Raw genomic sequence first — 56,601 nt, 5'->3', positions numbered from 1 at the left:
GACGCGCGATGTCGTCCGGGGCTCCGACGCCGGTGGCGTAATAGGACGGCACCCGATCCGTCTGCGCCCCGCCCAGAAGGTCAGCCACGTTGACGCCCAGCCTTTTGCCGATCAGGTCATGGGCGGCAATGTCGATGGCCGCCTTGGCATAGTTATGCCCGTTCAGCAGCCCGTTCATCTTATGATGCAACGCGACCGGCCAGAGGTCGGCCCCAACCAAACCCTTGCCCATCTCAGTCAGTGCGGCGCGGGCCCCGCCTGCGTGCGCCTCTGCATAAGTGGGCCCAACCGGGCAAGTCTCGCCCCAGCCCTCGATGCCATCGTCAGACACCAGCTTCACCAGCGTGGTGTCCAGCGCCCAGACCTCGGCATTGGCCATGGTGTAGGGGCCGTTCTTGACCGGCAGATCATGTGCGTAGATGTGGATTTCCTTGATCTTCATGTCGGTACCTTTGTCGTTCGCCGGATGGAGCGCCGGCCTATGGAATATTGGCGTCGGCCAACAGCGCGCGGGCGCAGCGCATCGTTGCGGTGGTTGCAGCTTCAACGCCAAGTAGCCGGGCGCTTTCGGTCAGCCCTTCGTGCAGGATGAACAGAGCCTCGGACAGCGCTTCGATATCGCTGTCGGGGGCGACACGGGTCAGCCGTGCGCGGAACATGTCGCGGACATGTGCCTTGTGCGTCTCGACCGCCGCGCGGATGGGCTGGCTTTCGGGATAGGCCGCCAGTGCGTTCCGAAACAGGCAGCCGGTGTTGGACACATCGCGCAGCCAATCGGACAGGCGCACCAGCACATGCATAACATGATCCGCACCCTTGGCCTGATCCTGACCGATCCATTCGGAATACGCCGCATCCCGATGGTTCAGCGCTCCAATCACCATTGCCTCGCGGCTGGGAAAATACTTGTAAAGCGTCCGCAATGAGACATTTGCCCCCTCGCGCAACGCCTCGACCCCCTGCGTCGCAAAGCCCATTTCCGAAAATTGGCGGTCCAGAGTCCGCGCGATCTGAAGTTGAGTGTTCGTCATGCCTCAGGGTAGAGCGATCATTCTACCCTGAACTTGAAGATTTACGACATTAGCGTTCATCTGGCCGACAAAATGGGCTATCGCGACTGCCAGCCCCCGGTAAAACGCGGGCCAAAACAGACGTCCGGCAGAACCGGTTTCCTTAACCCGTCACCGCGCAACGAGATTTAACTCTGGTCTTTGCTCAACTGACCGGGCAGATCGGTGATTTCATTTTCTCGGATGACGTCCGGATCATAGGCTGTGCGTCCGAACACTTCGCGTACCATCGGTTCAAAGGTCTCTAACGGCTCCATGGCGTAGTCGGGGTCGAAGCTGGACTGGTCCCAATGCTCGCAAAAGGCAGCGCAGGTGTCGAACAGCGGGTGATCACGATACCGTTCGCGTGCGTTGCGATCCCATCCATAGTGGTGCCCATAGTAGAGCGTCTGGAAGATACCGTGATGTTCGACGGTCCACGAGACCTCCCATCGAACGAAAGGTCGGATCACCTCGGCGGACATACGGTCATGGTTCTGTGGGGCCAGACCGTCGCCGATATCATGCAGCAGCGCACCCACAACCCAATCGATATCAACGCCGTCTCTGAGCGCGCGGGTTCCCGATTGCAAACCGTGCTGCAGGCGGGTGATCGGGTAGCCCTCCAGCGTGACCTCGCCCGCACGGCGCAGTTCGTCCAGCACCCGGTCTGCCGTCAGCGCAAGGAAGGGTTTTTCGAGCCGCTCTAGCAGCTCGTAGTCTTCTTTGGTGCCGTCTTTCATTGCTGTGAAACTGACCGTTTCGCTCATGTGTTGTCTCCAGTTGCATATAGGCCGACTGCCTGCTCGGCACCTGCGGCAAGGGTTGACGCCTGACCCGCGAGAATCTTTTGATAGAGTGCCAGATCGGCTGGATGAAACAACCCGCGGGGGCCTGCGATACATTCCCAGCCACCCGCCGGGGTTTCGCCACGCACGGGCATCGCCCAGTCCCGCCCCGGTGCATGTTCGCGCACCGCCGGTGTCACATAGCGGATGGCCAGGCCGATCCGACGATCATCGCTGGCATTTGCGCCCGAGGCATGAAAGCAGCGCCCGTGATGCAGCGACATCTCGCCAGGCTTCAAGGGACCATGTTCGGCTCTGCTTTCATCGACGCTTGTGATGGATTGTCCGCGCGATAGCAGATTGTCTTTGGCAAAGGTGTCCTCATGCTCGGCGATCCCGCCTTTGTGGCTGCCGGGAATAAAGCGCATGCATCCTGCCTGTACGGAAACGTCGGACAGCGCGACCCAAGCGGTCACCTCGTCATCGGTTTCGCCCATCCCCCAATACGTGATGTCCTGATGCCACGAAACTGTCTGAGCGCTATGGGGCTCTTTGATGAACAATTCGACCGACCAGGCCAACAGGTCTGGCCCAAGAACACCTTCAACCGCATCCAGAATGGCCGGTGTTCGGGCAAGCCCGGCCAGAAGGGGGATCACCACGTGACCATTGACGCGAAAGAACTGCGTCAGATCATAGCCGCCGGCCCCATCAGCATGGTCTGCTTCAAGCGCTTCGATCTGGCGGCGCAGTTCTGCGACTTCGCTTTCTGAGAACACCGGCAACCCAGCCACGAACCCGTTTGTACGATAGCTGTCGACATAGTCTGGCATCGAATCTCGCATCCTGTCCTCCCTTGGTGCTGGATTCAGCCTATTCGGCCCATGTTGTGAGAGAAGACGTTTCTCTTGTCTCACAGCATAAGCTGAACTTACCCTATAAACATGGGCAAACGGGTTCCCTCTCTTAACTGGTTGCGTGTTTTCGAAGCCGCCGCGCGCACGGGCAGTTTCGCGCGCGCGGCAGAGCGTCTGGCCATGTCGCCCCCGGCGGTCAGTCAGCAAATTCGCGCACTCGAACAGCATCTGGGGCGCCCGCTGTTCGAGCGCAAAGCCGCCGGAGTGACGTTGACCGAGGACGGCCGCAGCCTGCTGGTTGTTGTCAGCGAGTCGCTGGGCCGGATGGAAGCGGCCGCCGCCAACCTCGCGTCGCCCCGATCCGAGCCTCTGGTGGTCGGGGTGTCGCTGCTGTTATCTGTCGGTTGGCTTGCGCCGCGCCTGCCGCAGTTTCTAGCGGCGAATCCGGCTATCTCGCTGGAGGTGAACTCGCTGTCGGGCCGTCCTGAAACGCCGCCCCGCGGGGCCGAGGTCTGGATTGCGTTTGGTCAACCGCCGCCGGGTACGCAGGCCGACCGCTTATTCGGAGAGACGTTAATCCCTGTGGCGCATCCTGATCTGATCGCGGGCATCCGAAGTGTTGATGATATGCGTGATCACATGCTGATAGAAGTTGCGGATCATCGCAAGAACTGGGCGCAGGTGCTGGGCACCGATGTGTTGCCAGAGCGGGTTAAAGTAACGCATGTCGATACCACGCTGACTGCGCTGGCGCTCGCCGCCGCGGGTGGGGGGATCGCGCTGGCCCGACCTCCGGCCAGTGATGCGCTGATCGGGAAATTCGGACTCAAGCGCTGTTTGCCCGATTTTGCTGTTGCGGGCGTTGAGGATTACCATCTGTTGTCGACGATCGGCACCCGGCTCAGCGCGGATGCCGAAGCTTTCCGCGCCTGGGTTTTGCAAGAAGCGCGCGCGCTCTAGTCATTTGGCTTGATCGCGTTGGGGGGTCGGGCGCGCAGATTGGTCGGGGACTCAGCATTTGGTGGTTCGCGGAAACTGGTGTAGGCTGCCGGAATTTAGAATTGCCATTTGTTCGGCCCACTTAGCCCAAGTCAGCCGGGATTGGTTTGTGAAGTAGGTTGATTTCAAGAAATGTCCGCAAACTCTGTACCTTCCGATCTTGTTCAGGATGTTATCGATCAGAACCTCGAAGCCGTGCCGCTTTGGAATGGACGACGGTTGAGGGCGCAACACGGGCGCAGCCAAGGCTGTGTCAGCGCCCGGTTCCAAGTTAGGGACGACTTACCCCAGCATCTGCGCCACGGCCTTTTTGCACAACCCGGCGTCTATCAGGCGGCGCTGCGGTTTTCGAATGGGGCTCATTTGGATGACCGTGAACCTGACGCACATGGCATGGCTGTCAAACTGTTCGATGTCCCCGGAGCCAAACTGATCGATGCCGCTGCGCTAGACCATCTGGGTATTTCGCAGATCAGCGAAGACTTCGATTTTGTTCTGACCGACAATGACACATTTCCCAGCTACCAGCCGGAAGATTACGAGAGCCTGAATCGTTTGGTCGCTGCAGGGCAGGCGATCAAACATGCGCTGAGCGGACGTCGCGGGTGGAGCTTGCGCCTGATCCGCGAAGGCGCGCGCGCGGCTTTGCGTGTCTTGCTGACCAAAGAGGGCAAGCGACACCGTAAAGTCGCAGCCAACTTCGCCTCGAACCTGATGCATTCCCCGTTCGCCTCGCATTTTTGGTCCACCACGCCCTATCAGCTGGGGCCGGATCTGACGGTGCGATATCTTGCGCGCAGCGTGCGGCCTGACACGCCGACAGAGCCGGTCAAAGACCCAGATGGTATCAAACAGAATTTGCGGCGGGACGTGGAGCACGCCGAGAACCGGTTCGAGTTTTGCATCATTGAACCTCCTCAAACCGGAGAGGGGTTCGATCCGCTCGACAATCGTATCCGCTGGGCCCGCGACCCCCAACCCGATGCGCCGCTCGATCCCTACCATTGGACTGTGACGCCGGTGGCGGACATCACCATCGCCCGCGGTGCTGCTTTTGACCCGCATGACGGCGACACGCTCAGCTTTTCGCCGTGGCGTGTGACTGCAGAGCATGCCCCGCTTGGGCCGATCAATGCCATCCGGCTCGGGACCTATCTAAGCCTAGCGCGCGCGCTTTCCAAATCGATAACTGAACGGAGGTCGGGTATGTTGGATGTTGATACGCTGCTTGATCATCTGTTCGTCGTGCACCGCGGCCTGGCCAGTCGGCTGGTTGCGTTGCGGCTGGCGCGTGCTGCACGCGTGCATCGGCCGCGCCCGCTGACACTTGGGGCGGACTACACCACATGGTCCGGGGTTTATTCCCACAAGTGGATCGGTCGCCATCTGCCGCCGCAGGACCCTTCACCGGTCCTGCCGCCCGAAGATGAGGTGGCCGATCTGTTCCGCCGACGCCGGCAGATGGATGGCAGCCCGCTGACACTGCTGTGCCCACAGGGCTCGACGATCCTGTTCATATCGGCGGCGCAATGGTTCACCGACAGCTTTTTGCGCACATTTGGCCCCAATGGCCCGGTCGGCCAAACGGATTCAAATCACGAAGTTGATCTGTGCCAGATATATGGCCTGGATGATTATCAGACCGACATGCTGCGTGAACGCGACCCCGATACCGGTGCGCTGACGCATCGTATGGCCGTCCGGACGGATGAGAAGGGCGAGACATGGTCGCCGAAGCTTTTCCAGCGGACCCCTTCCGGCGGGATCGAGTTTGCACCGCCGTTCGATGGCAGCCTTGCCACGGGCAAAGATGCCGGTCGCCCGCTACACAACAGGAAAAAGCTGCAAGATGCGCTTATCCGGGCGCGACCTGATCTTGATAGCGAGCAGATCAACGAACGCTTGTTGGATTTTCACGCCACGGGGCTGGACAATGGCAACGGTACCATCGGGTATATGGTGATGAACACCCTGATGCTACGCGCGCATAACCAGCTTGCCGACATCTTTTGGCTACAACACCGCAATACGCCTGGGTGGGATCAGGAAAGGGTCTTTCAAACCACGCGCTGCGCGCTGATCGCGGTTCTGATCAAAGTCGTGATGGAAGACTATATGGGCTATATCGCCAACATGCCCTTTAAGCTTCCTGTGGGCGTGAACAGACGGGAACACTGGCAGCATTCGAACCAGATCGCGATCGAGTTCAATCTGCTTTATCGCTGGCATTCCATGATCCCGGACCGGTTCCTGATTGATGGGGTTCAGGTTGGAACGGAAGGGTTCCGCTTTAATCCCCGGCTGGTCGAAGAGACGGGGCTTGAGAAAATGATCGAGTCGCTGTCACATCAGCCTGCCGCCCGAATGTCCCTGCGCAATACGCCCGATTTCATGTTCGAAAAACCTGCGGCAGACGTTCCTGCGCCGGTCGAAGCCACAATTGCGCTGACCCGCAAGGCCCGGCTGCCATCGCTGAATGCCTATCGTCACCATTTCCGCCGCAAACCCCACGCCAGTTTTGCCGAACTGGTCGGGGATCAGCCTTTCGCAGATGAACTGGTGGCCGATCTCAGCCGTCTCTACTGCAATGTGGATCGAGTGGAATTGTTCCCGGGTCTCTTTGCCGAACAGCATAAAGGGACGGTGATCATGGGCGATCTGATGACCTCGATGGTGGGGTATGACGCGATCACGCAACTGATGAACAATCCAATGGTGTCGAAAAATCTCTACAACGAAGAAACGTTTACAGCGCGTGGATTTGACGTGGTAAAGCGAACGTCAACTTTTGCGGATGTGGCGGCGCTGGTGGGCCTCAACCCAGACGATTGCGTACTGGGGCGCAGGGGCTAAGCGCTGGCGTAAGAGATCAGATCATCTGATCCAAGCTCTGTGATGCGGGCGGCCAGATCGGCGTCCTCTGGCTGAATACAGGCCAGATCAGTCAGGGCGCGTAGCTCGTACAAGCGTGCGCCTTGTGCGCGGGCAAGCGTGATGGCGGCACGCAATGTGGACTCGGCGGTTTCAACCGGCATGCCTTTTTCGAGCATCAGCGCGGCTTGTATCCGGCGCAGTTCGGGTTCGTAGTTGCGTTCGTCGGTGGATGCCGCGCAGGCCAGACCGGCGTCGACCGCCGACAATCCCTTGTCAATTTGTCCAATGGCCAGATTGCCACGGGCCAGTTCCGTATTGATCAATACCCCGGCCGCCTCGGCACCCGTCTCGCGCATCTTTTGCCAGGCTGCTTCAAGAAGCCGGACGCCATGTTCGGCATTGCCGGTGCGGATGGCTGATCCAGCCAAATGTGCGATGGCAACGGCACGATAATAGGGGCCTCCGTTTTCCCGAACGGCAGTGTCCAGCGTTTTGGCGACCTGCGCATAATCGGCGTGATCCAGCTGCATGTGGATTTCGGTCATCCAGTGAAGCGCGTTGGCCAGCATCAGCGGCTGGTCCAGTGATTTGGCAGCGTCTACAGCGGATTTTGCTGCCGCAAGCGCTGCTTCGGTCTGGCCTTGAAAACACCGGACCAACGCGGTCATGGCCTCGATCTGTACCATTGCAGCCATATCCGGCGCATTGCCTGCTTCTGCCGCATGTGCCTTTGCATGGCTTGATGCGCGCGCCAGTGCGGCGGCGGCTTCTGCAAATTTCCCGCGTGGAGACAGGGCCGCGCCGCGAATATAGTGGCCGACCATCTGGGTGTGATGGTCCTCGTAGGCCTCCACGATCTCGGCACCCCAGCGTTCAGCGCCGCGATAATCGCCTTTCACCATGGACGCCGTAAACAGACCACGCCCGGCGCGTACCAACGTGCGGCGGTCGTCAAGTTCTTTGGCAAGTTCAAAGCTGCGGGTGAAAGCATCAATGGCGGGTTGTGCGCCATATCCGAACCGGACGCGCTCGGCTGCGGCCAACAGGAACTGAAGGCTCAACTCGGCCTCATCGCGCTGTTCGGGGGGCAGGGCGCTTAGCAGTTGCAAGCCATTGCGGGCCTGCTGCGCACCTTCGCTGTTGGCGTGGCGGCGCAGGTTTTGGCGCGCGGCCTCGATCCATGCGGCTACCGCTCGGGGGTTGCGCGCGCGTTCCCAATGGCGGGCAATCAATTCGGGCTGTCGCGCGGCTTCGCTCTGTGCGCTCAGCGCTTCGGCGGCGCGCTGGTGCAGGTGGACACGGCGATCGCGAACAAGGCTTTGGTAGGCAGCTTCGCGCACCAGTTCGTGGCGGAACCGCCAGCTCTGATTGTGGCGCGGTCCGGGCTTTGGCAGGGGTTGCAGCATTCCGTCGGCCGCAAGCTGGGTGATCGCTTCTTCGGCATCAGCGACACTGATGTCACTGATATGCGACAGCATCGTTGCGTCGAAGGCACCACCGATCACGGATGCATCAACAGCCGCGCGCCGCACGTCACCGGTGGCGTCGATTTGCTGAGCCAAAAGATCATGCAGTGTACTGGGAATGTCGCCCGCAGCCCGACGCGGAGAGGCCGCAACCGCAACGGCGCATTCCTCGATGAAAAGCGGAACCCCATTACTTCGCGCTATGATCTGTGCCGTCGTATCTTGATCCAGCGCCGCGCCAGCCGCGGCCTGAGCCAGCGCGGTGGCGTCTGACCTGTCCAAAGGTTCAAGATGCAGTTTGCGCAGCGACGGAACCTGCTCTGCAAACGCGTCTGGAACGGCCTCACGCGAGGCGATGAGCATCAGGACGGGCAGCGTGGTCAGTTGTTCTGCGACGTTGCCCAGGATCCAGACGGTCGAGGGATCGGCCCATTGCAGGTCTTCGACCACGACCATAACCGGCCCATCTGCACTGAGCCGTTGATAGACCCGCAGAAAAATTTGCGAGAGCTTCGCGCGCAGTTCATCTTCGCTTGTTGCCCCGCAATCGCCAGGGCCGGGCGCAAGGATGAAAAAGAGCGTCTCGAGCTGGGGTTGATCAAGAATATCGGTCAGATGATGCAACAATCGGTTGCGCCTTGCATCCGTATCGTCGCCGCTTTGAATACCGCACCATTGCTCAAGCTGAAGCGTGAAAGGGTGAAACGGTGTATTCTGATGAAACGGGCTGCAATGATAGGTCACCCACGCCCGAGGCGCCGCTGCTTTTCGGAAGTCGCGGATTAACCGCGATTTTCCGATACCCGCTTCGCCCGATATCTGGATAACCCTGCCATGCCCGTCCTGTGCATGGGACCAGGCGCTGGATAACTCGGCGCGCTCGGTGTCGCGCCCGATCAGGACTGTCCGATCCCGCCGATATGTGGTCTCTTTTGCGGGGCCTGCCAGACGATAGACCGGCACCGGCTGATCGAAACCGGCCAGTGCCTGAGTGCCCAAAGGCTCGAACTCCAGCTGCCCTGCGCCCAGCGTGCGTGCGGCGCCCGATACCATCGTTTCGCCCGGTGCCGCCAGCGACTGCAGCCGTGCGGCAAGGTTCAGTGTCGTGCCGAAGATGGCATCAGGCTGAATGTCAGAGCCAAGCGCGATATCGCCAACCAACACCATTCCAGATGCGATTCCGATGCGACAGCTCAGATCAACGGGGCCTGGCAGCGCTTCCAGATCGCTATGGATACGCAGTGCCGTGCGCAATGCGCGCTCTGCGTTGTTCTCAGCGGCGGCGGGCCAGCCAAAGGCGACGAGGATTCCGTCACCAACGATTTGCAGAACCTTTCCGCCATAGGCTGCCGCAGCTTGTTCCACCAGTTTCTGATAGCGTAATGTGGTCGATAGCAGGTCCTCGGGCTCAAGCGTCTGGGCAAGCACCGTCGAACCGACGAGATCCGCCAACATCACCGTAAGGTGCCTGTGCTCCATCCCGCCAAGGTCGGTATCTGGGCCTGTTGCTTTTACGACCATCGACAGTCTCTGCAACCGTCATCGGCACCGCAATCATGCGCGGCGCACCCAATCGGTATTGAACCTGGAACGGACGAAATGCCCCCCATTTCCGTGCCCCACAACAAACTATCCCCCGCTCCGCGTCCCGGGTCAGAGTCGCGAAGGTGGGGCCGAGACTATAGGATCATACGCCATATGGCTATGTCTGGTGCTGTATTGCGGCGATATCAAAATAAATTGCCGATACTGAGCCTCCGGGGTTGGGATGTCAGCCCAACCGCATCCGTACGAATGCAGCGAGCAGATCGGCCTCTGGGTCAACTGCTCAGCAAAAGCAGATTGCGCTTCAATACTTCGGCGACCTGAGCCCCGATGTCGGGCGCTTCCGATGCGCGCGGACCGGCAATATTCAGGATGCTGACCGGATGAGCAAGCAACCAGGTTTCAATTTGTTGCGCGCAAGGCTCTATCCCGGCCCTGAGGTCAACCATAAGATGTGGTTTGCCTGTGCCAGAGGCCAGTGCAATCGTCTCTTGTGTGCCCGGACTAATTGAACCATCGACAAACACGACGGTTGCGTCGCTTGAGGTCACATTCAATCGCGTGCGAACGTTAACATCTGTCGAGTGGGCTTCAGTCAGCCCGCTGAACTCTTCGGGTATGCGCCCCAGTTCATTGGTACGGCCTTTTGGCACCCACCCTCCGTAGGGCAAGCCGTGGACGCGGGCGAATTCAAGCGCCGCCATGTCCACACCGGTCTGTCCGCCTGATATGATTTTCACTGTCCTATCCTGAAAGGTGCCGATAACGTCAGGTTAGGCGCAGCTGAGCGATTCCGTAAACCACTGATTTAATTGATAGGGTCACATGGGGGATCACACCTGACCGGGGGCGCAGGTGTGATCGGGATTTCACGACTGGTTATGCGGCAGCTATCTGGCGTGCCTTTTCGACCATCACTTCGGCCTGACGGATCGAGGCATAGTCGATCAGGCGACCGTCCAGTGAAACCGCCCCTTTGCCAGCGGCCTCGGCCTCGGCCATTGCTTCCAGTATCCGCTGCGCCTTGGTGACTTCAGCCTCGCCGGGCGACATGACCTCGTTCGCCAGCGCGATCTGGCTGGGGTGGATGGCCCATTTGCCCTCGCAGCCCAGAACAGCAGCGCGTTTTGCTGCGGCCTTATAGCCCTCGGGGTCTTGAAAATCACCGAACGGACCGTCAATCGGGCGCAGGCCATTGGCGCGGGCCGCAACCACCATACGGGCTAGCGCGTAGTGCCACATATCGCCCCAATGGGTCGCGCGGGCCGCGTCACCATCCGGGTCGGTAAGCACCGAGTAATCGGGGTTCACGCCACCGATGATCGTGGTCCGCGCGCGGGTCGAGGCGGCATAGTCCGCCACGCCGAAATGCAGGCTTTCATTGCGTTTCGAGGCGGCGGCGATTTCGCTGACATTCTGCATACCTAGGGCGGTCTCGATGATGTGTTCGAATCCGATACGCTTCTTGTAGCCCATTGCGTCTTCGATCTGGGTCACCATCATATCGATGGCATAGACATCCGCAGCGGTACCGACCTTGGGGATCATGATCAGGTCCAGTCGCTCTCCGGCCTGTTCCACAACATCCACCACGTCGCGATACATGTAATGAGTGTCCAGCCCGTTGATGCGCACGGACATGGTCTTGCTGCCCCAGTCGATATCGTTCAGGGCCGCGATGATGTTCTTGCGGGCCTGTTCTTTTTCGTCCGGCGCAACCGCGTCTTCGAGGTCGAGGAAGATCACGTCCACATCCGATTTGGCGGCTTTTTCGAACATACCGGGCTGGCTGCCCGGTACGGCGAGTTCGCTGCGGTTCAGGCGCGCAGGCGCTTGTTCGATGGCGTAAAAGCTCATGAGTTTGAGTCCTTTGAAAGAAGTGTGCGTCAGATCACGCGGTCACGGGGTGGGCGGCCTGCGAAAAAGTCACCCAGATTGTCCAGCACGCGAAAGCCCTTAGCCTCGCGCGATTCCTTTGTGGCGCTGCCCAGATGCGGCAGCATTACCAGATTGTCGCATTGCAGCAGGTCGGGGCTGATGCGCGGCTCGCTGTCAAAAACATCCAGCGCTGCGCCGCCGATCGTGTCGAACATCAACGACTGTACCAGTGCGTGCTCATCCACCACCTCGCCGCGCGCAGTGTTGATCAGGAAGGCACCGGCTTTCATCAGGTCCAGCCTGCGCCCGTTGATCAGATGTCGGTTCGCGGCCCCGCCGGGGCAGTGCAGTGAGACGAAATCGCACTGCGGCAGCAGCTCGTCCACCGTCTCGACCTGCGTGGCGTTGAATTGCTTCAGCAGGTCGGGAGACACAGCGCTGCGGTTCTGCACGAGGATTTTCATGCCGAACCCATGATGAGCACGGCGGGCCATTTCCTGACCGATGCGGCCAAAGCCGATGATGCCCAGCGTCTTGCCGCTGACTTTGGTGCCGACCAGATGGGTCGGGCGCCAGCCAGTCCAGCCACCTGCGCGCAGCTCACGCTCGCCCTCACCCGTGCGACGGGCGGCCATCAGCAACAGCGTCATGGCCAGATCGGCGGTGCATTCGGACAATACGTCCGGTGTATTGGTGACGGTCATGCCCAGATCACGGGCCGCCGGTTCGCAGATATGGCTGTAGCCGACACCGTAGTTGGCCAGAATTCTGGTCTGAGCGGCGGGCACGTCCAGTGCCTCTGCGCTGAGCGTGTCGGTTACGGTGGGCAAAACCGCGTCATATCTCTTGAATGCTTCGCGGAGATCGGCCGGGGACATTGGTTTGTCCCCGGTATTCAGCACGGTGTTATAGTTCTCGGCCAGTTGCGCCTCGACGGCGGCAGGCCAGCGACGGGTGACAAGGACCGAAGGTTTGACCATCACGCAGCCTTTCCCATGACACGGGCGATGGTCTCGCCGATCACTGCAGGGTTTTCGGCCACGGTCACGCCCGCCGCCGACAGGATTTCGACCTTCTCGCTGGCGCTTTCACCAAAGGCCGAGATGATGGCACCCGCATGACCCATGGTCCGGCCCTTGGGCGCGGTCAGACCCGCGACATACGCGACAACGGGCTTGGTGATGTGATCGCGGATATATTCCGCGGCCTCGGCTTCCTGAGGGCCGCCGATCTCACCGATCATAGCAATAACCTCGGTGTCTTCGTCCTGTTCGAACCGCTCAAGGATATCGCGGAAGGACGAGCCGTTGATCGGGTCGCCGCCGATGCCGACGCTGGTGGACACACCGATGCCACGTTCTTTCAACTGTGCTGCAGCCTCATACCCCAGCGTGCCCGAGCGCCCAATGATGCCCACATTGCCCGGCAGGTAGATGTGACCCGGCATGATCCCTAACAGCGCCTTGCCGGGGCTGATGGTTCCTGCGCAGTTTGGGCCGGTCAGCACCATGCGCTTGTCCTTGGGATAGCGGTACATGTAGCGTTTTACGCGGATCATATCCTGCGCGGGGATGCCGTCGGTGATGCAGACGCAATAGCGGATACCGGCATCTGCGGCCTCCATGATCGAATCCGCCGCGAACGGAGGGGGCACGAAGACAAGGCTGGCGTCGGCGCCTGTGGCCTCGACCGCCTGTTTGACGGTGTCGAAAACCGGAACGCCTTCGACGGTCTCGCCGCCCTTGCCGGGGACGACGCCGCCGACGACATTGGTGCCGTACTGCACCATGTCCTTGGTGTGCAGGCGCGCCATGCGTCCGGTGATGCCCTGAACGATAACGCGGGTGTCGCGGTCCAGAAGAATGCTCATTACACGGCCCTCATCTTGGTGTTTTGGGACAGATCGTTGCGCCATGCGCCCACGGCGCGTTCGGCGGCTTCCATCAGGGTTGTGGCGCGGATGATCGGCAGGCCCGATTTGGCGAGGATTTTCTGACCTTCCTCGACATTGGTGCCTGCCAGACGGACGATCACTGGCAGGTCGATCTCCAACTCGCGCAGAGCCTGAACGACACCCTCGGCCACCCAGTCACAGCGGTTGATCCCTGCGAAGATGTTGACCAGCACCGCCTGCACGTTGTCATCGGACAGCACCAGACGGAAGGCCTTGGCCACCCGCTCGGGCGAGGCCCCGCCGCCGATATCCAGAAAGTTGGCAGGCTCGCCACCGGCCAGCTTGATCGTGTCCATCGTGGCCATCGCCAGACCGGCCCCGTTCACGATGCAGCCGATATTGCCGTCCAGACCGACATAAGACAGGCCACGATCTGCGGCGCGGCTTTCGCGCGGGTCTTCCTGGCTTTTGTCGCGCAATTCGGCGATTTGCGGGCGGCGGAACAGGGCGTTGTCGTCAAAGCTCATCTTCGCATCCAACGCGAGAACACGATCATCGCCGGTGACGACCAGCGGGTTGATCTCGACCATGGTCGCGTCCAGCTCGCTGAACGCGGCATAGCAGCCCTGCAACGTACGGACCATGTGCTGGGTCAACTTCGGCTCAAGCCCCAGTTTGAACGCGATCTCGCGGGCCTGGAACTCCTGCAGCCCAACCGCAGGTTCAACAATCGAGCGTACGATGCTGTCGGGACGATCTGCGGAAATCTCTTCGATCTCCATCCCGCCTTCGGAGGAGGCCACGATCATCACCCGCTGGCTCGAGCGGTCCAGCACAAAACCCAAATAGATCTCTCGATCAATCGGCACGGCGGATTCGACATAAACGCGGTAGATACCCTTGCCCTCGGGCCCGGTCTGATGCGTGACCAGCTTGCGACCGAACATCTCATCACAAGCCTCGTGAATCTCGCTTTCCGAGTTGCAAAGTTTCACACCGCCAGCCTTGCCGCGCCCACCGGCATGGACCTGTGCCTTGACGATCCACTTGTCGCCACCCAGCTCGCGTGCGCGATAGGCTGCCTGCTCGGGGCTGTAGGCCAACGCCCCCGAAGGGACCTCGACACCGAACTTCGAAAGAAGTTCTTTCGCCTGATATTCGTGAATATCCATCTGCATTCCCTCCCGTTTATGCAGCGATAGATGTGCCGTAGCGGCTTTCCAGCAGCGCTTCGATGGCTTCAAAATCGACCGAACCGCCCATTTCACGGATCGCCTCGGCGAACAGTCGGACGATGCGGCTGATCGACTGGTGGTTCAGCTGGTTCAGAATGCCGATGCGGACCTGAACCGGAGCGCTCAGCGTTGGCCAGATGCCAAAGCCGCGGGCGCGGCAGTTCTGCACCAGCTCCATCTCGCGCCCTTCCAGCTCTGCTGGCAAGTTCAGCACCACAAGGCTGGGCATGTCCGAGGTGACCTCGCAGCCCATGGCGGTGACGGCATCGCGCAGAACAGTCTCATGCGTGCGGTAGGAATGTGCGCGTTTGGCCAGCCCTTCCTGCAGGGTCAGGCGCAGGGATTCATGGAAAGCGGCGACGGCGTAGCCGGAATGGGTGCGATGATAGGTGCCCTTTTCTACATCCTGACCGTCAACGATACCCCAGTGGCGGGCCTCGAAGATGGGGTTGTGGACGTAGGTATAAGCGCCCGAGGTTTTCAGCGCGTCGATATAGGCGTCAGTAAAGCTAACAGGCGCGTAGGTCAGCGGCAGGCAGCACAGGCCTTTCTGCGGGCACGAGGCCCAACCGGCGACGCCCGGGAAGTCATCGATACGGAAATCCGCGACACCCAGCGACGATACTGCGTCGATCAGGCCCATCGCGCCATGACGTTCGCATGCATCCGAAAAGCCCTGAATGTCGTTCACGCGGCCCGAGCCGGTTTCCCAATGCGCCATGAAGGCCCATTTGGGTTTGTGCCGCGCCAAAACCTCATCAACCATCTCGCCAGTAACCGGCTGGCCATGAGGCACTTCGATCACAGTCACGCTGGCGGCTTGCGGGTCCAGCGGACTCGCGGCGTGCTCAGCGGGCGTTGCTGCCTTGATCCGCAGGGTCAGCGCGTCGATGCCCGAGAAGGTGCCGTTGGTGAACGCCACAACGCTGTCACCGGGCATCACGGCTGAGAACATGGTATCCAGCCCGCTCCAGCCGGTACCCGCAACCGCGAAGGTATAGGTATTGGCGGTGCCCCAGATCTGACGCAGCATATGCTTGCATTCGATCATGCCGCGCAGAACGTCGTCCTGCATGTGATCGGCAACGCCAGCGCTGGTGAAGGCCTGCAGAACGCGGGCGTCGGTATTGCCCGGCCCGGGGCCTGCGGCCAGTGTCTCGGGGATTTCGAGCGTGGGGTAGATTTGATAAGTCATGTAATCCTCCTCAGCGTCAGGGGCTCTGGCCCCGTCGGTCGCGTTGACGCAAAGGAAAACCGAAACTTGCGCCACCGCGCAACGTAACTTACTACTGCTTTGGGATATCTAATTGGGTGGTAAATAACCTACCCATATAGGTAAATATACGGATGTATACCAAAAATGTACCTACCCAAACGGATGGGACAGGGTGGAAAACAGGCAGGAAAACAATGGCCAACACATCTCAGCGTCCGGTCGATGTCATGCTCGCGAACAACAACCCGCTCGTGTTGTCGGCCATGTCCGAGATTTTTGAACGCGACCCGCGATTCTCTTTGGTTGCAACCTCGGCCACCGCCGAGGGATTTCTGGGCACGGTGATGCGGGTGCCGGTTCAGGTCGGGATCGTATCGTGGGAACTGCCTGCTTTGGGCGCAGCCAAATTGATCGAGGTCCTGCGCGAACAGGCCAACGCGCCGCGCTTTGTCGTCTATGGGGATGAGGCCGGAGATGTGCCGCGACAGGCGATGCAGGCCGGGGCCGCCGGGTTCGCGCCGCGTTCGGGTGAGGTTGAGGGTTTGCTGGAAACCTGCGTCGATGTGGCAAAAGGCAAGATGGTGTTTCCGTTCATCGACGTGCGCAAAATGCAACAGAACCCCCTGCAAACCTTGTCACGCAAGGAAGTTGCTATTCTTGAAGCGCTGGCCCGGGGCATGTCGAACCGCGAATTGTCGAAAGAGATGCAAATCTCAACCAATACGGTGAAGTTTCACCTGTCGAACATCTATGAAAAGCTGTCGATCAAGAACCGGGCGCAGGCGATCGCATATTATTATTCGTCAAAGGCCGAGAACGGCTGACCGGGCTGGCGCTTAGCCATTCTGATAATAGAAGGACAGTTTGCGGCTGACACCGCCCGGTGGGGGCGGGAACGGGGCGGCCCGGCGAATTTGCTCTCGGGCGGCGCGGTCGATCTGGTTCGAGCCCGAACTGTCGGTGATTTCGACCCATGCAAGCGAGCCATCGGGGTCGATCTGGAAGAAGACACGCGCGAAGCCCCGGACCGGGACAAACACAGCAGGCGTTCGGTTCAGATGCACCAGCACCTGACCAGCATAGTTCGTCGTATTTGAATTGCCCGGTCCGCGCCCGCCTGACTGACGCTCTTGATCGCCTCGGGTGAAGGCATCGGTCCCCTGACGCTGAAACGTCTGCAAGGGAGATTCGATCAATTGTTGTGGAAAGCGCAATTGGGCGAACTGGTCGTTGCTGTCGGTCGCCCCATCCGGGGCATCGGTCGGTTTGCGGTCCGGCAGGCGTGGGCGGACGGATTCCGTCACGGCCTGCTCTGACACTGCGATGTCTGCGTCTTCCGCGGGCTCGATGGCTTCGATCACGGCGGGCGCTGGCGTCTCGGCCTCGACAGGGTCGGCTTCCGCAACCGGTTCCCCTTGCGGGATTTCGGCCGTTTCATCGACCGAGGTCGGCTCTACCGTCTCGGTATCGGCGCGTGCTGGGTCGTCGCTATCGGACGGGTCGGCGGGCTCTGCGTCCTGCGGCTCGACCACGTCAGGCTGAACCCTTTCGGCCTCACCAAAATCGGGGGAGAAGACCCGTTGCGGATCGTCCGAGGCTACCAGAGCTTCGCTGGTCGGGATCTCTGCCTCTTGCGGCTCCGGGGTCTCGGCGGCTTCGGGTTCTTCCGGGTCGGTCGGCGTCTCTGCCAGATCTTCGAAACTGTTACTCAGGTCCACCGCGTCGCTATTGCCCTGTGTGGATGGCGCATCCGCGACGGGCGCTGCGGTCATGCTCAAGCCAAAGATATGCAGGATCAGCGACAACAGAATGGCCAATACGGCAACTATGACCGACCCGCGGATCATTGCAGCGTCCGCTTTGTTACAAGAAACACGGATGGCGCGCCATTGCGGCGCAGCAGGCCGGTGACTTCGATCAGGCGCGCGCCGGGTGCTTCGCGATCCGGGACGATCCGGACCGGGCCTTCAATGTGATTGGCCATGAATGTTTCTGCGTCAGTTGGCACGCCACGGAAGCTGAGCGTGCCATCCTTGTGCAGCACCAGCGCGTCGGGCGGCTCACGCCCGTCCAGTTCGGTTGTGTCTACAAGATCCAGATCGGGGTCCAGCGGTGGTGCTATGGTCCCTGCGATCAGAAAGAAGATCAGCATCAGGAACACGACATTGATCAGGGCAATGGTCGAGTCGCGCTTGCGGCGGGGGGTGGACGGTTGGATCATCCGCTCACTCCAGCACCAACACGCTGAGCCCGTCGCGTCCGCGCAGACGGACCAGCAAATCCGCAAGGCGCTGTGCGGTCACGTCGTCGTCAAGGCTGACAAGAAGCTGCCCGGTCTCGACCTGCGTCACGAGATCGTCCAGCGTGGTTGATGTCCCGTTCAATACCAGACGGTCGGCTCCGAGCTGCAGAAAAGTCCGCTCTGACGGTTCGCTGGTTTGCGCGTTGCCTCCGATTGAGCTCGTTAGTTCAATCTCGCCGAATTTCGAAAAGGTCGAGGTGAGCATGAAGAAGAGCAACAGCAAGAATATTACATCGATGAGCGGTGTCATCGACAACGTGCGCCTGACAAATGGCGCCCGGTTACGCATGTTCCGGCACGGCGGATAAGGTTTCTTCTTCGGTGGCCAACTGTCCGGGCACCAGCACGGTGCGCAGCGCCTTGTCGGCGAAGACGCGCTCGCGTGCCGTCCGGCTTTCGAACCAGGACAGTATCATCGACGTCGGCATGGCAACCGCAAGCCCTACCGCAGTGGTGATCAGCGCCACCCAGATGCCGCCTGCCAGCAGGGATGGATCAACCGAACTGCCGGCCTGCTGCAAGCTTTGGAACGCTTCGATCATCCCCAGAACCGTGCCGAAAAGCCCCAGTAGGGGCGCAAGCTGGGCGACCGTATCGAGCAGCCGAAAGCCGCGCTCCAACCCGGCCAAGGCCAGACCGGCCTCGGCGTCAAGGCGATCATCCAGTCCGGGCAAGTCCGGCGCATCCATGGCGGCGCCAACCAACGGGGCCAGATAGCTGTGGCTTTTGGCTAGACGGGCCCGGGCTGTCTGATGATCACCTGCATCCCATGCGTTCAGCGCCTGCGTGAGAACGCGATGCCGCCCAACACCGGTCACCGTGAATTGCCACAGCTTGTAAAGCGTCACAGCCAGCGCCAGCACGGACATGACGATCAGAATGGCCACAACCGGCCCTCCGAGGGCTACGATCTGGCGCAGGGCCTCAAGTGCATTCATCCTAAGAGCTCCACATCGATCCGGCTGGTCAGGTTCAACTCTGTTGCACAGATATCGCTTTCCGAGCCGCTGACAACGCAGCTGTTTGCGCCATTGATCAGGACACGACGGATCGAGGTGCAATCGAGATCAGGCAGGCTGAACTGACGCACCCGCGGCCGGTCGCGCGGCAGGTCGCGAAAGTCAAACAGCGACAGCGTGACCACGCCGCCGGACTTGTCGAAAATGACGGTTTCGAACGCAGCTTTCTCGATTTCGCTTTCGGTTTGATTGTGCACAACAAAGGTCAGACGGCAGGCGCCGTTCACCTCCTGCACCGTATTCAACTCGAGCGATAAGGGCGCGGCGCGCTCATCAGCAGCTTGCGCAAGGGTCGGAACGGGTGACGCGATGGCGATGGCTGCGGCCAGAGCGAGGCGGGAAAAAGGCATGGGCTGGCTCCTGATTGGATGGAAACCCTGTCCTGCGCATCATGCAGGGGTTGATCCCTCTTATCCAATCCAGCTGGGACACGAAAGGGCGGGCAAGGGGATTGTGCGCGTTCGACCGCTCACGCCCGGTAACTTTCATATTGACCCATCCATTGTTCTAAGGCACTGAGTCCTGCGATGGTTCCCAAGGCTATGGCCGCGGGATGAAAAGGGAATACGGTGCGGCCCGCTTCGGTCAAACCCGTAACTGCCCCCGCAACTGTAAGCGGCGAGCAAAGCCAAGCAACCACTGGCCTTTTCGGCCGGGAAGGATGGCCAAGCCGAGACCCGCGAGTCAGGAGACCTGCCATCAGATGTTCAACCAACCCGGGACGGGGCGTCCTGGAAGGAGGCTTTGATGGCACGTCTGACACGTGTTGACATATTTGGCACCTTCCCGATGCATCTGGGCAGAGGCAGAGGGCGCGTGTGTGAAGACTCCTGATCATTTTGTGCTGATCTGCGCCACCTGTTCCGGCGCGCAGACCTTGTCGGCAATACAAGAGTCCCTTGCACCCCGATTGCCCGAGGGCTTTGCGATCCGCGGCGTTGATTGCATGGCCGGGTGTGCGCACCCGACGACTGTGGGCTTTCAGGCTGTAGGCAAGGCGCAATATCTGTTTGGTGATATCCAGACCCCGGCCGAGATTGACGCATTGGCCGAGTTTGCCCTTCAGTACCAACAAAGCGCGAATGGCTGGACCAAAGCGACCGAGCGGCCCGGTGCACTATCCGCTAAGACCCTATCGCGGATGCCGCCGATTGGTCAGCAGGTACCGCTATGACACCCCAGCCGTTCCTTGTTGCCTCGAACCTCGAATACTATGCGCTAAATGGCGATGTGCTGCTGCAGAATGTCAGTTTTGAGCTGACCGAAGGCTCGATTCTGGCGATTGCTGGCCCGAACGGCGCGGGTAAAACCACCTTGCTCAATCTGCTTTGCGGTGCCGAAGGGCTGTCTCTGGGCGATGTTCAGATCAATGGGCGAAGCCTCAAGCAGTTCTCAGCCAACGAACGGGCGCGTGTTATCGCCGTGGTCGGCCAGCAAGAGATGCCAGATGGGCGTCTGTCGCTTCGCGATTACGTGGCTCTGGGCCAGATACCGATCCTTACCGACCGCTCCGCACGTGCGCACCAGCAAGAGCTGGACCGGATTCTGAATCTGACTGGCCTCGCGCCTCTTGCGCAAAAGCGGATGGCGCAGCTTTCCGGTGGTGAGCGACAGCGGGCTCACATCGCGCGCGCTGGCCCAGAACCCGTCGCTTCTGTTTCTGGACGAGCCGACGAACCATCTGGACCCCGATGCGAAAGGGCGCATGCTGTCTCTGGTTGCGGATCTGGGGATTACGGTGGTCATGATCGTGCATGATCTGGTCATGATCCCCGAATTCGCGACCCATGTCGCGTTGATGAAATCCACGCGGCTGACGGGATTTGGCCCGGTTGATGAGGTGCTGACCGGAGAGCGGGTACGCGAAACCTTTGGTGTCGACTATCTGTGTTTTCACCACGAAGGGCGCGTCATTCCGGTACTGGACATCCGAAGAACAACAGTTCCCACTTAAACTCAGGAGATTATTCGTGAAACCAATCTGGCCCGCGGTGTTTATTGCTGCCATGGCAAGCGGCGCTGCCGCGCAAGGGATAACCGTCGACAATTGCGGCGAACCGCTGGTCTTTGATGCGCCCCCCGAGCGTCTGGTTGTGCATGACATGAACATGACCGACATGGCTTTCGCCCTGGGTTTGCAGGACAGGATCGTCGGCCTGACCGGCATCACCGGCTGGTACAAGACAAGCCCCGAGTTCGATAAATTACGCGGCGACATCCCCGAGCTTGCACCGAAATACCCGACCGTCGAGACCCTTGTAGCGGTCGAGCCGGATTTGTATTTCGCGGGTTGGTATTATGGCATGAAGCCCGGCGGTGATGTCACGCCTGACACGCTGGAACCGTTCGGGATCAAGACCATGATCCTGACCGAAAGCTGCGTGCATCTGGATAAAGACCGCCCCGAAGCCAGCATGAACCTGCTGTTCGACGACGTCCTGCGACTTGGCAAGGTCATGCAGGTCGAAGACAAAGCCGAGGCACTGGTTTCTGGCTGGAAAGATGAGCTCTCGTCGATCAAAGCCAAGACTGCCGATCTGGCCAAGCCGCGTGTCTTCCTGCTGGATGGTCCGGCGGATGCTCCGTTTACGGCGGGTAAATTCGCGATCCCCGACGCGATGATTGCGGCGGCAGGCGGTCAGAATGTCACCCATGACATGGACACGAGCTGGGGTCGTACCTCGTGGGAGACGGTTGCCGCTTCGAACCCCGAATTCCTTGTGCTGCTCGACTATCAGACCGGCAATGGCGCGGCGGATACCTTCAAATTCCTGCAGGAACATCCGGTGATGTCGCAAACCGACGCGGTCAAGGACCAGCGCTGGATTGGTCTTCGCTATGAGGAGCTGACCCCCGGACCCGCTAATATCGCGGCAATTTCGAAAATGGCCGAGGCCATGCATCCAGGCCTCAACTGATATGGGCCGATTGGGCCTCACGCTGTTGCTGGGGGCGGTCGTTCTGACCGCCCTTTTGCTGGTGTCGACCATCTATGGCACGACTTCGATTCCGGTCTCCGAAACGGTCGAGGCTGTGCTGCTTGGCACCGGGTTGGTGGGTGGCGAGATGTCTCCGATGCACCGCATCGTCTTTGACCTGCGCCTGCCACGCGCCTTGTTTGCGGCAGTGATTGGTGCAGGGCTTGGGATAGTTGGCGTGGTACTGCAAACGACAACGCGCAACGATCTGGCCGACCCCTTCCTGTTTGGTCTGTCCTCGGGCGCGGCAGCAGGCGCGGTATTCGTGATTACCGTTACCGGAGATATTCTGGGGTTCTGGACGTTGCCGCTCGCCGCGTTCTGCGGCGGTCTTGTCGCCTCGGGGATCGTTTTGGCGCTGGTGCATGGGTTGAAAACCAGTGCACCAGAAAAGCTGATTTTGGCGGGGCTTGCGGTATCCTTTCTGTTTTCGGCCATCACCAATTACCTGATCTTTGCCGGCGACAACCGGGCCGCGCATTCGGTGATCTTCTGGATGCTCGGTGGGCTGGGCCTGGCCCGATGGGAAACCTTCCCATTGGTGTGTGTGGGCCTGCTTTTGATCTTAAGCTATTCGCTTTATCGCAGCCGTTGGCTTGATGCATTGCTGACTGGAGATCTGACAGCAAGCACTCTGGGTGTCCCGGTGCAGGGTCTGCGATTCAGCATGTTCTTCGTTGCGGCGCTTGCGACGGCTGTTTTTGTCTCGGTCGCCGGGGTGATCGGTTTTGTCGGCTTGATGGTGCCCCACATCGCACGCGGCATTGCCGGGCCTTTGCATCGCCATTTGCTGCCGACTGCCGCGATCGTGGGAGCAGCCTTGCTGACAGGGTCAGATATCCTGAGCAGATTGCTGCTGGCGCCACAGGAATTGCCGGTGGGCATTGTCACCACCTCAATCGGATCGGTTTTCGTGTTTCTGCTGCTATTCAGAACCGCGCGCACCCGGCGTTAAACGGTTCAGCACCTAAGACCTGTCGTGCGGCGACCAGACGCCCGCAACAGCCCAGCAGGCAATTCGCACGGTCCGACGCATTGAGACGCCGCCACGCTAAGGTGGACTGATTGCACCCCAATTCGCGCAGATGTTCGAACTTGTGTTCAAGGCCATATAGGCGGGGTTCCGGAACAAGAGGGGACGCAACGGCTCAGGCGGCATTTGCCATTCCACATCTCCGGCGCGAACCGGATGCCCTGAACCTTCGGCAATTCTACACTATGCTGTGATCCAGACTTGGCCAGCATGATGAAGCTTCGGTGTTACTACACTTGCCAGCCTGAGGGTTGCCAGAGAAGGGTTCATCGGGTTTCTTTCCCCTGAAAATCAAGTGGAAGCTACTGCTATGAAACTCGAATTCCATCACATCAACTATGTCTCGGACGATATCGAACGATTGCATCGTTTTTATACAGACGTGCTGGGCCTGGATAACATTCCTATCGAGAACTTTCCACGCCCGGAGGCCACGGATGAGAAGGGTTATGATGGCAAAATTCGTTTCGCCACGGATGGTGCGATGCAGATGCACCTAGCCGAGCGGAATCTGGATCTGGCCTTTAAACATGGTGAAGCGATCAACCCGGTCGAGCGCGGCCATATCGCGTTTCGGACAGATGATATCGCAGCCTTCAAGACTGTGCTCGAAGCCAATGGAATTCCGTATTCCGATTATGGGACCGCCTTTGCCAAAGAATGGCATCAGATCTTTTTTCATGACCCTGAAGGTAACATTATCGAGGTCCATCAGGCTGTATAGCGATCCTGCTTCGGGCTGATTTAAACGCCGCACCGACCGCGAACATACCCGCAAGCAAGGCTTGCCTCAGGACATTTGATAGCCGGGGGTCGAGTTCGAGATTGCGATTTCTTCCTCGGTCATTTCTTCGGCTATTCCTTCGAACAACGGCGTGCTCAGGTATCGTTCGCCGGTATCGGGCAACATGCACAGAATATGCGCACCGGGTTCGGCCCGTTCAGCAATCTCGATGGCGATGGCAAAGGTGGAACCCCCGGAAATACCGGTCAGGATACCTTCTTTGCTGGCCAGTGCTCTGGCCCATTCAACACCTTTTGAACCAGCCACCGGGATCAGTTCGTCGAAATAGGCATTGTCGATTGCTTCCTGCAAAACGGCGGGGATGAAATCTGGAGTCCAGCCTTGGATCGGGTGGGGTTCAAATGCCGGGTGGCTGGCAAGTGGCGCGCCGTCCGCCCCGCGTTCCGTGGCAATTTTGCTGCCGATCAACTGCGCATTCGCAGGCTCTGAGAGGATGATTTTCGTCTCAGGCCGCTCTTTGCGCAGGACACGGGCAACGCCGGTCACGGTGCCGCCGGTACCGTAACCAGTCACTAGGTAATCCAGTCGCTGACCGCTAAAGTCGCTTAGAATCTCCTGCGCGGTGGTGGCGGCGTGGATATCTGCGTTTGCCTCTGTTTCGAATTGCCGTGCCAGCAACCAGCCATGCGCTTCGGCCAGTTCGGCGGCTTTGCGGTACATGCCAAACCCTTTTTCCGAACGCGGCGTAAGGATCACCTTCGCCCCAAGCATCCGCATAAGACGCCGACGCTCGACCGAAAAACTGTCGGCCATGGTCACAACCAGAGGATAGCCTTTCTGGGCGCAAACCATGGCGAGCCCGATGCCGGTATTCCCACTGGTTGCCTCGACCACGGTTTGCCCCGGTTTCAGCGCGCCGCTGCGTTCTGCAGCCTCAATGATATTGACCGCCAGCCGGTCCTTGACCGAGCCCGCCGGGTTGAAGGCTTCGAATTTCACAAAAAGGGTGACGCCTTTGGGCCCCAGATTATTGATACGAATAACCGGCGTGTTTCCGATCGTATCCAGAACATTATCGAATAGACGTCCGTTGCCTTGGGTCGTTCTAAGCTTTGGGTCTGCCATAGGTTCCTCCTGTATCGTCCTTCAGGCGGTGTGGAATACTGGACCGAGTTATAATCACCCTAGTCGATACTGTGCTGTCCGGCAAAACAATGCCCGCGCGGCATTGCCAGCAAACGCCCGAAGCCTTCTACGGGCTCGGGATGCTCTAGCGCACAAAGCGCCGCAAACAGGAGAGCTTGATTCGAGCTTATCACCGGCTTCCCGACAGTTGCCTCCAGCCGGTCCAGCGTTTCGACACTGCGCATATCGGTGCACGATAAGACAATCGCCTCGGCCTCTGGATGGTCGGCATTCAGGCCAAGTTCAAAGACCGCGTCCGGGCTTAGCGCACCTTGCCCTTGGTTTCCAAGCGTCTCTGACACCTCTGACCTTCGAACGGTTTCGACGCCCTCTGCCGCGAGGAACGCAACCGCCATGTCGTTGATGGCGGGCACATAGGGCGAAGCAAAGCCGATCCGCGTCACGCCAAGCGCGGTCAGGGCCCTCGTGATCGCTCCCGCAGCGGTCACCGTGCGGGCACCGCAGCTGGTGCTGATCCGCGTGGACAGGGCGCGGTCGAACTCTGGCCCGTGGGTCAATGTCGCTGAGGTGCAGCCATAGATAACTACATCGGGCCGGACGCCCATCAAAAGCTGGAGAGGCCCTTCGAGGTCCGTGTCGCCAAGGCCCTGCATCTGGCTTTCATCTGGGATTTCGTGTTCGTCATAACCGCCCATCCGGGCGAAGTGCATCGATACGCCATCAGGGCGCATCAGGGCCATGTCGGGTTCAAGGTTGGTATTGGTAAACGGCACCAGAATCCCGAACCGGGCGCGTCCGCGAGAGGTCTTCATTCCGGGTTCTCCTGCTTCCAGTGGATGAGCGCCTTAACAGCGGCCTGAAGGTCCGGCGACGGACCGATTGTCATGCGCAAGGCATGCGGCAACCCGGCCCCGGTCTGAGGACGCAGAAAGATGCCCTGTTGCTTAAGGTGTTTGTCTACACGCTGCGCAAGGTCCGGGCGGTCCATATCGATCAGAAGGAAGTTGGTGAAGCTTGGGAAGATACTCCAACCGGCTTGAGTCAGTTCGGTTGCGGCCCAATGACGCAAACGCACCGTCTGCGCGCAGGTCTCGCGCATATAGGCGTCATCGGCGACGGCTGCGGTTGCTGCCGCCTGCGCCGGGGCCGAAACGCCGTTGGGGTTCAGTACTTTGCGCAGTTCGGTCGTGACTGCGCTCGGAAAATAGCCCCAGCCGACGCGAAACCCCGCCAGACCGTAGGCTTTCGAGAAGGTGCGCAGGACGGCTGTGTTACCGGGGTCGACCATGTCGAAACACCGCTCGTTCAGGTGGTCGGCAAATTCGCCATAGGCTTCATCGATGATCAACAGAATGTCAGCGCGCAGCCCCTCCCTCAGGCGTAGCAGCTCAGACATACCGATCCGGGTTCCGGTCGGATTTCCGGGGTTTGCCAGAAAGACAAGTCCCGTATCGGGTTGTACGGCGTCCAGCAAGGCATCGACGCTGACGACTGCATTCGCCTCGGGCGCGGTGTCGAACCGCGCGTTGGCCATCTGCGCGGCGGTGCGGAAGAACGGATAGGCATGGGCCGGGGCCAGGACGGCGCGGTCCGGGCTCGCATAGACCCGCGCGATGCAGTTGATCAGGTCAAGAGACCCGCTACCGCAGAGGATATTCTGGGCCTCCAATCCGTGTCGGTCTGCCAATGCATGACGCAGGTCCATCCAGTCTGGATCGGGATAGAGCATGCTGTGCCCCAGAACCCCGGCTGCCGCAGCAACGGCCTTTGGGCTCGGTGGACGCAGGCTTTCATTCTGGGACAGCGAGACCAGCCGTTGCCCATCCGGGACATCCAGACTGGCCAGGGCATAAGGTGCCATGCGAGCGATATGGGGGTTCGGATAACTCATGTCGGCCCCCGGTAGAGGGTCTGTGCTGCGTCTTCGCTGACAAGCCCGGCCTGCACATCGCGCTGCAGATCTTCGTCGTAGCGCTGGGACGGTGGGCCAAACCCACCCCCGCCGGGGGTTTCGAAGATCAGCGTTTCCGAGGGTCTTATCCGATATTCGCCCTTGCCCGAAAGGTCCTGCCCTTCGGCTCCGATACGAATGCGCCCCGGCGCGCCGCTGTGCCCGCCTGCGCGCCCTTTGGCGGGGTTCAGGACCCTCTCGACCGACAGAAACAGCATCAGGTCCTGATCTTTTGATGCGCTGAGTTCGATGCGTTGCCCCAACCCGCCCCGGAACCGGCCCGGGCCGCCTGAGTCGGGCCGCAACTCGCGGCGATGGAACAGGACCGGGGCAACCGCCTCGGTTGTCTCGATCTGGCTGCCCCAAACGCCGCTGGGGAATGCGGTGGCTGACAGCCCATCCAGCGCAGGCCGCGCGCCTGTGCCGCCGTTGAAGACCAGCTCCAGTGCGAACAGGTCGTCGCCCTTGTCCTGCGCCTCGGCCGCGTGGCGCAGCGGAAGGTCGTACATACAGGACGCGCCCTCGGCCGGGACCTGATCGGGCAAAGCTTGTGACAGGCAGCCATAGACAAGATCAGGCGTCATTTGCCCCAGCGTATGCCGCATCGCCACCGGGGCAGGGGCTTGGGCGTTCAGTATGCATCCCGCGGGAGCTGTCACACGGAAGGGCCCAAGCGAGCCTGCATTGTTCGGGATATCCGCACCGATCACGCACCGCAGGGCGAAGACCGAATAGGCGGTGGCATAGTTCAGTGGCACGTTGATCCCTTTGCCCACGCAACCGGCGGTGCCGTCGAAATCCAGCAGCAGATGGTCGTCCGCGATAGTCAGTGCCGCGTGCAGTTCGATCTGCTCGTCATAGCCGTCAACCTTCAGCATATGCCGCCAAGTGCCTTTGGGCAGGGCCGTGATGGCCTCGACTGTTCCGCGGCGCGAGGTCTCGACGATGTAGTCTGAGAGCGCGTGCAGATCGGTGAGGCCGAACTCATCCATCATCTGCACCAACCGCGTCGCCCCTGCCTCGCAACAGGCGATCAGGGCATAGATATCGCCTTCGTTGGCAATAGGTTCGCGTGAATTGGCTTTGACGATCTCCAGCAAAAGCGCGTTGACCGCGCCCCCGCTGACCAGTTTGCAGGGCGGGAGCAGCAGCCCCTCGTCATAGATGTCGCTGCCTTCTGGTCCCATGCCCAGCCCACCCAGATCGACCAGATGCGAAGTGCAGGAGGTAAAGCCGATCACCTCATCGCGATAAAAGACCGGCATCATCAGAAGGAAATCATTCAGATGCCCCGAGGCGATCCAAGGGTCATTGGTCATGTAGATATCGCCGGGCCGCATCTGCGCCAACGGAAAACGGCTGCGCAGGGTTTTTACCGCTTCGGCCATGGTGTTGATATGCCCCGGCGTCCCGGTCACGGCCTGTGCCAGCATGCGACCCTTTGCGTCGAAAATCCCGGCTGAGATATCCCCGCATTCGCGGACAATCGGGCTGAAGGCGGCGCGGATCAGGGCCTGTCCTTGTTCCTCGACCACGGCCAGCAGCCGGTTCCACATGACTTGAAGGCGGGTATCTGCGGGTGTCATGAGCGTGCCTCTTTCTTGCGGGTCAGCCAAATGTTGCCATGTGCGTCGATCATGGCGCTGAAATCGGCGCTGACGAAGGTTGCGGTCTGGGCCTCGATGATCAGGGCGGGGCCGTCGATGGTGTCTCCGGCGGACAGATCGTTGCGGTCGAACACCCCCGCCTTGCGCCAGTCAGAGGTGACGTCGCACAGGATATTTCGCGCGCTCTGCGCATGTTTTCGCGTGCTGGCAGGTGCCTCTGCGCCGGATCGCAACGCCGGTGCGACCGAACTGACAGAAAGGCCCCAGTTGAGGATTTCGATCTCCATCCCCGGGACGGTGCGGCTGAACTGACGACTGTATTCGACCTCGAACGCAGCCCTCAGGGTGGGCAAGTCTTCGATGGTCAAAGCCTTGTCTGGCAGATCGATTTCGATCTCATGCCCCTGACCGTGGTAGCGCATGAACGCCACGCGCCGTCCGGTTAACGCCCCGGTCGGAGCGCCGGCGCGCACAACGGTTTCCGCCTCTTGCTGCATCGCATCGAGAAAGCTGTTCAGCCCGTCTAGGTCCAGTGTCTCGAACCGTGCATAGCGGGACCGAATGATCTCATACGAGACCGGCGCGAACAGGAACCCGACCGCCGATCCTACGCCGGGATCGCGTGGGATCAGAATGCGCTCCATCCCTGCCCGGCGTGCCAAGCGGGTCGCGTGCAGGGGGCCGTTTCCACCAAAGGCGATCATCACGCGCGGCTTCAGGTCCTTGCCGGATTCAACCGCATGCATACGCCCGGCGCTGGCCATGCTTTCATCGACGATCTCGCTCACGGCAAATGCCGCCCTGTAGGCCTCAAGCGCCAGCGGCTGCCCGACATCGCGGGCCAGAGCCGCCAAAGCGGCGTCTGCGTCGACAGTCAGCCGTCCTTCCGCAAAGCGCGCGGGGTCGATCAGGCCCTGTGCAATATCGGCATCGGTCACAGTAGGATACTGGCCGCCTTGGCCAAACGCGGCAGGGCCGGGATCAGAGCCCGCGCTTTCTGGGCCGATCTGCACGCGACCCAGCCGGTCGACACGAGCGATGGAACCGCCACCCGCGCCGATCTCGATCATCTCTATGACCGGGATGCGGACGGGCATGCCCGAACCTTTGATAAACCTCTCGGCCCGCGCGATTTCGAACTTTCGCGCAGTTTGTGGGCGGAAATCGTCGATCAGGCACAGCTTGGCCGTGGTACCGCCCATATCAAAGGATAACACCTGAGACTCTCCCACCTCCTGCGCGATGCGCGCGGCCAGAATGGCCCCTCCGGCGGGCCCGGACTCAACCAGGCGGATGGGCAGGCGGGCGGCGGTTTCCAGCGTAGTCATCCCGCCACCTGCGGTCATCATCAGGATAGGGCAGGTAAGACCCATCCGGGTAAAGCGGGCCTCGAAATCCGTCAGATACCCGGCCATCAGTGGTTGGATATAGGCATTTGCGATGGTGGTGCAGAGCCGGTCAAATTCGCGCGCTTCGGGGCTGACCTCGTGGCTGAGAGAGATGACAAGTTCGGGCAGCTGCGCGGCCAATAGCGCCTTCAGGCGTAGCTCGTGTGCGGGGTTGGCATATGCATGCAGCAGGCAAATCGCGACCGCTTCGACCTGCAGCTTCCTCAGCGCCTGTGCCAGATCTGTGACCTGCGCCTCGTCCAGCGGCTGCAACTCGCGACCCTGCGCATCCATGCGTCCGCCAATGGTCAGGGCATGGGTGCGCGGGACGATCAGGTCTGGTTTGACCAGATTCAACTGATACTGGCTATAGCGCCGCTCGTAAGCGATCTCGAGGATATCGCGAAATCCTCGGGTCGTGATCGTTGCGGTGGCCGCGCCGCGCCGCTCGATCAGGGCGTTGGTGGCCAGTGTGGTGCCATGGATAAAGCCACCGATCTGATCCCAGCCCGCACCGGCTTTGGCCAGCACCCGCTGTGCCCCGTCGGCAGCGCCGATGGCTGGTTGCTGCGGGGTGGTGGGTGTTTTCGTGGTCGCAATGATCTCAGAGGCTTCATTCACCAACACGGTGTCGGTGAAGGTGCCACCGATGTCGGTGGCCATGCGCAATCCGCAGGTTTGAGGCATTGGGTTAACAGTCAGGGAAGGTTTGTCTGGCCCGAAGGCGGCTCAGGCGCGTGCCGCGCAAAGCGGGGTCAGACGACCAGATCACATCCGGTCTGGCGGCGCGTCATTGCCTGGATCGGTTCGATCAGCACACCCGTTGCCTTTCTCTGCTGGCTGCCCGGAATACTGAGACACCGAACCCGCCTGCGTCAATCATTCTTTTCGCGTCTAGGGCGCCTGCTCGGCCAACAGCCTCTCAGCGATGGCCGAGGTATCGTCCAGATGATCCTCGACCGCTTTTGCAGCCAGCGCCGCATCGCCCGATGCTATGGCATCGCAGATCGCCTGCATGTGTTCCGGCCCCGGTCGGCTGCGCCGGGTCGAGGACAGGGTCATCATGCGCAACCGGCTGATCCGACCGTTGAGGCGTTGCACGATTTCCCATGCTACATGATCGCCCGCACCTTCGAATATCTCAGAGTAGAAACCGGCGGTTGCGCGAAACAGCCCGCCGGGAGTTTTCTGGGCAAACTCCTGCTTGAGCTGCGCCAGAGCCGCGCGCAACCGGTCGGCGCGCGCAGGCGTAATGTTCTGTGCACATTTACGGGCAGCAGCAGTTTCCAGCATCCGGCGGATTTCATAGATTTGCCGCGCATCATCCCAGCTCATGCGCGCCACAATCGGTCCGCGCCCGGGCAGGATTTCCACCAGCCCCTCGGCCTCAAGATAGCGGATCGTCTCGCGCACCACCGTGCGGCTGACCCCAAGCTGGTCACACAAGGGTCGCTCGACCAGCCGCTCTCCGGGCTTGAAATGCCCTTCGATGATCGCGTCCCGCATGCGGTCCTGCACCATGTCCCGCAGGGTCATGGGCGGTTGTTCAATTCTGGACAGCGGGGGCGTCGTCATGGTTGCGGTCATAACAATGCGGGCGTTCCGGTGCAACGGGATTGACTTATGATATTATGGTATACCATAAATCAGACAGAGAATCGAGCCGTCAGGTGCAGCCATGCCAGCCGAAATCCGCAAAACGCTTCTTCATGTTGAGGATACCCTGATCGAAGGTGGCAAGGCGGCCCCACAGCCGCTGAGGATGATTGCCGCCGTGGCCGTGATCGGAAACCCTTGGGCAGGGCGGGGCTTTGTCGAGGACCTCGGGCCAGAAATCCGCGATTGTGCGCCCGGACTCGGGCAGTTGTTAACTGGCATGGTTCTGGACGCCGCAGGTGGCGGTGACAAAGTCGAAGGCTATGGCAAATCCGCCATCGTGGGTGTGAATGGTGAGGTCGAGCATGCCTCGGCCCTGATCCACACGCTGCGGTTCGGCAACTATTACCGCGAGGCGGTGGGTGCGAAATCCTATCTCGCCTTCACCAATACGCGCGGTCCTGCGAATGCACCGCTGCAGATACCGCTGATGGACAAGAATGATGGCGGGCGGCGCAGCCATTATCTGACCATTCAGCTGTCAATCGCCGACGCGCCCGCTCCGGATGAGATCGTGATCGCCCTCGGCGCTTCGGTTGGGGGCCGCCCGCACCACCGGATCGGTGATCGCTATCAGGACCTGAAAGAGCTGGGCCATGACGTTGACAACCCTGCAGCTGTCTGAACCCTTCGGCACGCTTAGCTATCGCGTTGCGGGGCAGGGTGAGCCGGTGGTGCTGATCCATGGGGTCGGGATGCAATCCGCTGCATGGGGTCCGCAGCTTGAGGCGCTGTCTGCGGCGCATCGCGTCATCGCGTTGGACATGCCCGGGCATGGCGGATCATCGCCCTTGCCCGAGGGCGCGCAGCTTCCGGTCTTTGTCGATTGGTTTCACGCTGCTTTAGAGGCTTTGGAGTTGGGACGCGTCAGCCTTGTGGGCCATTCCATGGGTGCGCTTGTGGCGACGGGTTTTGCGGTCACCTATCCTGAGGCTGTCATCCGAGTTGCTTTGCTTAATGGGGTATATTGCCGCCGACCCGCGGCGCGCGCCGCGGTCGAAGCGCGTGCCGATGAAATAAAGTGCGGGAGTTTTGATCTGGAGACCCCGTTGAACCGCTGGTTTGGCGATAATCCAACCGAAAAGGCCGCCCGCCGAGCAGTCGAAGGCTGGCTGTCTGAGATCAATCTGGCGGGTTACGCAACCGCCTATGGGGCTTTCGCGCGCGGAGATCGCACCTATGCCGACCAGTTGTCTGCGATCACTTGCCCGTTTCTTGCGATCACTGGGGATGGGGATCTGAATTCGACCCCCGCGATGGCGCAGCAGATGGCGGCAGCCGTCGTACACGGGCAATCGGTGATCATCGAAGGGCACCGGCATCTGGTCAATCTGACCGCGTCCGATCAGGTAAACGTGGCCTTGCAAGATTGGCTAACGTGGGATGCAGGCCATGACCCAGTTTGATCCACGCGAGTTGCGCAGCGCGTTCGGAGCTTTCATGACCGGTGTCACCGTGGTGACGACGCATGACGACGAAGGCGCGCCGCTGGGCTTTACGGCCAATTCGTTCACATCCGTGTCGCTCGATCCGCCTTTGGTGTTGGTCTGCCTTGCCAACAGCTCGCGCAACTATGCGGCCTTCGCCGCCACGCAGGGGTTTGCCATCAACGTGCTGTCCGAAGCGCAAACCGAGGTCTCCACCACGTTCGCGCGCCCGGTCGACGACCGGTTCGCAGTGGTCAACTGGCGGCCGGGGCCACATGGCGCGCCGATCTTCGAAGGCGTGTCGGCATGGTTTGATTGTTCGATGTTCAGGACCGTCGAGGCAGGCGATCACCTGATCCTGATGGGCAAGGTCGAAGCGTTTGAAAATAGCACACATCCCGGTCTCGGCTACGCCCGCGGTGCATATGTCACCCCAGCGGCCGAAGCAGAGGCGCTGAACAGCCGGGCAAACCTGATCGTCTCGGCCCTGATCACGCATCAGGGCAGGGTGCTGTTGGTCAGGGAGGCAAATGGCACACTGATGCTGCCCGAGGCCAAGGTTGGCAAAGATGGTGCATCAACCGCATTGCGGAGGTTGATCAAAGCCAGCGGGGCCGAGGCTGATCCGGGCTTTATCTACTCTGTCTACGAGGATGAGATGCGCGAAACCCAGCATATCTCATTCCTGTGTCAGGCCAGCTGCGATGAGCCCGAACAGGGCGCGTTCTACGATCTCAACGCGCAGACGCTGGACGATCTGGCCGATCCCGTGGTGCGCGTGATGCTGCAGCGTTTCGCGTCGGAAAGCCGGATGGGGAACTTCGGGACGTATTTTGGCAATCGGGACAGCGGCACAATACGCCCTGTCCATCAGGGGGTTGAGCGATGAAGTTCTCGCTGTTTGCACATATGGAGCGAATTTCTGCGGATGAGGATCAGAAGCAGATTTATGACGAGTTCATCGAGCTGTGCAAAATCGCTGATCATGGCGGCATGCACGCGATCTGGACGGGCGAACACCACGGTATGAACTTCACCATCGCCCCGAACCCGTTTCTAAGCCTTGTAGACGTGGCGCGCCATACCAGCCATGTCAGGCTGGGGACCGGAACAGTGATCGCGCCGTTCTGGCACCCGATCCGGCTGGCGGGTGAAGCCGCGATGACCGATATCATCACCGACGGGCGGCTTGAGGTCGGCATCGCCCGCGGCGCCTATTCCTTTGAATATGAGCGTCTGATGCCCGGTATGGATGCCTGGGAAGCCGGTCAGCGCATGCGCGAGATCGTGCCGGCGGTGAAGGCGCTGTGGCAGGGGGATTACGAACATGAAGGTGAGTTCTTTCAGTTCCCCAAAACCACCTCGGCCCCGCTTGCGTTGCGGCCCGAGGGTCCGCCGATCTGGATCGCGGCGCGTGATCCCAACAGCCACGAATTTGCGGTGGCCGAGGGGTGCAACGTGCAGGTGACGCCCCTGTGGAAGGGTGATGCAGAAATCTCGGATCTGATGGACAAATTCAACGCGGCATGCGCGAAATACGCTGACAAACCGCGCCCGAAGATCATGTTGCTGCAGCATACTTACGTCGCCGACAGCGAAGAAGACGCCCGACTGGGTGCCGAGGAACTCAACCGATTTTATTGCTATTTCGGGGCATGGTTCATGAACCAGCGTGACATTTCGCAAGGCCTGATCGAACCACTCAGCGACGACGAAATCGCCGCCCACCCGTTCTACAGCCCCGAAGCCATGGCGCGGGACCTCGTGATCGGCACCTCTGATCAGGTGATACGGCGGCTGCAAGGGTATGAGGCATTGGGCTATGATGAATATGCGTTCTGGATCGACAGCTCTATGTCGTTTGATCGCAAGAAAGCCTCGCTTGAGCGTTTCATAAACGAGGTGATGCCCGCGTTTGCCTGATCACCCGGAGGGACGAAACATGCAAAGCTTTCAGCACTATATCGGCGGTCAGTTCGAAGACCCTGTTCGGTACTTTGAGAGCGTCGACCCGGCGACGGGCGCCCCATGGGCGCGAATGCCCCAGGCAACACCGGACGATGTGAACCGCGCTGTAGACGCCGCCCAGCATGCTTTTGTCTCGGCTGACTGGGTCTCGATGACCGCCAGTGCGCGCGGCAAGTTGCTATTGCGCCTTGCCGACCTGATTGCCGAGGCCGCCCCGCGTCTGGCTGAGCTTGAGACCCGTGATACCGGCAAGATCATTCGCGAAACCACCGCTCAGATCGCTTATGTGGCAGAATATTATCGTTATTATGCAGGGCTGGCGGATAAGATCGAAGGCGCGCATCTGCCCATCGACAAACCGGACATGGAAGTTTGGCTGCGGCGCGAGCCGGTAGGGGTTGTGGCGGCGGTTGTGCCGTGGAACTCGCAACTGTTTCTGTCTGCGGTCAAGATCGGGCCTGCGCTGGCGGCTGGCTGCACTGTGGTGCTCAAGGCCAGCGAGGACGGCCCCGCGCCGATGCTGGAATTCGCCCGTATCTTCGATCAGGCCGGTTTCCCGAAAGGCGTGCTGAGCGTCATCACAGGTGGTCCCGAGGTTGGTGCCACTCTGACAAGTCATCCGAAAGTGGCGCATGTGGCCTTTACCGGTGGGCCTGAAACCGCCCGCCATATCTTACGCAACTCGGCCGAGAATCTCGCCTCAACCTCGCTGGAGCTGGGTGGCAAATCCCCCTTTATCGTGTTCGACGACGCCGATCTGGAAAGCGCGGTGAATGCGCAGGTCTCGGGCGTTTTTGCCGCGACCGGGCAAAGCTGCGTGTCCGGGTCGCGCCTTTTGGTGCAGGCGGGGATCAAGGATGCGTTCCTCGCCCGGTTGAAAGAAAAGGCCGAAGCGATTGTCATCGGTGCACCGGATCGCATGGAGACCGAGATCGGCCCACTGTGTACCGTGCGCCAGCGCGACCGGGCTGAGGCTTTGGTTGCGCAATCCATCGAGCAGGGGGCGCAACTGGTCACGGGCGGGCAGGCCTTGGACCGCGACGGCTACTACTTTGCACCGACCATTCTGGATTGCGACACCGCCCCGAACGCCGCCTGTTTAAGCAACGAGTTCTTTGGCCCTGTGCTTTCGGTCGTCAGTTTCACCGATGAGGCCGAGGCCATTGCCATCGCAAACGACACGCAATACGGGCTGGCCTCGGGCCTGTTTACCCGCGACCTGACCCGCGCCCATCGCATGATCCGCGCCATTCGGGCGGGAATTGTCTGGGTGAACACCTACCGCGCGGTCAGCCCGATTGCACCCTTTGGCGGCCATGGTCTGTCGGGTCACGGGCGCGAAGGCGGGATCGAGGCCGCGCTGGACTATACAACCGTCAAAGCCGTCTGGCTGCGCACCAGCGATGATCCGATCCCGGACCCGTTTGTGATGCGTTAAGGCGGGTTATTTGCCTTTCCAGACGGGATCGCGCTTTTCGGCAAAGGCCTTGGCCCCTTCCAGCTGGTCTTCGCTGGCATACAGCACATCGACGGTGCGCAGTTGGCGTTTGGTGATGCGGTTCATGGTGTCCTGAAACTTGGCGTCCTCGGCATCGCGCACAATCTCCTTTATTGCGGCATAGACCAGCGGCGGCCCCGAGGCGAGCAGGCGCGCCAATTCCCACGCGCGATCCATCAGCTGATCGGCCGGAACGATCTCATTCACCAAACCCCAGCGGTTGGCCTCTTCGGCATCGAACCAGCGCCCGGTCAGCAGTAATTCCATTGCGATGTGATAGGGGATACGCTTGGGCAGCTTGACACTGGCGGCATCGGCCACGGTGCCCGAGCGGATTTCGGGGAGCGCAAAACTGGCGTGATCGGCGGCAAGGATCATGTCGGCCGACAGTGCAAGCTCGAGCCCGCCACCGCAGGCGATGCCATTCACGGCAGCAATGACGGGCTTGTTCATGTCGCGCAGTTCCTGCAAGCCGCCGAACCCCCCGACGCCATAGTCACCATCGACCGCATCACCATCGGCCGCGGCTTTCAGGTCCCAACCGGGACAAAAGAACTTCTCGCCCGCACCTGTCAGGATCGCGACGCGTAGGTCCGGGTCTTCGCGAAACTCGGCAAAGACGTCGCCCATGATGCGGCTGGTGGCCAGATCGATGGCGTTGGCCTTCGGCCGGTCCAATGTGACCTGAAGGATCGCCCCTTCGCGACGGGTTTTGATCGGGTCCATATCTCAGGCCTTTCTGATAAGGGCATCCACGGCGACCGCCCGATCGGGCGTGCACAGGAGCGGGTTGATCTCGACCTCGCCAATCGTGTCGGCGTTCTGCATCACATAGGCCTGTAAGGCTTCGACTGCGGCCACGATGGCATCCATATCAGCCGCTGGTTGGCCGCGATAGCCTGTCAGCAGCGGCGCGATCTTCAGCCTTCCAAGGGCGGCGCGGATGTCATCAGGTGTGCAGGGCAGCAATAACGATGCGGTGTCGCGCAGCACCTCGGTCAGCACGCCGCCCGCGCCCAGTGTCAGCACAAAGCCATGGGCCGGGTCGCGGATGACGCCAACCAGCAGTTCGGCGACAGTGCCGGTGATCATCTCTTCGATCAGAATCTCATCGGTGCCGATCCCGGAGGCGACCTGTGCCACATCGCATGCCCGAACATTCAGTCGCACTGCCGAATGCTCGGATTTATGTGCCAGCCCCACGCCTTTGATGGCGAAAGGCTCGGCCATCTCTTGCGCCGTCGCATGGGCCTGATCCGGGCCGCTGACCGTGCGGTTCTGCGGGATATGTAGCCCACAGGCGGCCAGCGCCTGTTTTGAGTCGCCCTCGGTCAGAGTCCGATGCGCCTCGGCGATACCGGGCAAACAGACGGGAAGCGCTGAAGGCGCGGCCACCTCTCCCGCCGCACGAATGGCAGCGAGCGTTTCGCGCAATCCCATGAACGGCACGACGCCCCCAGCTATGAGGTCGCGGGCGACGTCCTCGGGCAGAAGCTCGGGCAGAGTTGCGGCTATTGCGAAGCGCGCGCCGGTTGTCGCGCGCACCTTCTGGGCCGCGCGCGTGGCGCAGGTCCAGTCTGTGGGGTCGGTGGTTGGATAGTCGACGATCGAGACGGTCAGGTCGATGTTCTTACCGGTCATGCCGGACCATGCCTGTGCCATCGCCTCTTCGTCACGCCAGATGTAAGTGTGGTAGTCCAGCGGGTTATTCAGCGCGACCATCGGCCCCAACGCCCCGCGCAGATGCGCCTTTTGATGGCCGGTCAGAGGTGGAAAGGTTAGCCCTGTGCCAACGGCCATGTCCGCGATCAGACTGGCCTCACCCCCCGAACAGCTGATCGAGGCGATGTCGCTGCCCGGCAGAGGCCCATAGCAATGCAGCAGTTTCAGCGCCTCAAGAAAATCGGGCAGGGTGGACAGGCGCGGGATGCCAAGACGATCCAGCAGCGCCTGCGCCCCCGCATCACTACCCGCCAGCGAAGCCGTGTGCGAAACCGTTGCCGCCTGCGCCTGTTCCGACGCCCCAACCTTGAGCGCAACCAACGGGACGCCTTTCGCATGGGCCTTGGCTGCCAGCGCCTCCCATTCGCGCAGATCCCCGAACCCTTCGATATGAAGGCCAACAGCCGTAACACGCGGGTCGTCGATCAGGGCCGAGGCGATCTGCGCCTGACTGGTCTGCGCCATGTTCCCACAGGTCACCATATAAGCAATCGGCAGGCCGCGTTTCTGCATGGTCAGGTTGATCGAGATATTCGAGCTTTGCGTCAGGATCGCAACACCGGTATCCACCGGGGTCGCCCCGTGCTGGTCCGGCCACAGCAATGCACCGTCCAAGGCGTTGATGAACCCATAACAGTTGGGCCCCAGAATGGGCATGTCGCCCGCCGCTGCGATCAACTGCGCCTGAAGATCATGGCCGGTGTCATCCTCGGCCGCTGCCTCGGAAAAGCCCGAGGCGAAGCACACCGCTCCGCCCGCGCCCATGCGGGCCAGCACCTGAACTGCCTCAATCGTGGCATGGCGGTTTACGCCGATGAACACTGCGTCGGGGGGCTGGGGCAGGCCCTTAAGATGGCCATAAGCCATGTGACCTGCGATGTCCGTGGCCTTGGGATGCACGGGCCAGATGTGGCCCGCATAGCCCATACGTTGGGATTGCAGGATGACCTGCTGGCACCACGCGCCGCCGCCCACGACGGCGATGGATTTGGGGCGCAGCAGCCGGCTGAGGTCCTTGGTGATCATCAGGCACCCAGCGGACGCAATAGATCGCGGCTGATGATATGGCGCTGGATTTCACTGGTGCCGTCCCAGATGCGTTCAACGCGGGCATCGCGCCAGAAGCGCTCGATCGGGAAGTCATCCATCAGGCCCATGCCGCCGAAGATTTGTAGCGTCGTGTCGGTGACCCGCGCTAGCATCTCGGACGCATAGAGCTTGGCCGAGGCGATCTCGCGATTAGAGGGCAGGTTTTCATCCAGACGCCACGCAGCCGACAGGGTCAGCCAGTCGGCGGCATCAATCTCGGTGATCATGTCGGCGATCTGGAAGCCCACGCCCTGAAACTTTCCGATCGGCTGACCGAACTGCTTGCGTTCTGCGGCATAGTTCAGCGCGTAGTCGAAACACCGCCGTGCCCGCCCGACCGAGAAGGCAGCGACCGTCAAGCGGGTGGCGTAAAGCCAATCGTTCATGACCGCAAAGCCGCCATCGACCTCGCCCAGAACCTGCGCATCGGGCAGGCGGCAATTGTCGAAATAGAGGATGTAGTTCTTATAGCCTTTGTGGCTGACCGAGTTATACCCCTCGCGCACCTCAAACCCCGGCGTGCCGCGATCCACGAGGAAGGTAGTGATGCGCTTTTTCGGCCCTTTCGGAGTCTCATCCACGCCGGTGGCGATGAAGACGATAAAGAAATCCGCATGCTCGGCCCCCGAGATGAAGTGTTTCGAGCCGTTGATGACCCAGTCCCCGCCATCGCGGGTTGCCTGACATTTCATGCCTCGCACATCCGAGCCCGCATCCGGCTCGGTCATCGCCAGCGCGTCCATCTTTTCGCCGCGCACGGCGGGCAGCAGGTAGCGTTCGCGCTGTTCGTCGTTGCAGGCCATCAGGATGTTCTGGGGGCGACCAAAGAAATGCGTCAAAGCCATCGAGCCACGACCCAGTTCACGCTCGACCAGGGTGAAATCAAGATGTGACAGCCCTGCGCCGCCGACCTCTTCAGGGAAGTTGCAGGCATAAAAACCCAGATCGATGCATTTCTGTTTGATCTGCTCACCCAGCTCATGCGGGACCTGACCTGTGCGTTCGACCTCGGCCTCATGCGGGTAGATTTCGTTCTCGACAAAGCTGCGAACGGTCGAGACGATCATTTCCTGTTCTTCGGACAAACCAAATTGCATGGCATGTGATCCCTTGCTGTCTGGTTTCCGATGAAACGTGATTGTTTGATCTTATGATATGCAGTAATCGCCAGATATCATGCAGAAATAGAAAAAGATGACACAGAGATATAACATTCTGCTATTTGACGGGTTCTCGAACCATTGTCTGGCCAGCCTTGTCGAGCCGCTGCGCGCCGCGAACACACTGGCGGGACAGGCGCTTTATGCGTGGCGATTCTATGCGCTGGATGGCGCACCTGTGCAAAGCTCCAGCGGGTTGCGGGTGACGCCGGATGGGGCGCTGGGGGTCGAAACGGGCGATGTGCTGGTTGTCATGCCGTCCTATGGGTTTCTTGATCTGGCGGTCCCCGAGACACTGCGCGCGTTGCGCCGTGGCGCGACGCGGCATGCCAAGCTGGCCGGGCTGGATACCGGTAGCTGGCTGCTTGCCTGCGCCGGTCTGTTAGAGGGTTGCCAAGCGACCATTCACTGGGATGAGCTGTCGCGCTTTGAAGAGGCTTTCCCCGAGGTCGACGCCGTGCAGGAGCGCTTTGTGATTGACCGTAACCGGATCACCTGCTCCGGCGCGATGGCGGCTTATGATCTGGCCACCGCGTTGATCCTTGCCGATCACGGGCCGCTTTTGTCCATGGAGGTTGCGCATCTGCTGATGAACCGTAGCGAGCCGGGCGCGGCTGCCCTGCCGATGAACTCGGGCGACAGTCTGGTGAACCGGGTGCTGAGCGTCATGCAGAACACGCTGGAGGCTCCGTTACGGATCAAGGATATTGCCCGGCAGCTGGGTTGCTCGCAGAAGAAGATCGAAACCCGCGTACAGGCGGAATTGGGAACGACACCGCAGGCGCTTTATCGTCGCTTGCGGTTGAATCTTGCGCGCAAACTTGCGGCCGAGACCCGGCAATCGGTGGCCGAGATCGCCGGTCGTTGCGGGTATGAGAGTGCCAGCGCCATGACCCGAGCATTCAGGGTCGAGTTCGGGCGGACCCCGACCGCCTACCGCAAAGACGGCTCGGCTCACGCGCGCATGCGCGAGAACTCCGGGTCGTAGGGCGAAGGGGCAATCACTTCGGCCCCGACCATGTCCCCGCACAGATCAAGCTGCATCAGACTGCCAGGGGCCGCGAAGGCCGGTTCGACAAAAGCATAGGCAAGGTTCAGCCCGACGCGGTGGCCCCAATCCCCCGAGGTGATCGTACCCACAACCTTGCCGTCCAACATCAGCGACGCGCCGCCATGCGCAGGCGCGCTTGTGGTGTCGAGCTTCAGGCTGACCAGCCGCTTGCGCGGACCTTCCGACTGGCGTTTCAGCAGCGCCTCACGACCAATGAAATCGCCTTTGTTCAGCTTCACAAACCGATCCAGCCCGGTCTCAAAGGGGTCGAATTCGGTCAACAGATCGGCTTTCCAATGCAGGAACCCCTTCTCCATCCGCATCGAGTCGACCGCTCGCGCGCCGAACAGCTTCAGCCCGTGCGCTTTTCCGGCCTGGTGCAGCGCAAGATAGGCAGCGTACAGCGAGGCGTTGGGGACGTGGATCTCATAGGCCAGCTCACCCGAGAAACTGATATTCAACACCGTGGCCGGGGCGATGCCGACAAAGCATTCGCGCACCGAAAGCCATGGGAACGCGTCGCGGGACCAGTCGCCGCGCGCGCAGGCAGACAGCACATCGCGCGCCTTGGGGCCAGCCAGAACCAGAATGGTCTGGTCATTGGTCAGGGATCGCAGTCGCACATCCTCACCGTCGCGCAGATGTGCTTGTAGCCAGTCCATATCGTGATACTCGCTGGCCGCTGCCGAGCCGTACCAGACCCGCGCCGGGCCGCGATCGCTGGCGGGCAGGTTCGCGATGGTCGCCTCGGCTTTCACCATGCCGTGGCGGTTCAGCAGATAGCCCAGCCCCACGCGCCCGTCGCGCTTCATTACGGCACCGCACATCATCCGGTCGAGAAAGCTGTGCCGGTCTGCGCCGGTGATCTCGATCCGGTTGAAGCCGTTCACCTCGGTCAGGCCGACATTGGTCTGGATATTCTGAACCTCGGCGGCGACCAGATCGAAGGCCTCGTCAAAATTGAAGCCTAGTGTGGGGTGAAAGTCGGGCGACGGCTTGATGTAATCGACCCGCTCCCACCCGTTCACGACGGTGAACTCGGCCCCTTTGGCGGCCAGCACGGGTGTCAGCGGGGTGGTCTTGGCGGGTCGGCCCGCAGGGCGGTGTTCATGGGGGAAGTGGAACCGGAATTCGTTCTGATAATCCTCGATGGCTTTCAGCGCGGTCAGTTCCACATTCGCATGGCCGGTAAAGCGGCGCGGGTCGAGGCACCATGTATCATAACACGCCTCGCCATGCACGATCTGTTGCGCCAGCAGCCAGCCGTGGCCGCCGCCTTCGCCCAGACCTGCCCGCAGGCCGATGATGCAGAAGGCGTTGCGCTTGCCGGGGATCGGACCGACCAGAGGCGCGCCGTCGATTGTGTAGGTGATCGGGCCGTTGACGACGGTGTGGATGCCGACCTCCATCAGCGCGGGCATCCGGGCAAAGGCTCCTTCCAGAACATCGGTCACACGGTCCAGATCATCGGGGCAGAGCGCGTTGACAAAGTTCGGATCGATCCCGTCCATGCCCCAAGTCTTGCAATCCTGTTCGTAGAACCCCACCAACAACCCATCCTTTTCCTGACGGCAATAATAGTCGCTGATCGGGCAACGCAGCAGGGGCATCCGATGACCCGCCTCGCGGATCGCGGGGATTTCTTCGGTCAGGAAATATTGATGCTCCATCGAGGCGACGGGGTGATGCACGCCCATCATGGCGCCCACCTCGTTCACGCGGTAACCGCAGGCGTTCACCACGATATCGCAGTCAATGTCGCCATGTTCTGTGTGCACGGTCCATGTATCATCCTTGTGCTGGGTCAGCGCAGTAACAGGTGTATTCCGATAAACCTCGGCCCCGGCCTTGCGCGCACGTCGCGCCAGCGCCTGACAAAGCTGCGCCGGGTCAATGTCGCCATCCAGTGGGTCCCAAAGCCCGCCCAGCAGGTTCTCGGTCGAAATCAGCGGGTGGCGGCGGGCACATTCATCGGCGTCGATCACCTCAAAATGCACATCCATACCACGGGCCATGGATGCGAAATGGTGATAGCCCTGCATTTGCTCTGGCGTGTTGGCCAGACGGATACCGCCGTCGCCATGATGGTAGTTGATCGGATAATCCGGGTCCTCGGCCAGTTCCTTGTACAGGTTGATCGAGTGTGTCTTGAGGCCAACCATCGTCTGGTTCATGCCGAAATTGGTCACCTGCGCGGCGGAATGCCATGTGGTGCCGCTGGTCAATTCGTTGCGCTCGACCAGCACCACATCGGTCCACCCTTCGCGGGTCAGGTGGTACAGCGTTGAGCAACCGGCGATGCCGCCGCCAATGACGACCACCTTGGTGCGCGATTTCATGCAGGGACCCTCCGCCACGTTTTCCGGGATTAGGGCGGTTTGGGCTGGGGTTCTCAAGAGGAGGTATAGGTGCGCGCAAAATATCGAAAACTAATCCATAATATTTCGTACTAAAACGGTTTCCGTTGAACGCGGGGCGGCGGCTCCTTTGAATATCCGCAGCAAGCGGGTCGAAAGGATGGTCATGTCAGCACGGCAAGGAAAGCGGGCCGGTCGAAAGGGCCGTCTGGCGCAGCGGGCTGAAAAACCTGCGTTGGATCCGTGTCCTCCCGGGCAGCCGGGGGGCAGCTACAAGCCGCTGACCGAGGCCGAGCTGGAGCGGATCTATTCGACCGCACTTGATCTGCTCGACCGGCTGGGCATGGGTGAGGTGCCGCCGAGGCTGCATGCCGATCTGTTGGCTGCTGGCGCGCGCGACACCGGCGAGGGCCGGGTGACCTTCCCGCCGCAGCTTGTCGAACAGGCCATCGATCAGGCGGCCAAGACCTTTGTCCTGCATGGCCGCGACGAGGCCCGCTCGATCGAGGTCGGTGGCAACCGCGTGCATTTCGGCACCGGAGGGGCGGCGGTTCAGACGCTGGACATGGAGAGCGGCGTCTATCGCCCGTCGACCCTGAAGGACTTGCATGATTTCACGCGGCTTCAGGATGTGCTGGCCAATGTCAGCTGGTTCACGCGCTGCTGCGTCGCGACCGATGTGCCCGAGATCTATGATCTGGATGTGAACACAGTCTATGCGCTGCTGAAGAACACCACCAAACCCACCGCGACCTCATTCACGGTGGCCGAGCATGTCGCCCCGATTGTCGAAATGCTGGATATAGCGGCGGGCGGGCCTGGTGAGTTTTCCAAACGCCCCTTCATGAAGGCGCATATCAGCCCGATCATCTCGCCGATGCGCTTTGGCGAGGATGCCGTGGACGTCGTCTACGCCTGCATCGAACATAACATTCCGATGTCCTGCATCACCGCTGCGCAGGCGGGGGCGACCGCGCCCGCGACGCTGGCGGGGTTTCTGGCCCAATCGCTGGCTGAGACGCTGGCCAGTCTGGTGATGGTCCATGCCATTCAGCCCGGATTTCCCATGGTGTTCTCGAACTGGCCGCTGGTCATCGACCTGCGCACCGGCGCGTTTTCCGGCGGCAGCGGTGAGACGGCGGTGCTGAACGCGGCATCGGCGCAGCTGTCGAACTGGCTGGGTCTGCCTTCGGGCGTGGCCTGTTCCATGAGCGACGCCAAGGCTATTGATGCGCAATACGGGATGGAAAAGGGGCTGACCTCGATGGCGGCGGCGCTGGCGGGGGGGAACCTGATCTATGAAAGCTCGGGCATGACGGCGTCTTTGCTGGGGGTGAGTTTTGAGGGGTTCGTGCTGGATGACGAGATGCACTCGAACACCTACCGCACCCTGCGCGGCATCGAAGTGACCGAGGAAAACCTTGGCTTTGATGCGATTTGCGAGGCGGTTCTGGGCGAGGGGCATTTTCTGGGCGGTCAGCACACCTTTGCTGCAATGGAGCGGGATTATTTCTATCCCAGCCTCGCCGACCGGGATGAGCCCCGGACTTGGGCCGAAAACGGTGCACAAGATGCGTGGAGCCGCGCGCGCCAGAGGGCGCAAGAGATTTTGCGTGATCACCAGCCCACTTATCTGACGCCCGAGCAAGACAAGGCGATCCGGGCACGGTTCAACATTCTCTGAGCGGTTGGCCTACTGGATTAGTCCGAACCGGTCGTCCAGCCATGGGTTGTCTGCGTGCAGGGGCGCCAGGATGCGGTCGCGGATCAGAGTGCGCGTCTTGGTATCGACCAGTTCGATCACCGACCGCGAACAATCCGGGGTCGCAACCAGCGCCAGCGTGCGAGAGAAGCTTTTGCCCGGAAAGGGATGCATCTTCAGCTTTGGCTGAAACCGTTTGGCCCGCGAAAACAGCAGAGGGGTGGTGATGGTCCATCCGGCACCGGCGGCGACCATGGACATCAGCGTCTGGTTATTGCTGCACTCGAACCGATGGGGCGATGAAAACCCCATCCGGCGCAGTTGCGATTCAATCTGCCGCGCAATGATCAAAGAGCTGGAGAAACGCAGGAAAGGCAATTTCGTGCGGCCCTCGACGATATCGGTCAACGATTCGTCATTGACCTTTGGCAGCACGATCACAAACGGGTCGCGCAGCAATGGGCGATCCTGAAGGTCGCGCATCTTTTCCGTGGGCGTGGTGGAGATACCCAAATCGAGCTGCCGGTCGCGCAGCATCTCGATGATCGTATGGCTGGTGTCGGTGTGATACAGAAAATCGCAGGCGGGCATATTGGCCGACAGGTACACGGCCAGTTCGGGGATGATGTCGCTGTCAAAATCCTCGATCGTGCCAAAGCGCAGATAGCTGGCCTCGGCAATGCTGCCCGCCGACGCTTCGGCCTTGGCCTTGCGGATCAGATGCAGCGCGTCATCGATATTACGCAGGAATACATGCCCCTTGGGCGTCAGCACCATGGGGCGGCGCGCGTGATTGAACAGCTCGACGCCCAGATGATCCTCGAGGTTGCGCAGATGATGCGAGATCGTGCTGATCGTCAGGCCGGTTTCCTTCGCGGCCGCTTGCAGCGACCCCTTCTGCGCACAAATCTGAAACAATTCCAGCCATTTGAGGCTGAGGTCCTTGGGGGCGGTTTGGCGAGGCATAAGGGGTGTCTCGTTCAGCTTGGGCGCGTTTTGGTCATGGCATTGGGGTCTTGATATCAGAAGCTTGAAATCCGGGCGCGATATTCTGCAACGGCTTTGTTCGGAATCATCCGGGCAGCATTGGCAGCGTGCGGAACTCCTGTTTCAGCCATGGGAATCTGGTGGTCATTGGTGCGACGACATGTTGGCGGATGAGATCGTTCAGCGCATTGTGGATCAACCGCGTGGTGGTTGGCGGGTAAACGCTGGTTGTGAACAGGGAAACAGTGCGGGCAAAGCTTTTGCCCGGAAAGGGCAGCGCGCGGGTATCCTCGTGGAACCGGCGTGCGCGATAATAGCTTGCTGCGGTACTGATCGCCCAACCGCTGCCTTCTGCCACCAGCCCGATGATGGATTGATTGCATTCCAGTTCAAAACGATTGGGCAAGTTGATCTTACTGCGCGTCAACTGGCTTTCGATCAGTTTGCCAATATTATGGTCCCGAGAATACCGCAGCAAAGGCAGAGCGGCGTCTGGTTCGAGCAGCTCGTCGAATGAGCCATGAAAAGAAGGCGGCAGAATCAAAATGAACGGATCCCGAAGCACCGGAAACTCGACCAATCCCTCGACATGATCGGCAGGTCTGGCGGCGACCCCCGCATCCAGCTTCTGCGATTGGAGTTTGTCGATGATTTCGTGGCTGGGGCGGTTGAAATGGCGGAAGTTGCATCGGGGTAATGAAACTGAAAGATGCCGAAAAAGCTCTGGTACAACGCGGATGTCGAGATCGTCGAACAATCCCAGCCGCAGATCGGTCGCATGCTGCCAGCTGCCCGAACGCAGCTCGGCCTCGCCTCTTCTCAGGGCGGTCAGCCCGTCTCTTACGTGTCGCAGGAAAACCGTTCCGGCGGGGGTCAGGCCCATCGGGCGGCGGCTGTGATCGACCAGATCGACCTCCAACGCTTTCTCAAGGCTGCGCAGATGGTTTGAAACAGTGCTTATGGACAGCCCGGTCTCAACCGATACTTTTTGGATCGACCCAAGCTTGGCAATAAGCTGGAACACCTCCAGCCATCTTAAACTGAGCGATTTTTTAGGCATTCCGGCGGTCCGATCCCACAGTTCATCGATCCAAAGCGAAACAAAGTTTCGCTTTTACCGCAACAAGTTTTTTATTTCACGATTCCATCTGTCGGCGATTATGGTTTTTCCACTGATCCAGAGTTCGAGATCTAAGAACAGTCGAACAGACGGAACCAGCAGGGAGAACATAGACAAAATGATCAAAAGAAAACTGTTAACCACCACCTTTGCCAGCATTGCTGCGCTGACCGCTTCGCAGGCGGCGGCGTTGGATGAGCTTACCGTTGCGTATTTCCTCGAGTGGCCGATGCCGTTCCAATACGCCAAGGCAAATGGCACCTACGAAGAAGAGCTTGGTGTAAAGATCAACTGGGTGTCCTTCGACACAGGTACGGCAATGTCGGCGGCGATGGCGTCGGGCGATGTGCAGATCGCAGTCAGCCAGGGTGTGCCACCCTTTGTTGTCACCACTTCGGCAGGTCAGGACATCCAGATTGTTGACGTCGCCGTCAGCTATTCTGAAAACGACAACTGCGTCGTAGCCGAGGCGCTGGAGATTGACAAAGACAACGCGACCGAGCTGAACGGCAAGAAAGTTGGCGTCCCGATCGGTACGGCAGCGCATTATGGCTTCCTGTCGCAGATGGGCCATTTCGGCGTTGATGTCGGCTCGATGGAGATTGTGGATATGGCCCCGGCTGACGGCGCGGCGGCCTTTGCACAAGGCAACCTGGATATGGTCTGTGGCTGGGGCGGCGCACTGCGTCGCATGGTCGAGCATGGCAACATCCTGCTGACCGGAGCCGAGAAGGAAGAACTGGGCATTCTGGTCTTTGATGTGACCAGCGCTCCGTCCAGCTTCATCGAGGAAGAGCCCGAGCTTCTCTCGAAGTTCCTGAAAGTGACCGCAGACGCCAACGCGAAGTGGAATGCCGGTGACAGCAAGGATGAGATGCTACCGGTGATCGCCAAGGATGCGGGTATGGATCCGGCAGATGCCGAGGCGACTATCGCGACCTTCACCTTCCCGTCGGTCGACGAACAGCTGTCCGAGAAGTGGCTGGGCGGAGGCGCACAGGACTTCATGAAGGGTGTGGCTAACGTCTTTGTTTCGGCCGGCAGCATCGAGTCCGCACTGGACTCCTATGAAGGTGCTGTGAATACCGCGCCGCTGGCGGCTGCAAGTAACTAAGACCGCAAAACGCGATATCCGACCGGCCCCGCAGACGGGCCGGTCGAACGCTATGCACGCAGGAAGGATACAGGATGCCTGAACTGGACATTGTTGATTTGTCCATGCGCTTCGACCTACCCAATGGTTCATCAGTACAGGCGTTGCAGGATGTCTCGCTGAGCCTGAAAGAAGGTGAGCTGATGTCGGTGCTTGGCCCCTCTGGCTGTGGCAAGACCACATTGCTGAACATCGTCGCGGGATTTCTGGCCCCTACATCGGGCAAGATCGAACTGAACGGCCATCTGGTCAAAGGCCCGGACGCGGAGCGGGGGATGGTATTCCAGAAAGGCGCGTTGTTCGAATGGATGAACGTGCGCGAAAATGTCGAGTTCGGTCCGCGCATGAAAGGTATGCCCAAGGCCGAGCGCGACAAGATCTCGGATCATCTGCTTGAGGTCGTTGGCCTGCAGGATTTCAAGGACAAGGCAGTTTACGAACTGTCGGGCGGGATGCAGCAACGCGTGGCGTTGGCGCGCTGTCTGGCCAACGAGCCGGACGTGATCCTGATGGATGAACCCCTTGGCGCTCTGGACGCGCTGACGCGGGAAAAGATGCAGGGTCTGGTTCTGAAGCTATGGAAAGAGACCGGCAAGACCATCATCCTGATCACCCACTCGGTCGAAGAGGCGCTGTTGCTGGGCGAGCGCCTGATCGTGATGGCCCCCAGACCGGGCCGGATTCACCGCGAATACAACCTGCCCTTTGCCGAACGTGGCGTGAATGCGGATCTGCGCGACGTGAAAAAATCCGAAGGGTTCGCGGAAAAACGCGATGAGATCCTGTCGATGATCTGGGAGATGGAAGAAGAGATTATGGGTCGTACGGAGCAGGCATCATGATTGTACTTCTGTTTTACATTGGCCTGTTCGGAGGCGCGTTCTTCGTCGTTTACGCGATGCGCCGTGGCTTGCAGTCGCGGCAGGACTTTACCAGCCTGAAAACCGTGACCTTCGGTGACGAAAGCGCGGTGCGGGCGGATCGGGCGGCTTCGATCATTTCCGTCCTCGTGATTTTTGTGATTTGGGCCGCGTTTACCGGATCGAAACTGTTTCCGATCCATGTGCCCGGTCCCTTCGTCGGCGAGACCCAATTCACCTACACCTTGGAAAACGCCGATGGGACCACGGATGAGGCGACCGTCTTCGTTCGCGTGCCTGCATTCGGCGAAGAGGTCGACGATTTCGAGGTTGAACCCGGAGCAGGCTTTGCCAAGGATGATGCTTTTGCAGCACCAGCGGGCCGCTCCTCGACCATTCTGTTCGACAAGAATGATGACGCCAAGCGCAAGGATGGGGCAAAGATCATTGCCATCAACGGCACACCGATTGGCCCGGATGATGCGGTGAATACGGGCGACGGAAAGGTTACCCTGACCGGCAAAGGCGCAATCAGCTTCACGCCCAATCAGGGTCTTCAGATGAATCCGATCTGGCTGCCTGCACCGGAAACCGTCGTGGCACGTTTCTTTGAAATCGCCAGCGAAGGGTATCAGAACTTCTCACTCTGGCAGCACTTGGGCTGGTCCTTGCTGCGTGTCATCGCCGGGTTTGTGGCGGGCGCGCTGGTGGGTATTCCGCTGGGATATGCCATGGGTCTTTCGGGCTGGTTCCGCGGGTGGTTCGACCCAATCGTCGAATTCATGCGACCGGTGCCTCCGCTGGCGCTGATCCCGCTGGTGATCATCTGGTTTGGAATCTGGGAGACAGGCAAGATCGTGTTGCTGTTCCTCGCGGCGTTGTGGATCATGACTATCGCGGCACGGGCAGGAGTTTCGGGAGTGAACATCTCGAAAATCCATGCGGCCTACTCTCTGGGTGCCTCAAAATGGCAGATCATGCGCTATGTGATCGTGCCCAACTCGCTACCCGAGATATTCACGGGTGCACGGGTCGCGATGGGCGTTTGCTGGGGCACGGTTGTTGCTGCGGAACTGGTGGCCGCACAGAAAGGCGCTGGCATGATGATCATCGCCGCTTCGAAGTTCCAGCTAACCGATATCGTCATAATGGGCATCGTCCTGATCGGCGTGATCGGCTATGGGATCGACATCCTGATGCGCAAAGCGGAAAACTGGCTCGTGCCCTGGAAAGGCCGCAGCTGATCGTTCGGATCGCCGTCCAAAAGCGGCTCCCGACTGTCTTCGGGGGTCGCTTAGTAGTCGGATACCAGTAGAAAATCTGGTGCTGTATCTTCCTCGATGGTCGCAAAGCGCGGGATCGGGTCTTCGAACACGTTGTCCGTGCGATCGTCATTCACCGTCGAGACTTCGCCAATTAGACAATCGCCCTGTTCCGCCCAGAATGCGTGCCAGATGCCGGGCATGAGGGTCACGCTCTGACCGGGTTTCAGGCGTAATAGCTCGCCGGGTTGAATGGTGACCGGGCAAGCATCGCTTGGGACCACAACCGGGGTTTCGCGATCAATGCCACCTTCGGGGTCCGACGCGTAAATCTCCATAACAAGGTCGCCACCGCCACGATTGATAATATCCTCGGCCTTCAGGATATGGCGGTGCATGGGCGACAGCTGTTTATCACGCGAGATCAAGAGTTTTTCGGCGTAAAGCATGCCACGACCCTGGCTCAGGTCACTGAAATCACCGTTGCGCAGCGTAAAGAGGAACAGCCCCAATTCGTCGAAGCGGCCCTGGCCATAGTCGGTGATATCCCAACCGAGGCCACGGCCGCGGATGCCTGCGGCTTTGTCGCTGCGCATCTCGTCCGGTGTCCAATCGGCAAAGGGGGGCAGCACAGCCCCAAAGGACTGGACAAAGAGTTGAGCTTCGGCCTTGATGTTGTTGATATCAGATCGTTTCATTGTCTTTTGCCCATCAAAGTTCATGCGCCCAGGGCGGGTTTGCCCCAGCGCGGGATACAGTTACGGCGGCGACCTGAGCGCCCAGTTCCAATGCAGCCTTCAAGTCGTCTGAAGAGAGAGCCCGCAGCGCCGATTTCTTCATCTGTCCGGCTTGCTCAAGCTGCGCAAGAACGCCGGCGTTGAACGTATCGCCCGCACCAACAGTATCGACGACATCGACCTTTTGAACCGGAACCGAGACGGCCGAGCCGTTGGCAAGATAGCCCGTTGCGCCATCTCGCCCTTGGGTGACGATCACGACTGAAGGCCCGGCTTGTAGCAGCAGCGGTATTTTCTCGGCATGGGACTCCGGGCCCGGAATGATCCAGTCGAGGTCTTCGTCAGAAACCTTGACGATGTCAGACTGTGCGATCATCCGATTGACGCGTGTGCGATAGCGCGTCTGATCCTTGATGAACCCCGGTCGGATATTGGGATCCAGCATCACCGCACGCTCTGAACCATGCCGTTCCAGCAGCGCTGCATAGGCATCGGCGCAGGGTTCGCAGGCCAGGCTGATCCCGCCGAAATATAATGCTGAGACCCCGGCCAGTTGATCCGGCATATCGTCGGGACGCAGCATGCGGCCCGCTGAATTCTCATCGACAAAGCTGTAGGTCGCGTGGCCGTCCTTAAGCTGGACAAAGGCCAGCGTCGTAGGGCGATCCGCGCGGATAATGTGGCTGGTCGAGACATGGCTGATCTGAAGCGTCGCAGTCAGTTGTTCGCCAAACATATCGGTCGAGAGGCCGCTGAGCAGCCCGGTCTGGATACCCAGACGCCCCAGCGCAATCGCGGTATTGAAGATTGCCCCGCCGGAATGCGGCACAAACCCCTGTTCGCCCGTAATCGTGGGGGCCGCTATCATGTCGATCAGGGCTTCTCCGCAACACAGGATCATCCCGTTATCCTTCTTTTGGACAGGTTCTTACCGCGCCAGCGCATTCTGGCAGAAATTGTTAGCGCCAACAATCCCGAACTCATCCTGTTCCGACACATAGAGGTTCATACCCTGGCGCAACGTATCGAACCGCCCGCCTGCATTGAAGGCTCGCAGGAAATCCTGCCCAAAAAGCCAGCGGTTCTTTTCAGCGACGCCACCCACCAGAAACACCCCGCCAGTTGGGACCAGCGCCGTTGCCAGATCGCCCATGATTGCGCCGAGATGTTCCGTAAACATGCGCGCGGTCTTCACGGCACAGGGATCATTGCCGTCCAGCGCGTCCTGTAGGATTTCTTTGGCAGATCTGGTTACTGCCTGTGTCTGGCCACTGGCCATACTCACCGCTTGATACAGAATGGGCAGGCCCGTTCCGCTCAGAAACATCTCGGCCTCGATCACCAGGCTATCTTCGAAAAAGCACTCGGGCGCTATGCGCCGGGCGGCGTCGAAGACCTCGACCTCATCACGATGCCGGGGCGAGAGGCCCATATGCCCGCCCTCGCCGGATGCTGTGTGGAAATGACCTTCGGACCAGAGCAGAGCCCCGACGCCCAGCCCTGTTCCCGGGCCTACAACCAAACGGGTTCCGAGCGGGGGCGTGGGCTTGCCCTGAAGAACCTCAACCTGATCTCCGGTGATCTCGGCAACGGACCAGGCGGCTGCGGTGAAATCGTTGATCACAAAGGTATGGTGTGCACCGGTGGAACGGGCAAGCGCGTCTTCGGACAGAACCAGATTTGCGTTGGTCAGCCGGATCGCGCCATCCCGCACCGGCCCGGCCCCGGCGGCCACCACGGCGCGCGGGTCGGTGCCGACCTCGTCGCGCAGGTCGTGCAGCGCGGTGTGTAGATCTGCCAGAGTTCCGGTTGGATATTTGCGCAGGTCGGACAACTCTCCGTTGGTGACCACTCCCAGCCGGGTGTTGGTGCCACCGATATCCGCAACAAGGTTCCAATGGGCGTGCAGGTGCCGCTCGGGCAGGATCCATGGGGTGCGAAGGGGGTGGTCGGACAGAAATGCAGGGATCTCTGGTTGATTCACGTCTAGAAACACGCCGCGCACCGGGATATGCTGTTCAACCGCCTCTAGCACGGGATCAAGGTTCGCCATGTCCTCAGCGGAGAGCGTCAAGTACAACGGCCGGTCTTTGGTGTAACCGTGCACAACCTCAAGCGCGTGCACGGCCTCTGCTGACAAGCCATACCAGTCCACCGGCTCGGCAATTGTCGATAGGTCCTGCTGCCAGGTCCCAGGCAGACCGTCGCCCATCTGGTCGAGGATCGCGGCGGGATAGCGCCCGGTGATCACCGCCTCAAGCTCGGCGGGGTCGGCGCGGCCAAGCTCGGCACCGATGTTGGTCATGCCATAGCTGCGCATCGCCTGAACCGCCTGACCATGGGCCAGAAACTGGTGATGAAGACTGCGCGCGGTGCCACGTTGGTCAGTTTCATCAATCGGAGTACGTCCGCCATGCGCGATGCTAAACAGGCGCGCGCCCATGCGGGCCACGACTGCCTCGGCAAAATCGGCAAAACGCGGGGCAATGTCCCGGTTCCGCCAGCCACCGATATCGGTCAGCGGCGCGGGCAGGGTGTTATGGTCAAGCGTGATGCAAGGTCGTAACCCGTGATGCAAGATCTGGTCGATCTGCTGCTCATAGGTATCCAGCGCTTTTGGATCGGGGTTGTACCCATCAGGCAGGATGTGATCCCATTCAAGTCGCAGGCGAAAACAGTCGGGCCCCGCCATGATCGGCGCAGGCGCGCTGGTGCCAAACAGAAAACCTGCGGGAAAGTCTGAACGGGTGTATTTCATCGCTGCAACCTGCTGGGCGTGACCTGCGCCCTGCCACCTAGCAGGTTATGTTAGCGTTATCTAGCCTTATGCTCTGGCCGGTTTACGCGGTCGGAACACAACATCGCAGCCATCGATGCTGATACCCTCCCAACTGACCGGACCCGCATTATAGTTAATCAGTACCTCGTGTTGCGCCGTCTCGCGTCGGCGCAGACCCGGGGGCATGTGATATACCGTCAGACCAGTTTGACGGGCGGCCATAGCAATGATCCTGTCCCAAAGGGCTTCATCGGGGAAACCGCTCAGATACCACAAGGTCTGCGTTCCCTTAAGCAAGGCGTTGCCGCTGGCAAAGCACAGCAGATCGGGGGCCTCTCCGGACAGATGCTCGGCCCAGTGAACCACCGCGCCGCCACCCTGAACCGGGCGTTCAGTGCCGGGAGGCAAGGTTTCGATCAGGTCGACCGAGCAGTTCAGCGCCGACAGGCCGGGGCGTCCCCGATCAGGGATGCGGAATTCGGGCGTGATGGCCCCACTGCGCGGGCCAAGGATCGCGAGCTTGGCCTTTGACAGGTCGTGCCGCAGCCGGTCGTCAATGCTGGCCAGCCCCGGCGCAAGGATCAGGTCGTAGCCGTCCGGCACCGGGTCCGAGGCTGACAGGATATCCACCGACAACCCGGCTCGTCGCAGCGCCCGATAGACTGAAAATACCAAGCGGAAATAGCCAAAGCCCGCACCCTGCGGCTGCGTCTCCCACGCCCAATCCGAGGCATAGTCGAACAGGATCGCCACCGGCGCGCGGGCGGGGGCGATCTGTCCCAGATCGGCCAGTTCGTCCGCCGTTTGCCGGGCCTCGGCCAGTCCGGGGGCGTCGTCGCCCCACGGGGTCAAAAGGCCCGCATGCATTTGCTCTTGCCCGAACGGAGCCTGCCGCCAGCGGAAATAGCTGACCACCTCGGCCCCATGCGCGACGGCCTCAAGCGACCAGAGGCGTACCATGCCGGGCAGCGGGGCAGGGTTGTAGGGGGCCCAGTTCACCGGGCCGGGCTGTTGTTCCATAACCCACCAACGCCCACGGCCAACGGCGCGATAAAGGTCGTGATGAAACGCCTGCATGTCCGGATCGCCCTGCTGTAGGAAGGTCGATTTATGCGCCTCATCGGCCTCGAGCCGGTCGGACAGGAAGCCGATCGGATAGCTGTCCCATGTGGCGATATCGAGGTCTTTCCCGACCTCAAAATGATCGAATTCCAGCACGCGCCCCATGTAATTGTGCAACAGCGGCGCGTCGGTCAGCGGGCGCAGCGCGGCGACCTGCGCGGCATTGAAAGCCACAACCTGGTCCGAGCTGAACCGGCGGAAGGCCAGAACATGCGCCGGATTGGGTTCGGTCACCGTCAGATTGGGCAGGTCGATCTGGTCAAAGCTGGAATACTCCATCGACCAGAACACATTGCCCCAGGCTGCGTTCAGGGCCTCAATGGTCCCGTACCGGTCGGCAAGCCAGAGGCGAAACGCCTGCAGCGCGACGGGGCTGTAGCTGAGCGTTGTGTCATGGCAGCCATATTCATTGTCGATCTGCCATGCTGCCACATGCGGATTTCGCCCATAGCGTTCGCCCATGATGCGCGCGATGCGGGTGCAATCGTCGATATACCCCTGATGGCTAAAGCAATAGTGCCTGCGCGATCCGAACTTGCGCGGCTGACCCTGCGCATCAAAGGCCAGCATGTCCGGGTGCTTGTCCAGCATCCAGCGGGGCGGGGTGGCCGTTGGGGTGCCCATGACCACCTTCAGCCCTGCTGCGCCCAGCGTCTCAACGGCGCGATCGAGCCATTCAAACTGCAGATCGCCCGGCGCAGGCTCCAGCCGGCTCCATGCAAACTCGCCAATGCGGACCCATGTAAGGCCCGCCTGGACCATACGATCCGCGTCGTGGGCCCACTGCGTCTCGGGCCAGTGTTCCGGGTAATAGCATACGCCAAGTTCGGGTTTCATAAGATGACTCTGTGTTCCATCTGCCCTTGGCCGATATCGGGTGCGGCAAGGGTCATGCCGTTGGTTGGGTTCGCGTTCACTATGGCCGCCTCCAGCCCCTGACGGGCGGTGGTGCAGAACAGGGTGGTCAAGTCATCGCCGCCA

At 60.5% G+C, this 56,601-nt stretch carries 52 protein-coding genes and 1 riboswitch (2 of these 53 running past the window's edge); of the genes, 19 read left to right on the top strand and 33 right to left on the bottom strand.

The features are described from left to right. The 4 genes from ACR3EN_RS17820 to ACR3EN_RS17805 all read right to left on the bottom strand — a co-directional run. On the bottom strand, positions 1–442 hold the 5' end (the start) of the coding sequence (locus ACR3EN_RS17820) for a mandelate racemase/muconate lactonizing enzyme family protein (protein WP_480820649.1). It extends 662 nt beyond the left edge of the window; 442 of the gene's 1,104 nt are visible here — the first part of the coding sequence; the start codon lies at positions 440–442; the stop codon falls past the left edge of the window. A 37-nt stretch (positions 443–479) separates the two neighbouring features. Then, positions 480–1,031, bottom strand: coding sequence for a TetR/AcrR family transcriptional regulator (locus ACR3EN_RS17815; RefSeq protein WP_480820651.1), 552 nt, complete (start codon positions 1,029–1,031; stop codon positions 480–482). Between the two features lie 167 nt (positions 1,032–1,198). Next, complete coding sequence (locus ACR3EN_RS17810) at positions 1,199–1,819, bottom strand: HD domain-containing protein (RefSeq protein WP_480820653.1); 621 nt, start codon at positions 1,817–1,819, stop codon at positions 1,199–1,201. Then, positions 1,816–2,682 (bottom strand): phytanoyl-CoA dioxygenase family protein, encoded by an 867-nt coding sequence (locus ACR3EN_RS17805; RefSeq protein WP_480843191.1) that lies wholly within the window; start codon positions 2,680–2,682, stop codon positions 1,816–1,818. Before ACR3EN_RS17805 ends, ACR3EN_RS17810 begins: the two co-directional genes overlap by 4 nt. Positions 2,683–2,781: 99 nt before the next feature. Here ACR3EN_RS17805 and ACR3EN_RS17800 point away from each other — a divergent pair, with 99 nt between their 5' ends. Together ACR3EN_RS17800 and ACR3EN_RS17795 are read left to right on the top strand one after the other, a co-directional pair. Beyond that, complete coding sequence (locus ACR3EN_RS17800) at positions 2,782–3,654, top strand: LysR family transcriptional regulator (RefSeq protein ID WP_480820657.1); 873 nt, start codon at positions 2,782–2,784, stop codon at positions 3,652–3,654. A gap of 171 nt (positions 3,655–3,825) precedes the next feature. Further along, on the top strand, positions 3,826–6,546 hold the full coding sequence (locus ACR3EN_RS17795) for a peroxidase family protein (protein WP_480918469.1): 2,721 nt from the start codon (positions 3,826–3,828) through the stop codon (positions 6,544–6,546). Here ACR3EN_RS17795 and ACR3EN_RS17790 read toward each other — a convergent pair. The 7 genes from ACR3EN_RS17790 to ACR3EN_RS17760 form a co-directional block, all read right to left on the bottom strand. Then, positions 6,543–9,554, bottom strand: a complete 3,012-nt coding sequence (locus ACR3EN_RS17790; RefSeq protein ID WP_480918468.1) for an ATP-binding protein — start codon at positions 9,552–9,554, stop codon at positions 6,543–6,545. The two genes, ACR3EN_RS17795 and ACR3EN_RS17790, sit on opposite strands and share 4 nt — an antisense overlap. 299 nt (positions 9,555–9,853) lie before the next feature. Continuing rightward, on the bottom strand, positions 9,854–10,318 hold the full coding sequence (locus ACR3EN_RS17785; protein WP_480820665.1) for a putative molybdenum carrier protein: 465 nt from the start codon (positions 10,316–10,318) through the stop codon (positions 9,854–9,856). A 139-nt stretch (positions 10,319–10,457) separates the two neighbouring features. After that, positions 10,458–11,435 carry an HpcH/HpaI aldolase/citrate lyase family protein gene (locus ACR3EN_RS17780; protein WP_480820667.1) on the bottom strand — a complete coding sequence of 326 codons (978 nt, stop codon included), beginning with the start codon at positions 11,433–11,435 and terminating at the stop codon, positions 10,458–10,460. A gap of 29 nt (positions 11,436–11,464) precedes the next feature. Then, positions 11,465–12,436: a 2-hydroxyacid dehydrogenase gene (locus ACR3EN_RS17775; RefSeq protein ID WP_480870512.1), complete on the bottom strand. Its 972-nt coding sequence runs from the start codon at positions 12,434–12,436 to the stop codon at positions 11,465–11,467. After that, entirely contained in the window at positions 12,436–13,326 is an 891-nt protein-coding gene (sucD, locus tag ACR3EN_RS17770) for a succinate--CoA ligase subunit alpha (RefSeq protein WP_480820669.1), read from the bottom strand. The genes ACR3EN_RS17775 and sucD overlap by 1 nt, the downstream gene beginning before the upstream one ends. Continuing rightward, positions 13,326–14,522, bottom strand: a complete 1,197-nt coding sequence (locus tag ACR3EN_RS17765) for a malate--CoA ligase subunit beta (protein ID WP_480820671.1) — start codon at positions 14,520–14,522, stop codon at positions 13,326–13,328. The genes sucD and ACR3EN_RS17765 overlap by 1 nt, the downstream gene beginning before the upstream one ends. Positions 14,523–14,538: 16 nt before the next feature. Next, on the bottom strand, positions 14,539–15,780 hold the full coding sequence (locus ACR3EN_RS17760; RefSeq protein WP_480820673.1) for a pyridoxal-phosphate-dependent aminotransferase family protein: 1,242 nt from the start codon (positions 15,778–15,780) through the stop codon (positions 14,539–14,541). 215 nt (positions 15,781–15,995) lie between these two features. Here ACR3EN_RS17760 and ACR3EN_RS17755 point away from each other — a divergent pair, with 215 nt between their 5' ends. After that, complete coding sequence (locus ACR3EN_RS17755; protein WP_480820675.1) at positions 15,996–16,625, top strand: response regulator transcription factor; 630 nt, start codon at positions 15,996–15,998, stop codon at positions 16,623–16,625. A 12-nt stretch (positions 16,626–16,637) separates the two neighbouring features. Here ACR3EN_RS17755 and ACR3EN_RS17750 read toward each other — a convergent pair whose 3' ends face one another. The 5 genes from ACR3EN_RS17750 to ACR3EN_RS17730 are packed head-to-tail and all read right to left on the bottom strand — an operon-like array spanning position 16,638 to position 19,472. Then, positions 16,638–17,648, bottom strand: coding sequence for an energy transducer TonB family protein (locus ACR3EN_RS17750; RefSeq protein ID WP_480820677.1), 1,011 nt, complete (start codon positions 17,646–17,648; stop codon positions 16,638–16,640). Continuing rightward, entirely contained in the window at positions 17,645–18,022 is a 378-nt protein-coding gene (locus tag ACR3EN_RS17745; RefSeq protein ID WP_480820679.1) for an ExbD/TolR family protein, read from the bottom strand. Before ACR3EN_RS17745 ends, ACR3EN_RS17750 begins: the two co-directional genes overlap by 4 nt. 4 nt (positions 18,023–18,026) lie before the next feature. Then, positions 18,027–18,353 carry an ExbD/TolR family protein gene (locus ACR3EN_RS17740; protein ID WP_480820681.1) on the bottom strand — a complete coding sequence of 109 codons (327 nt, stop codon included), beginning with the start codon at positions 18,351–18,353 and terminating at the stop codon, positions 18,027–18,029. A 31-nt stretch (positions 18,354–18,384) separates the two neighbouring features. After that, positions 18,385–19,041, bottom strand: a complete 657-nt coding sequence (locus tag ACR3EN_RS17735) for a MotA/TolQ/ExbB proton channel family protein (protein WP_480820683.1) — start codon at positions 19,039–19,041, stop codon at positions 18,385–18,387. Then, a complete protein-coding gene (locus ACR3EN_RS17730; RefSeq protein WP_480820685.1) occupies positions 19,038–19,472 on the bottom strand; it encodes a hypothetical protein in 435 nt (144 codons plus the stop codon). The genes ACR3EN_RS17735 and ACR3EN_RS17730 overlap by 4 nt, the downstream gene beginning before the upstream one ends. A 161-nt stretch (positions 19,473–19,633) precedes the next feature. Further along, positions 19,634–19,837, top strand: a riboswitch (cobalamin riboswitch). 105 nt (positions 19,838–19,942) lie between these two features. Between ACR3EN_RS17730 and ACR3EN_RS17725 the strand changes: the two genes are divergently transcribed. The 6 genes from ACR3EN_RS17725 (at position 19,943) to ACR3EN_RS17700 (ending at position 23,857) form a co-directional block, all read left to right on the top strand. After that, positions 19,943–20,296, top strand: a complete 354-nt coding sequence (locus ACR3EN_RS17725; protein ID WP_480820687.1) for a DUF1636 family protein — start codon at positions 19,943–19,945, stop codon at positions 20,294–20,296. Beyond that, positions 20,293–20,880 carry an ATP-binding cassette domain-containing protein gene (locus ACR3EN_RS17720; RefSeq protein WP_480918467.1) on the top strand — a complete coding sequence of 196 codons (588 nt, stop codon included), beginning with the start codon at positions 20,293–20,295 and terminating at the stop codon, positions 20,878–20,880. Before ACR3EN_RS17725 ends, ACR3EN_RS17720 begins: the two co-directional genes overlap by 4 nt. After that, on the top strand, positions 20,828–21,076 hold the full coding sequence (locus tag ACR3EN_RS17715; RefSeq protein WP_480918466.1) for a hypothetical protein: 249 nt from the start codon (positions 20,828–20,830) through the stop codon (positions 21,074–21,076). Before ACR3EN_RS17720 ends, ACR3EN_RS17715 begins: the two co-directional genes overlap by 53 nt. A 16-nt stretch (positions 21,077–21,092) precedes the next feature. Then, positions 21,093–22,040 carry an ABC transporter substrate-binding protein gene (locus ACR3EN_RS17710; RefSeq protein WP_480820691.1) on the top strand — a complete coding sequence of 316 codons (948 nt, stop codon included), beginning with the start codon at positions 21,093–21,095 and terminating at the stop codon, positions 22,038–22,040. Position 22,041: 1 nt separating this feature from the next. Continuing rightward, on the top strand, positions 22,042–23,055 hold the full coding sequence (locus tag ACR3EN_RS17705; protein WP_480820693.1) for a FecCD family ABC transporter permease: 1,014 nt from the start codon (positions 22,042–22,044) through the stop codon (positions 23,053–23,055). A gap of 388 nt (positions 23,056–23,443) precedes the next feature. Continuing rightward, positions 23,444–23,857, top strand: coding sequence for a VOC family protein (locus ACR3EN_RS17700; protein ID WP_480820695.1), 414 nt, complete (start codon positions 23,444–23,446; stop codon positions 23,855–23,857). 66 nt (positions 23,858–23,923) lie between these two features. Here ACR3EN_RS17700 and ACR3EN_RS17695 read toward each other — a convergent pair whose 3' ends face one another. From ACR3EN_RS17695 to ACR3EN_RS17670, 6 genes are all read right to left on the bottom strand, one after another. Next, on the bottom strand, positions 23,924–25,003 hold the full coding sequence (locus ACR3EN_RS17695; RefSeq protein ID WP_480820697.1) for a PLP-dependent cysteine synthase family protein: 1,080 nt from the start codon (positions 25,001–25,003) through the stop codon (positions 23,924–23,926). Positions 25,004–25,062: 59 nt separating this feature from the next. After that, positions 25,063–25,836, bottom strand: coding sequence for a maleate cis-trans isomerase family protein (locus ACR3EN_RS17690; protein WP_480820699.1), 774 nt, complete (start codon positions 25,834–25,836; stop codon positions 25,063–25,065). Next, positions 25,833–26,915 (bottom strand): pyridoxal phosphate-dependent aminotransferase, encoded by a 1,083-nt coding sequence (locus tag ACR3EN_RS17685; RefSeq protein ID WP_480820701.1) that lies wholly within the window; start codon positions 26,913–26,915, stop codon positions 25,833–25,835. The genes ACR3EN_RS17690 and ACR3EN_RS17685 overlap by 4 nt, the downstream gene beginning before the upstream one ends. Continuing rightward, complete coding sequence (locus tag ACR3EN_RS17680) at positions 26,912–28,561, bottom strand: hydantoinase B/oxoprolinase family protein (RefSeq protein WP_480820703.1); 1,650 nt, start codon at positions 28,559–28,561, stop codon at positions 26,912–26,914. Before ACR3EN_RS17680 ends, ACR3EN_RS17685 begins: the two co-directional genes overlap by 4 nt. Next, the gene (locus ACR3EN_RS17675) at positions 28,558–30,633 is read right to left on the bottom strand and encodes a hydantoinase/oxoprolinase family protein (RefSeq protein WP_480820705.1); all 2,076 of its coding nucleotides are present in this window, start codon (positions 30,631–30,633) and stop codon (positions 28,558–28,560) included. Before ACR3EN_RS17675 ends, ACR3EN_RS17680 begins: the two co-directional genes overlap by 4 nt. A 231-nt stretch (positions 30,634–30,864) precedes the next feature. After that, complete coding sequence (locus ACR3EN_RS17670; protein WP_480820707.1) at positions 30,865–31,545, bottom strand: GntR family transcriptional regulator; 681 nt, start codon at positions 31,543–31,545, stop codon at positions 30,865–30,867. A 103-nt stretch (positions 31,546–31,648) separates the two neighbouring features. Between ACR3EN_RS17670 and ACR3EN_RS17665 the strand changes: the two genes are divergently transcribed. Genes ACR3EN_RS17665 through ACR3EN_RS17645 form a run of 5 tightly spaced genes read left to right on the top strand, consistent with a single transcriptional unit; the run spans position 31,649 to position 36,459 of the window. Continuing rightward, positions 31,649–32,251: an amino acid synthesis family protein gene (locus ACR3EN_RS17665; protein ID WP_480820709.1), complete on the top strand. Its 603-nt coding sequence runs from the start codon at positions 31,649–31,651 to the stop codon at positions 32,249–32,251. Further along, positions 32,223–33,032, top strand: coding sequence for an alpha/beta fold hydrolase (locus tag ACR3EN_RS17660; RefSeq protein ID WP_480820711.1), 810 nt, complete (start codon positions 32,223–32,225; stop codon positions 33,030–33,032). Before ACR3EN_RS17665 ends, ACR3EN_RS17660 begins: the two co-directional genes overlap by 29 nt. After that, entirely contained in the window at positions 33,019–33,942 is a 924-nt protein-coding gene (locus tag ACR3EN_RS17655; protein ID WP_480820713.1) for a flavin reductase, read from the top strand. The genes ACR3EN_RS17660 and ACR3EN_RS17655 overlap by 14 nt, the downstream gene beginning before the upstream one ends. After that, the gene (locus ACR3EN_RS17650; RefSeq protein ID WP_480820715.1) at positions 33,939–34,976 is read left to right on the top strand and encodes an LLM class flavin-dependent oxidoreductase; all 1,038 of its coding nucleotides are present in this window, start codon (positions 33,939–33,941) and stop codon (positions 34,974–34,976) included. The genes ACR3EN_RS17655 and ACR3EN_RS17650 overlap by 4 nt, the downstream gene beginning before the upstream one ends. A gap of 19 nt (positions 34,977–34,995) precedes the next feature. Next, a complete protein-coding gene (locus tag ACR3EN_RS17645; protein WP_480820717.1) occupies positions 34,996–36,459 on the top strand; it encodes an aldehyde dehydrogenase in 1,464 nt (487 codons plus the stop codon). Between the two features lie 6 nt (positions 36,460–36,465). On the opposite strand, the gene ACR3EN_RS17640 is transcribed toward ACR3EN_RS17645, so the two are convergent. Genes ACR3EN_RS17640 through ACR3EN_RS17630 form a run of 3 tightly spaced genes read right to left on the bottom strand, consistent with a single transcriptional unit; the run spans position 36,466 to position 40,427 of the window. After that, entirely contained in the window at positions 36,466–37,245 is a 780-nt protein-coding gene (locus ACR3EN_RS17640; RefSeq protein WP_480820719.1) for a carnitinyl-CoA dehydratase, read from the bottom strand. A 3-nt stretch (positions 37,246–37,248) separates the two neighbouring features. Then, complete coding sequence (locus ACR3EN_RS17635; RefSeq protein WP_480870418.1) at positions 37,249–39,267, bottom strand: acetate--CoA ligase family protein; 2,019 nt, start codon at positions 39,265–39,267, stop codon at positions 37,249–37,251. After that, positions 39,267–40,427, bottom strand: coding sequence for an acyl-CoA dehydrogenase family protein (locus ACR3EN_RS17630; RefSeq protein WP_480857838.1), 1,161 nt, complete (start codon positions 40,425–40,427; stop codon positions 39,267–39,269). The genes ACR3EN_RS17635 and ACR3EN_RS17630 overlap by 1 nt, the downstream gene beginning before the upstream one ends. Before the next feature lie 97 nt (positions 40,428–40,524). On the opposite strand from ACR3EN_RS17630, the gene ACR3EN_RS17625 reads away from it, so the two are divergent. After that, complete coding sequence (locus ACR3EN_RS17625; protein WP_480820725.1) at positions 40,525–41,478, top strand: GlxA family transcriptional regulator; 954 nt, start codon at positions 40,525–40,527, stop codon at positions 41,476–41,478. On the opposite strand, the gene ACR3EN_RS17620 is transcribed toward ACR3EN_RS17625, so the two are convergent. Further along, on the bottom strand, positions 41,445–43,880 hold the full coding sequence (locus tag ACR3EN_RS17620; RefSeq protein ID WP_480820727.1) for a GcvT family protein: 2,436 nt from the start codon (positions 43,878–43,880) through the stop codon (positions 41,445–41,447). The genes ACR3EN_RS17625 and ACR3EN_RS17620 overlap by 34 nt on opposite strands. A gap of 184 nt (positions 43,881–44,064) precedes the next feature. Here ACR3EN_RS17620 and ACR3EN_RS17615 point away from each other — a divergent pair, with 184 nt between their 5' ends. After that, the gene (locus tag ACR3EN_RS17615; RefSeq protein ID WP_480820729.1) at positions 44,065–45,582 is read left to right on the top strand and encodes a trimethylamine methyltransferase family protein; all 1,518 of its coding nucleotides are present in this window, start codon (positions 44,065–44,067) and stop codon (positions 45,580–45,582) included. Positions 45,583–45,591: 9 nt separating this feature from the next. Here the strand turns inward: ACR3EN_RS17615 and ACR3EN_RS17610 are convergent, their stop codons facing one another. Next, positions 45,592–46,566, bottom strand: coding sequence for a LysR family transcriptional regulator (locus tag ACR3EN_RS17610; RefSeq protein WP_480820731.1), 975 nt, complete (start codon positions 46,564–46,566; stop codon positions 45,592–45,594). A gap of 106 nt (positions 46,567–46,672) precedes the next feature. Then, positions 46,673–47,611: a LysR family transcriptional regulator gene (locus ACR3EN_RS17605; protein ID WP_480843195.1), complete on the bottom strand. Its 939-nt coding sequence runs from the start codon at positions 47,609–47,611 to the stop codon at positions 46,673–46,675. A 214-nt stretch (positions 47,612–47,825) separates the two neighbouring features. On the opposite strand from ACR3EN_RS17605, the gene ACR3EN_RS17600 reads away from it, so the two are divergent. From ACR3EN_RS17600 to ACR3EN_RS17590, 3 genes are all read left to right on the top strand, one after another. After that, entirely contained in the window at positions 47,826–48,821 is a 996-nt protein-coding gene (locus ACR3EN_RS17600) for a taurine ABC transporter substrate-binding protein (protein ID WP_480820735.1), read from the top strand. A gap of 74 nt (positions 48,822–48,895) precedes the next feature. Further along, positions 48,896–49,702, top strand: a complete 807-nt coding sequence (locus ACR3EN_RS17595) for a taurine ABC transporter ATP-binding protein (protein ID WP_480820737.1) — start codon at positions 48,896–48,898, stop codon at positions 49,700–49,702. Then, positions 49,699–50,964 carry an ABC transporter permease gene (locus ACR3EN_RS17590; protein ID WP_480820739.1) on the top strand — a complete coding sequence of 422 codons (1,266 nt, stop codon included), beginning with the start codon at positions 49,699–49,701 and terminating at the stop codon, positions 50,962–50,964. Before ACR3EN_RS17595 ends, ACR3EN_RS17590 begins: the two co-directional genes overlap by 4 nt. Positions 50,965–51,014: 50 nt before the next feature. On the opposite strand, the gene ACR3EN_RS17585 is transcribed toward ACR3EN_RS17590, so the two are convergent. The 5 genes from ACR3EN_RS17585 to ACR3EN_RS17565 all read right to left on the bottom strand — a co-directional run. Continuing rightward, positions 51,015–51,680: a D-lyxose/D-mannose family sugar isomerase gene (locus ACR3EN_RS17585; RefSeq protein WP_480820741.1), complete on the bottom strand. Its 666-nt coding sequence runs from the start codon at positions 51,678–51,680 to the stop codon at positions 51,015–51,017. Positions 51,681–51,693: 13 nt separating this feature from the next. Then, entirely contained in the window at positions 51,694–52,620 is a 927-nt protein-coding gene (locus ACR3EN_RS17580; protein WP_480870415.1) for a carbohydrate kinase family protein, read from the bottom strand. A 27-nt stretch (positions 52,621–52,647) separates the two neighbouring features. Further along, entirely contained in the window at positions 52,648–54,477 is a 1,830-nt protein-coding gene (locus tag ACR3EN_RS17575; RefSeq protein ID WP_480870412.1) for a family 1 glycosylhydrolase, read from the bottom strand. A gap of 66 nt (positions 54,478–54,543) precedes the next feature. Further along, on the bottom strand, positions 54,544–56,457 hold the full coding sequence (locus tag ACR3EN_RS17570; protein ID WP_480870409.1) for a beta-galactosidase: 1,914 nt from the start codon (positions 56,455–56,457) through the stop codon (positions 54,544–54,546). After that, positions 56,454–56,601, bottom strand: the final stretch of a protein-coding gene (locus tag ACR3EN_RS17565) for an SMP-30/gluconolactonase/LRE family protein (protein WP_480820749.1). It continues 713 nt past the right edge of the window; the window shows 148 of its 861 coding nt (coding positions 714–861); its start codon lies off the right edge, out of view; it ends in the stop codon at positions 56,454–56,456. Before ACR3EN_RS17565 ends, ACR3EN_RS17570 begins: the two co-directional genes overlap by 4 nt.

Source organism: Ruegeria sp. G7 (assembly GCF_056535465.1).
This window is presented reverse-complemented; position numbering and strand designations above follow the sequence as displayed.

Excerpts from the sequence above, each read along its gene's own strand:
- ACR3EN_RS17800 (WP_480820657.1), top strand. The coding sequence starts at position 2,782 with ATGGGCAAACGGGTTCCCTCTCTTAACTGGTTGCGTGTTTTCGAAGCC.
- ACR3EN_RS17760 (WP_480820673.1), bottom strand. The coding sequence starts at position 15,780 with ATGACTTATCAAATCTACCCCACGCTCGAAATCCCCGAGACACTGGCC.
- ACR3EN_RS17660 (WP_480820711.1), top strand. The coding sequence starts at position 32,223 with ATGACGTTGACAACCCTGCAGCTGTCTGAACCCTTCGGCACGCTTAGC.
- ACR3EN_RS17775 (WP_480870512.1), bottom strand. The coding sequence starts at position 12,436 with ATGGTCAAACCTTCGGTCCTTGTCACCCGTCGCTGGCCTGCCGCCGTC.
- ACR3EN_RS17740 (WP_480820681.1), bottom strand. The coding sequence starts at position 18,353 with ATGACACCGCTCATCGATGTAATATTCTTGCTGTTGCTCTTCTTCATG.
- ACR3EN_RS17595 (WP_480820737.1), top strand. The coding sequence starts at position 48,896 with ATGCCTGAACTGGACATTGTTGATTTGTCCATGCGCTTCGACCTACCC.
- ACR3EN_RS17665 (WP_480820709.1), top strand. The coding sequence starts at position 31,649 with ATGCCAGCCGAAATCCGCAAAACGCTTCTTCATGTTGAGGATACCCTG.
- ACR3EN_RS17700 (WP_480820695.1), top strand. The coding sequence starts at position 23,444 with ATGAAACTCGAATTCCATCACATCAACTATGTCTCGGACGATATCGAA.
- ACR3EN_RS17650 (WP_480820715.1), top strand. The coding sequence starts at position 33,939 with ATGAAGTTCTCGCTGTTTGCACATATGGAGCGAATTTCTGCGGATGAG.
- ACR3EN_RS17750 (WP_480820677.1), bottom strand. The coding sequence starts at position 17,648 with ATGATCCGCGGGTCGGTCATAGTTGCCGTATTGGCCATTCTGTTGTCG.
- ACR3EN_RS17600 (WP_480820735.1), top strand. The coding sequence starts at position 47,826 with ATGATCAAAAGAAAACTGTTAACCACCACCTTTGCCAGCATTGCTGCG.
- ACR3EN_RS17585 (WP_480820741.1), bottom strand. The coding sequence starts at position 51,680 with ATGAAACGATCTGATATCAACAACATCAAGGCCGAAGCTCAACTCTTT.
- ACR3EN_RS17580 (WP_480870415.1), bottom strand. The coding sequence starts at position 52,620 with ATGATCCTGTGTTGCGGAGAAGCCCTGATCGACATGATAGCGGCCCCC.
- ACR3EN_RS17705 (WP_480820693.1), top strand. The coding sequence starts at position 22,042 with ATGGGCCGATTGGGCCTCACGCTGTTGCTGGGGGCGGTCGTTCTGACC.
- ACR3EN_RS17675 (WP_480820705.1), bottom strand. The coding sequence starts at position 30,633 with ATGGCCACCGACATCGGTGGCACCTTCACCGACACCGTGTTGGTGAAT.
- ACR3EN_RS17625 (WP_480820725.1), top strand. The coding sequence starts at position 40,525 with ATGACACAGAGATATAACATTCTGCTATTTGACGGGTTCTCGAACCAT.
- ACR3EN_RS17570 (WP_480870409.1), bottom strand. The coding sequence starts at position 56,457 with ATGAAACCCGAACTTGGCGTATGCTATTACCCGGAACACTGGCCCGAG.
- ACR3EN_RS17805 (WP_480843191.1), bottom strand. The coding sequence starts at position 2,682 with ATGCGAGATTCGATGCCAGACTATGTCGACAGCTATCGTACAAACGGG.
- ACR3EN_RS17590 (WP_480820739.1), top strand. The coding sequence starts at position 49,699 with ATGATTGTACTTCTGTTTTACATTGGCCTGTTCGGAGGCGCGTTCTTC.
- ACR3EN_RS17815 (WP_480820651.1), bottom strand. The coding sequence starts at position 1,031 with ATGACGAACACTCAACTTCAGATCGCGCGGACTCTGGACCGCCAATTT.
- ACR3EN_RS17630 (WP_480857838.1), bottom strand. The coding sequence starts at position 40,427 with ATGCAATTTGGTTTGTCCGAAGAACAGGAAATGATCGTCTCGACCGTT.
- ACR3EN_RS17685 (WP_480820701.1), bottom strand. The coding sequence starts at position 26,915 with ATGAGTTATCCGAACCCCCATATCGCTCGCATGGCACCTTATGCCCTG.
- ACR3EN_RS17735 (WP_480820683.1), bottom strand. The coding sequence starts at position 19,041 with ATGAATGCACTTGAGGCCCTGCGCCAGATCGTAGCCCTCGGAGGGCCG.
- ACR3EN_RS17765 (WP_480820671.1), bottom strand. The coding sequence starts at position 14,522 with ATGGATATTCACGAATATCAGGCGAAAGAACTTCTTTCGAAGTTCGGT.
- ACR3EN_RS17810 (WP_480820653.1), bottom strand. The coding sequence starts at position 1,819 with ATGAGCGAAACGGTCAGTTTCACAGCAATGAAAGACGGCACCAAAGAA.
- ACR3EN_RS17730 (WP_480820685.1), bottom strand. The coding sequence starts at position 19,472 with ATGCCTTTTTCCCGCCTCGCTCTGGCCGCAGCCATCGCCATCGCGTCA.
- ACR3EN_RS17690 (WP_480820699.1), bottom strand. The coding sequence starts at position 25,836 with ATGAAGACCTCTCGCGGACGCGCCCGGTTCGGGATTCTGGTGCCGTTT.
- ACR3EN_RS17790 (WP_480918468.1), bottom strand. The coding sequence starts at position 9,554 with ATGGTCGTAAAAGCAACAGGCCCAGATACCGACCTTGGCGGGATGGAG.
- ACR3EN_RS17610 (WP_480820731.1), bottom strand. The coding sequence starts at position 46,566 with ATGCCTCGCCAAACCGCCCCCAAGGACCTCAGCCTCAAATGGCTGGAA.
- sucD (WP_480820669.1), bottom strand. The coding sequence starts at position 13,326 with ATGAGCATTCTTCTGGACCGCGACACCCGCGTTATCGTTCAGGGCATC.
- ACR3EN_RS17615 (WP_480820729.1), top strand. The coding sequence starts at position 44,065 with ATGTCAGCACGGCAAGGAAAGCGGGCCGGTCGAAAGGGCCGTCTGGCG.
- ACR3EN_RS17795 (WP_480918469.1), top strand. The coding sequence starts at position 3,826 with ATGTCCGCAAACTCTGTACCTTCCGATCTTGTTCAGGATGTTATCGAT.
- ACR3EN_RS17720 (WP_480918467.1), top strand. The coding sequence starts at position 20,293 with ATGACACCCCAGCCGTTCCTTGTTGCCTCGAACCTCGAATACTATGCG.
- ACR3EN_RS17635 (WP_480870418.1), bottom strand. The coding sequence starts at position 39,267 with ATGATCACCAAGGACCTCAGCCGGCTGCTGCGCCCCAAATCCATCGCC.
- ACR3EN_RS17745 (WP_480820679.1), bottom strand. The coding sequence starts at position 18,022 with ATGATCCAACCGTCCACCCCCCGCCGCAAGCGCGACTCGACCATTGCC.
- ACR3EN_RS17715 (WP_480918466.1), top strand. The coding sequence starts at position 20,828 with ATGCTGTCTCTGGTTGCGGATCTGGGGATTACGGTGGTCATGATCGTG.
- ACR3EN_RS17755 (WP_480820675.1), top strand. The coding sequence starts at position 15,996 with ATGGCCAACACATCTCAGCGTCCGGTCGATGTCATGCTCGCGAACAAC.
- ACR3EN_RS17780 (WP_480820667.1), bottom strand. The coding sequence starts at position 11,435 with ATGAGCTTTTACGCCATCGAACAAGCGCCTGCGCGCCTGAACCGCAGC.
- ACR3EN_RS17640 (WP_480820719.1), bottom strand. The coding sequence starts at position 37,245 with ATGGACCCGATCAAAACCCGTCGCGAAGGGGCGATCCTTCAGGTCACA.
- ACR3EN_RS17695 (WP_480820697.1), bottom strand. The coding sequence starts at position 25,003 with ATGGCAGACCCAAAGCTTAGAACGACCCAAGGCAACGGACGTCTATTC.
- ACR3EN_RS17575 (WP_480870412.1), bottom strand. The coding sequence starts at position 54,477 with ATGAAATACACCCGTTCAGACTTTCCCGCAGGTTTTCTGTTTGGCACC.
- ACR3EN_RS17655 (WP_480820713.1), top strand. The coding sequence starts at position 33,019 with ATGACCCAGTTTGATCCACGCGAGTTGCGCAGCGCGTTCGGAGCTTTC.
- ACR3EN_RS17645 (WP_480820717.1), top strand. The coding sequence starts at position 34,996 with ATGCAAAGCTTTCAGCACTATATCGGCGGTCAGTTCGAAGACCCTGTT.
- ACR3EN_RS17620 (WP_480820727.1), bottom strand. The coding sequence starts at position 43,880 with ATGAAATCGCGCACCAAGGTGGTCGTCATTGGCGGCGGCATCGCCGGT.
- ACR3EN_RS17670 (WP_480820707.1), bottom strand. The coding sequence starts at position 31,545 with ATGACGACGCCCCCGCTGTCCAGAATTGAACAACCGCCCATGACCCTG.
- ACR3EN_RS17680 (WP_480820703.1), bottom strand. The coding sequence starts at position 28,561 with ATGACACCCGCAGATACCCGCCTTCAAGTCATGTGGAACCGGCTGCTG.